The organism is Campylobacter sp. 2018MI34 (assembly GCF_016598975.1).
GTDB lineage: Bacteria > Campylobacterota > Campylobacteria > Campylobacterales > Campylobacteraceae > Campylobacter_D.
This window is the reverse complement of sequence record NZ_JAENKS010000009.1, coordinates 1-54,669: the sequence shown is the minus strand read 5'-3', so window position 1 is coordinate 54,669 and position 54,669 is coordinate 1. Positions and strand designations below refer to the sequence as shown.

Below are 54,669 nucleotides of genomic sequence, written 5' to 3'. Positions count from 1 at the left end.
TAGTTAAAAACTATCCTGAATTTACAAATTTACCTAAAATTTACGGGGGGGGGTCTTATGGTGGATACTTATCCTTACTTATAGCTAAGATTGCTCCTTGGTATGTGGATGGGGTGGTTGATAATTCAGGAGGAGCTTTTCCTAATTTAGCTTCTATTTTAGGTAGAGAATTTGGAATTTCTGATTATACTTTTAATGATCCAAATACCTTTATACAAACTTATGTTAAAACTTTTTGGACAAGAGATATTAACTCTCCTTTTTATTTTGGTGATGAAAACTATATGATAAGAGCTTTGCTTAATAAAGATCATCTTCTTTTGCAAAATGAAAAAAATAAAAATATTATTTATACTTCTTACCATAGTCTAAAAGATGAATTTAAAACTGCTGATAGTAAAAAATGTCTTTATGATTTTTATAAAAACCTAGGCTTTGATACAACTTTACATTTAATAGAGAGTGAAGATCAAATAGATGGAAAATTAATTAAAAGTTTAGAACACGGATTAAGAATGACTGATAAAGCTTTATTTAGACAAGAATTACCTATAGTATTAGAAAAATTAAAAAATAGAAAATCTTTTATGAGAGAAAACTCTATTTCTTATCCTTGTAAAGAAAAGGTTTTTACCTTTAAAGATAAAGAAGATAAATTTGTTTTAGAACTTAGAGGGTGAGCTTATCTAATATTTTATATATAAAATTTTTATTAGATTAAGCCTACTATCTTTGTTTTATCAAAACTAGAATTAAATTCTTTTTGTATATTTTCTAAAAAATCTTTCATTTTAAAAATTCCTTCTTTAGAAACTGCAGCTTTTAAAGCAGTATTTTTTACTACCATTAAAATTTGTGCTCCACTTAATTCATAATTTGCTAAAATTTTTTCATCAAATTCTTTATCAAATTCAGCATTTTTAGGTAAAAATTTCTTCCAAATTTTAAGTCTATCTTCAAAATCTGGCTTTTTAAATTCAATCTTATAATCAAATCTTCTTGAAAACGCACTATCTAAACTTTCTAAAAAATTTGTTGTTGCAATGATTACCCCATTAAATTTCTCTATTTGCTCTAAAAAAATATTTTGCATTTGATTATGCATTTTATCACTTCCGCTACTGCTTTCTATCCTTGTGCTTAAAAACTGATCAGCCTCATTAAGTAAAAGTATAGGATTTTGATTACAAGTTTGAGTGATATTTTTATAAGTATCAAAAATTTTTCTTACATTTTGCTCGCTTTCTCCAACCCATTTACTTAAAATCTTAGAACAATCAAAACTAAGAACCGATTTTTTCATTGATTTAGCTAAAGAAAGAGCTGACATAGTTTTACCCGTTCCAGCTGGACCATAAAAAATGATTTTTGCTTCGATATTCTTGCTTGTCTTAATACCCCATTTAGTGAGTCTTTCTAAAACCTTCTTATCTTGTTGTTTTAAAATGGTATCTAAAAGCTCTTTAGTTTGCTTAGGCATTATAATATCGTTTATATCAGTATTTGGCTCTATAAGTTCAAAAATATCTTGCTCTTTTAAGACACTTTCTAATTTAATTTTTTTATTTTGTTTTGGTTCAAAATTTACAATTCTTTGCAAAATTTTATCACTGATAAAAAAACTCTTTGCGAGCTCTCCAAAATCTTGTAGATACTCATCATATTCGATTAAATCAAGATCAATAAGTCTTGAACCCTCTTCTAAAAACTTTTTATTAGTTCTTTTGTCTAAATCATTTTCACTAATCAAAGAAAGTAAAAAATTAAATTCTCTTAAACTAGAATTTTCATTTGTTAAGGCATATTCTTCTTTTAAAAGTGCTAAAAATAAAATCTGTTCTTTATGATTTAGTTTATTTTCTTTAAAAATATCAGCTAAAACATTATAAAATTTACTTAGCTTTAAACGATCTTTAATGTGTTTTTCAAATTCCTTAATTTGATTTTTAAGCTCAAGATTATAAGAATTAAGTTTAATAAAACTTAGTTTCTCATAAAGCTCGATTTTATAAAACTCATCTTTTAAATATTCTAAAAAATTCTCATAAGGATCTTTTTTGTCAAGTTTTAATTTAGGCTTATCCTCTAAAAAATCTAAAAAATACTCACTTAAACTAATATCACTTTGTAAAAGATTTAATTTTGAATTAGAAAGCTTACTCACTCTAGAGCTTTTTAAAAAATTTAAACTTTGAGCGATAAATCCTCTTTCTAAAAGTTTTTTTAGATCTTCTAAAGCATCTAAATAAGCATATTTTTCTTGTTTAAAAATTCCACTTAATAGAGAAAAAGCGTTAATACTTGATATAGAAATAACATAATTTTTACAAAGTTCTTTTAAAATTAAAGCTTCATTTTTAGAGCATTTGAGCTTTTGATAAAGCTTTGTTTTTTCTATATCTTTTGTATTTAAAAACTCTTTAAGATCTAACATAAATTTCCTTAAGAATTTAATCAAGCTTTTGAATTGTAATTTTTGTTTTATTTAATTTATCTAAAAAAAATGTTTGATTATTGCAAACCTCATAAATGATATCATAATCTAATCCTTTGATTGATTGCTTAAAACCACAATCTTGTTTTTGCAAGTTTTTAGCATTAAACAAAGGTCTATTTTTTAAAATATCCTCTAAAAAATCATCATAAAAAGAATTTTTAAAAAATTTTTTATTAAAAAGCTTTTTATCATAACAAATTTCATTTAAACAAATTTTATCTTCTATTTTAATTCTAAAAAAAGCCTGACCCAATTTATAAACTTCTAAATAAGTCATTTTGCCATTTTGCTCTAAAAAACCTGCATCTTGAATACGCACAAGAGGAGAATTAAAATTAATCATTACGCTTTTAGTATTTGCCTCGTAAGTTTTTATAGAACAAGCATTTAAAAAAAATAAAATGATAAGAAAATATATTTTATTCATTATTTTAAATTCTTAAAAGTTAAATTAAGCTCTAAATTAAGATTTTTTACTAAACGCATCACACTTTGCAAATCATCAATTTGTTTTGAAACTACGCGAATTTCATCGCCTCGTATGCTAGAATTTACTTTAAGTTTGCTATCTTTTATAGCTTTATTGATTTTTTTAGCACTTTCACTATCTATACTATCATTTACTTTTAAATTTAAACGATACATTGCCCCATTTTCTTTTGAAAGCTCTTTAATCGCGTTAGAATTAATATTTCTTTTAATAAGTTTAGAGATTAAGATATCTTTTAAAACATCAAGTTTTGCCTCACTTGAGGAACTTAATTTAAAAATATTTTCTTTTTCACTAAATTCAATTTCTGTTTTTATACCTTTTAAATCATAACGCGTATCAAGCTCTTTTTTTGCTTGTTCAAAAGCATTTTTAAGTTCTTGCTTATCAATTGCAGCTGTAATATCAAAACTATGCTCACTTGCCATTTTCGATCCATTCTTTAAGATTTTCATATACTTTTTTCATTAGATTATTTATAGCCTCCTCGCTTGCCCAAGCAATATGTGGAGTAAGAATTAAATTTTGTATATTTTTAATTTTTAAAAGTGGATGATCTTGTATCATTGGCTCTTTTTCCAATACATCAAGCCCTACACGAATTCCTTTTTCATCTATAATCTTTGCTAAATCTTGTTCATTGATAATCCCACCTCTACCAACATTAATCAAAATAGCATCATCTTTTAAAAGTTTCATTTTTTCATAATCAATTAAATTATAAGTCTTATCGTTTAAAGGAGCATGAATACTAATAATATCACAAGTGCTTAATAATGTATCCAAATCTAAAGAAATATAATCATTATTGTGATTAAGTCCTGAAGTAGAATAATAACAAACATCAGCTCCAAAAGAATTTGCAATCTTAGCTACTTCTTTTCCTATAGTTCCAAGTCCTATAATGCCATATTTTTTACCTTCTAAAGAATGTAAAATTTTACTAAAATCTGTAAATATAGGACTTTTTATCCACTTTTGTTCTTTACACCACTTATCATAATAAATAATTTGATTTAAAAAAGAAAAAAGCAAAGCAAAAGTATGTTGCACTACACTTTTAGTTGAATAAGCTTCAACATTTTTAACTTTAATACCTTTAGAATTAGCATAAGCAACATCAATATTATTTACTCCTGTTGCTGTTTCTAAAATAAGTTTTAAATTTGTATTATCAATTACTTCTTTATCAATGATAATTTTATTAATCATTGCAACATCTGCTTCTTTTAATCTTTCAATTACCTCATCTTTTTTAGTGGTTTCATAAGATTTAAACTCACCAAAATCATTAAAAATAGACAAATCATAATTGCCTAAAGTTTTAGCATCTAAACATACAATTTTCATTTTATTCCTCGATAATATGTCCTACAAATTTAGAGCTATTATCTAATATCATAGAACCTTTTCTAAAGCCTAAACCACAACCCTCATAAGCAAAAAATACTCCCGCTTGATAATATTTTTCATTATGTTCATTTAATTTTACATATTCTTGATAAATAAAATTATTTTGATAAGGACCTTGATTTTCACAAATTACTTTACCATCTTTTACTATACTAATATTTGCACCTTCTCTACCAAAAATAGGTTTTTTAACATAAGATTTGTTATTTAAAGGCTTATCACTTGTCTCTAAAAGTAAAGGATGATTTGGATAAAGCTCCCATAAAATTTTCATAATGCCTTTACTTTGAAAAAGTAAAGTATAAGCAGGATTTAAAATAATAGCTTTTTGATTTTTCATAATTTGTGTTAAAAGTGCAGCAAGTTCTCCTTCTTCTATAGCTATATCTTCCCAAGGAATAAGCTTAAACCAATACTCATAATTTTGCCCGTCTTTAAAAATTCCTTCATTTTCGTTAAATTCAACCTCATCAACATAGGCAAAATGTGTATGAAATCCTGCTTCTTTTGCAATATGTTCAAGTAATTTTGTTGTAATAACTTCTTCTTGATTACTAGCAATACTAGAAAAAAGAATTTTCCAACCCTGATAATATTCTTCAAAAGAGTTAGGATCATCATTTAAAGTAATAAGTCTTTTAAAATTATCCATTAAAGCTTCATAGATATTATTAAACTGAGATCTTTCATCCATATTATTTTGCTTAAGTAAAGCCCATTGCAAAATAGCACTTTCAAAAAGCATAGTAGGAGTATCAGCATTAAATTCTAATAATTTTATAGGCTTTCCATCAATACCACCAGCAAAATCAAATCTGCCATATAAATGCCAATGAACTTCATTTTCCCAACTAATTTTAATGATATCCCTAAGATTAAAAGGAATGGCTAATTCATCAAAACGATCATTATCTATAACATTTTGAGCTGCTGCTATAAACATATCATAAAGCTCATTTGCAGCTTCATAATATGCATTAGCTTCATTTGGTGTTATACATACTAACTCATCACTTATATAATCGCTTCCATCAGAATCAGTATGCCAAGAAAAACCCATACTTTCTAAATAATCTTTTTTTAGTTTTTCTACTTTTAATAATTTCATTTTTACCCTTAAGATCCAAAACTTGTTTGAGAATTTGCTTTAGAATTACTTCCAAAAAAACCAGATTTACCAGAATTTCCAGCTTTAGCTGAATTTGCTTGATTAAAGCTATTTACACTCCTTTGATACGCACTTTGATTAGTAAAAGCTCCTCTTTGCTGATTAGCAAAATTAGAATTGTTAAAAAGTTTTGATCCTATCCAGCTTCCAAGTATAGCTCCAGCTGCGCTAGCAAGTAAAGTTTCACCCAAAGATAATCCCCCGCTACTTATTTGAGCATTATCTTTAGTTAAATTTGATGTTCCATTATCAATTTTAGCGGCTTCTTCTTTGATCAAAGCATCCATTTCTTCTTTGCTTAAAATTCTTTCAGTTCCATTTAATTCTTTTAAAATAACTCTTGTTTCATTGCTAGGATATTGATCTTTAATTTTATATTGATTTGGTGCTATTTCTTCTATGATTACAAAAGCACCTTCTTGTGCTTGTGTCTGAGCTAAAGAATCATTTTGATTTGAATTACAACCACTTAAAGCTCCTAGAGAAATTACACTCAATCCCCCTATTACGCTAATTTCGATTATCTTTTTAATATGCTTCATATAAAATCCTTAAATTGTTTAAAAATTTTTAAAATTTTAACAAAATTTTTATGATAAATTTCAAATTTAATAGATAGTTATAAAAATTATTAATAAGTTTAGAGTATTTTATAGTGTTAAATTTATTATATAGTTAATCAAAAGCCAAAAAGGCCTTTGATTTTAAAGTCTTGATTCGTAGCGTCTTAACATATAAAGTTTTTTAAGCATTTTTTTGCGTGCTGAAATTTTTTGTTTTTTACGAATTTCAGTCATAGGTTCAAAAAATCTTCTTGCTCTTACTTCAGTTACAATAAGATTTCTATCCACTTGCTTTTTAAACTTGCGATATGCTTCATCAAAAGACTCGTTAGGATGCACCTTAATTCCTGGCACTACCCTCACCACCTTTCATAAAAATATTTTTGGCTTGTAATTTTATGCAAAAATTACTAAATAAAACTTTAAGCTTAAATTATTTTTTAGAAGTTATAATCCTTCAATTAAAATTAAAATCAAAAATCCATCCAAAATTTACATAATTTTTAGGAATTTATATGCAATATATCACACATTATACAAAAAGACGTTATATAACATATTTTATTATTACTTTAATTATTTTCATTTTGCCATTTATTAAAATCAATAATAATCATTTTTTTCTTCTTGATTTTATAAATGAGAAACTTAATTTATTTTTCATATCTTTTGATACTCAAGAACTTTATCTTATGCCTTTTATATTAATGTTTCTTTTTATAGGAATATTTTTTATAACAACTTTAGCAGGTAGAATTTGGTGTGCTTGGAGTTGTCCTCAAACATTATTTCGTGTTATTTATAGAGATTTAATTCAAACAAAACTCCTTAAAATCCGCAAAAATATAAACAACAAACAAAAAGAATATCCTAAAAACTTTATTAAAAAAATTTTTGGAATTTTAATTTTTTATATGATTTCTTTAATAGCAGTAAGTAATTTTTTATGGTATTTTGTGCCTCCTGAAATATTTTTTAATTATTTAAAAAATCCTCAAGAACACTTACTTTTAGTTGGAATTTTATTTTTTGTTTCTTTATTTTTAACTTTTGATATAACTTGGTGGGCTGAGAAATTTTGTATTTATGTTTGTCCTTATGCAAGAATTCAATCTGTTATGTTTGATCATAATACAATGCAAGTAATTTATGATGAGAAAAGAGGAGGAATAATCTATAAGGATAAAATTAAACTTTATAAAAAACCTCCACAAGGAGATTGTATAGGATGTGAAGCTTGTGTTGATATTTGCCCTACACATATTGATATACGTAAAGGAATGCAACTTGAATGCATTAATTGCCTTGAATGTGCTGATGCTTGCTCTAAAATTCAAAACAAATTTAATCGTCCAAGTCTTATAGAATGGACAAGTATAGAAGCTATGAAAACTAAAAGTAAGGTTAAATTTTTAAGATTTAAAACTATTGGTTATTTAATAGTTCTTTTAATTATTTTAGTTTTATTAATTATCACAGGTAGCAAAAAAGAAAAGATGCTTTTAAATATTAATCGCAATAGCGAACTTTATAGCATTGATAATAAAAATGGAAAATTAGAAATAACTAATGCTTATACATTTTTATTTCAAAATACTGATAATCAAGCACATAAATATTATTTTACATTAGAAGAAGAAAATGGTAGTTTAAATACTGACATAGAAATTATAAGACCTAAAAAAGCTTTTAAACTTGAAGCAGGAGAAAAAATAAAAAAAATTGTAGCATTAAAAGCTAAAAAAAATTTAAATTCCCATACTCAAAAAGATATCATTATCCCTATTACAATTAAAGCTTATGCTGTTGATAATGATAAAATCTTTGTTCATAGGAAAACCATTTTTATTTATCCTAAAAATCAATAATCAATGTCAAAGGCTATAAAGCAAATGTAAATTCTGCTTATGGAAAAGTTTTAACAGCAAAAGCAAATTTTGATAGTGCTTCTAAAGACTATGAAAGAAATAAAATCTTATTTGAAAAAAAGGCCATTTCTCAAAAAGAGTATGATACTTCTTTAGCAAATTTTGATAGTGCTAAGGCTAATCTTACAAGTGCAAGAGCAGATTTAGCTAGTGCTAAAATTGATTTAAATTATACTCAAATTGTTGCTCCATTTGATGGTGTAATAGGTGATGCATTGATTAATATAGGAGATTTTGTTAGTGCAAGCACTACAGAGCTTGTTCGTGTTACAAATCTTAATCCAATTTATGCTGATTTTTATATCTCTGATACAGATAAATTAAATCTTAATCGCAATATACAGACTAAAGTAGTTATTAATTTAAAGTTAATAATTAAAAGTTATAATAAAAGTTTTGATTTAAAAGATTGTTAAATTTAAATAAGGAGGAATAATGATTTTAAAAAAGAATATTTTTCTAATTTTAAGTATTGCAATTTTTATTAGTGCTTGCAACGAAAAAGAAACTCCAAAAATGGCTATGCCAGCACAACCTGTAAGCGCTATGAGTGTTAAAGGTGAAGATTTACCTTTAAAATTTACCTATCCTACAAAATTGGTAAGTGATTATGATGTAATTATCAAACCTCAAGTAAGTGGGGTCATAGTTGAAAAATACTTTAAGGCCGGAGATCTTGTAAAAAAGGGTCAAAAACTTTTTTTAATCGAGCCTGATAAATTTGAAGCAAATGTAAATTCTGCTTATGGAAAAGTTTTAACAGCAAAAGCAAATTTTGATAGTGCTTCTAAAGACTATGAAAGAAATAAAATCTTATTTGAAAAAAAGGCCATTTCTCAAAAAGAGTATGATACTTCTTTAGCAAATTTTGATAGTGCTAAGGCTAATCTTACAAGTGCAAGAGCAGATTTAGCTAGTGCTAAAATTGATTTAAATTATACTCAAATTGTTGCTCCATTTGATGGTGTAATAGGTGATGCATTGATTAATATAGGAGATTTTGTTAGTGCAAGCACTACAGAGCTTGTTCGTGTTACAAATCTTAATCCAATTTATGCTGATTTTTATATCTCTGATACAGATAAATTAAATCTTAATCGCAATATACAGACTGGAAAATGGGAACTTGATAATATTCACGCTATCTTAAATGTCAATGGAGAAATCAAACAAGGAAAATTATATTTTATTGATTCTGTAATTGATTCTAAAAGTGGAAGTGTAAAAGCTAAAGCCATTTTTGACAACAATAACTCCACTTTACTTCCAGGAACTTTTGCAAATATCACATCTGAAGGTTTTATTCAAAAAAATGGCTATAAAATTCCTCAAAGTGCGATAATGCAAAACCAAAATGAAGTTTATGTTTATACTATAGTTAACAACAAAGTAACCAAAACTCCAGTTCATATAAGCTATCAAGATAATGAATATGCCATTATTAGTTCAGGGCTTAAAGATAATGATAAAGTTATTTTAGATAATTTCAAAAAAATTCGTATAGGCTCTGATGTTCAAGAAGTTGGGAGCAAATAATGTTTTCTAAATTTTTTATAGAAAGACCTATATTTGCCTCTGTAGTCGCTATAATAATTTCAATCGCTGGAGCTATTGGTTTAGTAAATCTACCAGTAGAACAATACCCTTCTTTAACTCCGCCAACCGTTCAAGTAAGCGCTACTTATACAGGAGCAGATGCTAGAACTATTGCATCAACGGTTGCAACACCTATTGAAGATGCAATTAATGGTGTGGAAAATATGATTTATATGGATTCTACAAGTTCTCCAGGACAAATGAAATTAACTGTTTATTTTGATATAGGAACCAATCCAGATCAAGCAACAATTGATGTAAATAACAGAATTTCAGAAGCAACAGCCAAACTTCCGGAAGCTGTAAAAAAACTTGGAGTCACTGTTAGAAAATCCTCTTCTACAATACTTGAGGTACTTTCTGTATATTCAGAAGATGGCTCGATGAGTGATATAGATATTTATAATTATGTTTCTTTAAATATCTTAGATGAATTAAAAAGAGTCCCAGGTGTTGGAAATGTCTCTGCAATAGGCGAAAAAGACTATTCAATGAGAATTTGGTTAAAACCTGATTTATTAAATAAATTTGGTGTCACTGCAAATGATGTTATAAGTGCAATAAACGATCAAAATGCACAATACGCTACAGGAAAAATCGGAGAAGAACCTGTGGTCAATAAATCACCTCAAGTTCTTACTATCACTATGCAAGGAAGACTTCAAACTCCACAAGAATTTGAAAATATTATTTTAAGAGTAAATGAAGATAATTCTTTTCTAAGAATTAAAGATGTAGCACAAGTAGAAATAGGAGCAAAACAATATAATTCTACGGGTCGTTCAGATACAAGCTCAGCTGTTCCAATTATGATTAATTTGCAATCAGGAGCAAATGCTGTAAATACTGCAAAACTTGTTGAAGAAAGAATGCAAGAACTTTCTAAAAATTTTCCAGAAGGTTTAAAATATAGAACTCCTTATGATACAACTATATTTGTTAAAGCTTCTATCAAAGAAGTTATTAAAACTTTCGTTGAAGCTTTAGTATTAGTTCTTGTTGTAATGTATCTTTTCTTAAAAAATTTTAGATCAACTATCATTCCTATGATAGCAGTTCCTGTTTCTTTACTAGGAACTTTTGCCATACTTTATCTTTTAGGCTTTAGTATCAATCTTTTAACACTTTTTGCTCTTGTTTTGGCCATTGGAATTGTTGTAGATGATGCTATTATAGTTGTTGAAAATATTGATAGAATTCTTCATGAAAATCCTGATATTTCAGTTAAAGATGCAGCAATTCAAGCAATGAATGAAGTAAGCTCGCCTGTTATCTCTATCGTTCTTGTATTGTGTGCTGTTTTTATACCTGTTTCTTTTATTTCAGGATTTGTAGGAGAAATTCAAAGACAATTTGCTCTTACTTTAGCAATTTCTGTTGCTATTTCAGGATTTGTCGCTCTAACACTTACCCCTTCTTTATCTGCTTTATTTTTAACAAGAAATGAAGGCAAACCTTTTTATTTTGTTCAAAAATTTAATGACTTTTTTGACTGGAGTACTTCTGTATTTAGCAGTGGTGTCGCTTATATACTAAAAAGAACCATTCGTTTTGTGCTTATATTTTTCATTATGATAGGATCTATTTTCTATCTTTATAAAATTGTTCCAAGTTCTTTAGTTCCTTCTGAAGATCAAGGGGTTATTATGAGCATTATCAATCTTCCTTCTGGATCATCTATACATAGAACTATTGAAGAAGTTGATAAAATCAATCAAAATGCTACTCAAATAGAAAGCATTGAATCAAGTGTTTCTCTTGTAGGATTTGATTTATTTACAAGTTCTTTAAAAGAAAATGCTGCAGCAGTATTTTTCAAACTTAAAGATTGGAGCCAAAGAGAAGAAAGTTCTAATCAATTGATCGCACAATTATTTAAACAATATGCAGCAGATAGAAATGCATTAAGTTATTTTTTAAATCCACCACCAATACCAGGTCTTAGTTTAACAGGTGGCTTTGAAATGTATGCTCAAAATAAGAGCGGTAAAGATTATGATGCTATACAACAAGATATTAATAAAATGCTTGAACTTGCAAGAACAAGAAAAGAACTTGCTAATGTAAGAACTACCCTTGATACAAGTTTTCCACAATATAAACTTATCATCGATAGGGATAAAATGAAATATTATAATCTTAGCATGCAAGATGTTTTTAACACAATCAGTGCAACTATAGGAACATATTATGTTAATGATTTTCCTATGTTGGGTAAAAATTTCCAAGTAAATATTAGAGCTTTAGGAGACTTTAGAAATACTCAAGATGCATTGAAAAATATCTATGTAAGATCAAGCGATAATCAAATGATCCCTTTAAATTCATTCTTGAGTCTTGTAAGAACTGCAGGTCCTGATGATGTAAAAAGATTTAATCTTTTCCCAGCAGCTTTAATTCAAGGAGATCCTGCTCCAGGATATACCTCAGGACAAGCTATTAATGCTATTGCTGAAGTAGCAAAACAAAGTCTAGGAGATGAGTATTCTATCGCTTGGTCAGGATCGGCTTATCAAGAAGTAAGTTCTAAAGGAACTGGAGCATATGCTTTTGTTTTAGGTATGGTGTTTGTATTTTTAATCTTAGCAGCGCAATATGAAAGATGGTTAATGCCACTTGCTGTTATCACAGCTGTTCCTTTTGCAGTTTTTGGCTCCTTTTTACTTGTAGCACTTAGAGGATTTGACAACGATATATACTTTCAAACAGGACTTTTACTTTTAATAGGACTTTCTGCTAAAAACGCTATTTTAATTATAGAATTTGCAATGGAAGAGCGCTTAAAAAAAGGAAAAAGCATTTTTGAAGCAGCCATTAATGCAGCTAAATTGAGATTTAGACCTATTGTTATGACTTCTTTAGCATTTACTTTTGGAGTTTTACCAATGATTTTTGCTAGTGGTGCAGGAAGTGCTTCAAGACACGCCTTAGGGACTGGACTTGTGGGAGGAATGATTGCAGCATCAACGCTAGCAATATTTTTTGTTCCATTATTTTTCTATCTTTTAGAAAGTTTTAATGAATGGCTAGATAAAAAAAGAGGTAAAATAAAATGAAAAAATTATTATATCTTTTTATCTTATTTTTTCTTAGTGCTTGCTCTTTAAGCCCTAATTTAAAAATACCAGAAGCAAACTATAGTATTGATAATAGTCAATTAAATATTACAAAAGAAAATAATATTTCAAGTCAATGGTGGAAAGAGTTTGATGATGAGAATTTAAATAAACTCATAGATTTAGCTCTTAAAAATAATAACGATTTAAAGCTTGCTTTTATCCATATGGAGCAAGCTTCTGCTCAATTAGGCATAGATTTTAGTAGCTTGTTGCCAAAATTAGATGGAAGTGCTGATGCAAGTCGTGGAAAAACTTCTATAAATGCTCCTAGCAATCAAACAGGAAAAGTAAATTATAATAATGATTTTAAAATGGGACTTAATTTAAGCTATGAGCTTGATCTTTGGGGTAAATATCGTGATACATATCGTGCTTCAAAATCAGCTTTTAAAGCAAGCGAATATGATTATGAAGCAGCAAGACTTTCTATAATTTCAAGTACAGCCCAAGCTTATTTTAATTTTACAAATGCATACGAGAATGAAAATACGCTTAAAGATGCATACGCTTCTGCAAAAGAAATTTATAGAATTAATGATGAAAAATTTCAAGCAGGTGCAGTTGGAGAATATGAACTCTCTCAAGCAAAAGCCAACTTAGAAAGCATAGCTTTACAATATAATGAAGCAAAATTAAATAAAGAAAATTATTTAAAAGCTTTAAAAATTTTAACTTCAAATGATTTAAATGATATACTCTATAAAGATCAAGCTTATCAAGCTTTTAATCTTAAAGAATTTAATATACCAACTGGGATTTCAAGCACTATTTTACTTCAACGTCCTGATATTGGTTCTTCTTTAGAAAAACTTATTCAACAAAATTATCTTGTTGGAGTAGCTAGAACAGCATTTTTACCAAGTCTTTCTTTAACAGGATTATTAGGGTTTGAAAGTAGAGATTTAGATACACTTGTAAATGGAGGATCCAAAACTTGGAATATAGGCGGGAATTTTACAATGCCTATTTTTCATTGGGGAGAAATTTACCAGAATGTAAATTTAGTCAAACTTAATAAAGATGAAGCCTTTATAAATTATCAAAATACTCTAATTACTGCTTTTGGAGAAATTCGCTATGCCTTAGTAGCTAGAAAAAATATACGCTTACAATATGATAATGCACAATCAAGCGAACAATCTTATAAAAGAATTTATGAAATTGCCAAAGAACGTTATGATATAGGTGAAATGTCTTTACAAGATTATTTAGAAGCACGTCAAAATTGGCTTAATGCTACAATTGCCTTTAATAACACTAAATATTCTTATGCTAATTCTATAGTAGAGGTTATTAAAGCTTTTGGAGGCGGATTTGAGCAAAATGAAAATATAAGTAAAAATATAGAACAAGATTCAAAAAATTTAGATATGTCTTTTAGAGAATAGTTTCTATTCTCTAAAAATAAATAAAATCTATATTAGTTTATAATTAATTTAACATTCTTAAAAAATAAAAACTTATTTTAGGAATATTTTATTAAAGTAAAGATAAAATTTAAAATCAGCTCTTTATTTAAATAAAGTATTTAAATTTTAAATGATTTTATTTTACTCATTATATCTTTTTAGCTAAAATCTTTTTTTAGTTAAAAAATAAAAAATTTACCGCTTAGTTAAATAAAAACTGTTAAAGTTTTATTAAAATTTTATCTTAGGAACAACATGAACTTTTTTCAAAATCTTGCTTTAAAATATTCTCACAATATGATGGAAAAATCTTTAAGACAAGGTTTTAATGTCGAGCTTTTAAAAACACCTAAAGAAAAACTTCCGCAAAATCATAAGCAATATATGCTATATATGCATATACCATTTTGTCATACTTTTTGCCCTTATTGTAGTTTTCATAAATATTATTATAATGAAAATTTGGCAAAAGCTTATTTTGAAAATTTGCGTAAAGAAATTCAAATTATAAAAGAACAAGGTTTTGATTTTACTTCTTTGTATGTTGGTGGAGGAACTACGCTTATTAACGAAGAAGAACTTCTAAAAACTTTAGAACTTTGCAAAAAACTTTTCTCTATTAAAGAAATCTCTTGTGAGAGCGATCCAAATCATATAAAGCCTGAAAAATTAATTCTATTTAAAGGTCTTATAGATCGTTTAAGTTGTGGAATACAAAGTTTTGACGATAATATTTTAAAAAAAATATCAAGATATAACAAATTTGGCTCTTCAAAAGAACTTCAAGAAAAAATATCTAAAGCTTTGGGAATTTTACCTATTTTTAGTATAGATTTAATTTTTAATTTTCCAGGGCAAACTAAAGAACAATTATTAAATGATCTAGAAATTGCAAAAAATTTAACACCTCAACAAATTACAACTTATCCTTTAATGAAATCAAATCTTACTAAAGATAATATTGCTAAAAGTTTAGGTATAAGTTTTAAAGACAATGAATTTGAATTTTATAAAATAATACGAGAATCTTTAAAAAATTATGTTCAAAACAATAGCTGGTCTTTTTCTTTGCAAAAAAATTCTTTAAATGATGAATACGTAAGTTCTCATCATGAATATTTAGGCATTGGTAGTGGAGCTTTTAGTTTTTTAGAAGGTGAACTTTTGATTAATGCTTTTAATTTGAATGATTATGCAAAACTTATAAAAGAACAACGCAATGCCAATATAGCAAAAGCTTATTTCAATAAAAAAGAAATTATAAAATATGTTTTTTTAACAGAAATTTTTGCTGGAAAAATTGAAATAAATAAATTTAATAAAACTTTAAATTGCAACCTTGAAAAAGATCTTTTTATAGAACTTTTGGGTTTAAAATTAAGTAAAGCAATTTATAAGGAAAATGATTCTTTTTATAGCACTGATTTTGGCAAATATCTTTTTGTTGTCTTGATGAAAGATTTTTATACAGGAATGGATCTTGTACGTGCAGTCTTTAGAGATGATGAACGCCTAAAAAACAAAAATTTTATTGATGTAATGAAAGAAAATATTGATCCGTTAAATTCCACCAGTATGGAATTTAAAACAGAGCAATAAAACAACTTAAAAAGGACGCAATACTATCATCCACGCAATAATGATAAACATGATAGTAGGAAACTCATTATAAACTCTAAAATATTTTCCACTCTTCTTAGAAGTATTATTCGCTAAAGCTTTTAAACAAAAATAATTATGGATATGAAAAATAATTAAAAGGGTAACACAAGTAAGTTTAACGTGCATATATCCAGATCCTACCATTAAAACTTCTTTATGAGCGTGCAACATTAAACTTCCTGTGATTAAAGTCACAATCATTGCAGGAGTTTGAATGGCAAAATAAAGTTTTTTCTCTTGAATTTTTACAACTTCAACAAAACCTTGATTTTCCTTGTTTTCTGCGTGATAAACAAAAAGTCTTGGTAAATAAAAAAGTCCAGCCATCCAAGAAACAAACGCTAAATAATGCATCCATTTTATCCAAGAATAATATTCATTAATCCATTCTATCATTTCTTTTCCTTTTTTATAAAAATTTCTTGTATTAAAATTAAAAATACCCCTAAATTAATCATTACATCAGCAATATTAAAAATAGCAAATTCAAACCATTTATGCCAAAAAAACATATCGACAACACCACCATAAACAAAGCGATCAAACAAATTTGAACTTCCTGCACCTAGTATTATTCCAAAAGCTATAAAATGTTTTCTAAAAAAAACTTTCTGATAAAAAAGATAAATTAATAAAACAACAATAACAAAAAGATGAATATATTTAAGATAATGCTCTAAAAAACTAAACATAGAAAAAGCTACGCCTGTATTTAAAGCAAAAGTAAGATCTAAATATTCACTTTGATAACGCAAACCATTTAAGGTTAAAGATTTAAACCATTGATCAAAAATAAAAACTATGATAAAACTAAACCAAAATAAAATTTGATATTTGATTTTATTAATCATTCAATGCTTTCTTAAAAAATGCAACAACATTTTTCATTTCTTTTTCTAAATTTTTAACATCTTTAGCTTCCAAGAGCAAACGTATAAGATTTTCAGTGCCTGAATATCTAAATAAAGCATTGATATTTTTATTTTTTAATTCTTCAATAAGTTCTTTTAGACCTTTTATTTTTTCTAAATTCTTTTTTTCTGAAATTTTTAAATTTACTAGAAGTTGTGGATAAGGTTTTATTTGCCCTAAAATTGCACTAGCAGACTTTTTTTTAGTAAGCATCAAAGCACTAAATTGCAAAGCTGCAATAAGTCCATCTCCTGTTTTTGCATAATCACTAAAAATAATATGCCCACTTTGCTCTCCGCCAAAATTTCCTTTTAATTCTTTTAATTTTTCAAGAACAAATTTATCTCCAACGTTGCAAGTTTGAAAATCTATACCATTTTTATTTAAAAACTCTTTCAATGCACCATTACTCATAGAGGTTGCAACTACACTTGATTTTAATTTATTTTGCTCTTTAAGAAATAAAGCTAAAACACCTAATAAACTATCACCATTAGCAACCTCACCTCTTTCATCAACTACAACTAAACGATCAGCATCTCCATCAAAAGCAAATCCTACATCAGCCCTTAGTCTTTTAACTTCATCAGCTAAATTTATAGGATGCAATGCTCCACAATTTTCATTTATATTTAAACCATTTGGCTTATCATTAATTACAATTACTTCAGCACCAAGTTCTTTAAACACAGTTGGAGCTACTTTATAAGAAGCCCCATTAGCAACATCTAAAATAACACGTAATGATTTTAAAGTTAAATTTTTAGGAAAAGAATTTTTAATAGAAACAATATAACGACCAATTACATCATCAATTCTTTTCGCTTGACCAATTTCACCCATGGTAACTCTTGCATTTTCAATTAAATCATTATTAAAATATATCTCTTCTATTTTTTTTTCTGCTTCTTCATTAAGTTTATTGCCAAATGAATCAAAAAATTTAATACCATTATCATAATAAGGATTATGAGAGGCTGAAATCATTATACCAGCATCACAACGCATATCCTCAGTTAAAAAAGCTATAGCAGGGGTCGGCATAGGTCCAATTTGTATTACATTATAGCCTATAGAGGTAAGTCCCGAAACTATAGCATTCTCAATCATATAACCACTTCTTCTAGTATCTTTTCCTACTAAAATATTATTTGTAAGACTTTTATCTTTAAAGTATATTCCAGCAGCCATTGCTAAACGCATTGCCAAAAAAGAATCTAGAAAGTCTCCCGCCTTTCCTCTAACACCATCTGTTCCAAAAAGTTCCATTTTAAACCTTATAATAAAATTTGAAACAATTATAACAAATTGAAAATTAAGAATATTAAATAAAAACCCTTAAAAAAGGGTTTTAAAAAATTAAAGTTGTGGTTTTGGAGTTTTACCAGTAGAAGCTGGAAATTGAGGATAAATAATTTTTGGTTTTTCACCTGTTAAAGAATGTAAAAAAGTTTCTATACTTTTTGCTTCTTGATCTGTAATTTTAATTCCAAGTTGAACGCTACCCATTTCTTTTATGGCATCTTGTAATGACCAAATAGCACCATTATGAAAATAAGGAGCAGTCTCTGCTACATTTCTTAAAGTTGGAGTTTTTACCATACCATTAGCATCGCCTTTAAAATCTCCAATATCTGCAAATTTATATTTAGCAGCAACTTGGAAAGGTTGCATACTTCCACCTAAATTTACACCTGTATGACACGCAACACAACCTTTATCAAGGAAAAGTTTAAGACCTTTTTTCTCTTTATCATTTAAAGCTTTTTCATCTCCATCTAAAAATTTATCAAAACGAGAAGGAGTAATTAAAGTTCTTTCAAAATTTGCAATAGCATCAGCAATATTGTCAAAATTTACACCACTTTTTCCATAAATCTTTTTAAATTCTTCTACATATTCAGGCAAAGAAGAAATTTTTTCTACAGCAAGTTTTGAAGGAGTTGCCATTTCAGCTTCTGATTCGATAGGACCCTTAGCTTGATCAGCTAAAGTTTTAGCTCTACCATCCCAAAACTGAGTTGTATTTAAAACAGAATTATAAACAGTCGGAGAATTTAAATGATGAGGATTAGTAGTCCATCTATGTCCAATAGCTGTAGAAACACCATCTGTTCCACCTAAACCTAAATTATGGCAAGTATTACAGGAAATAATACTACTTTTAGAAAGCCTAGGATCAAAATAAAGTTTTTTACCAAGATCTGATTTTTCTATACTAAACGCACTTGCTTTAACACCATTTTGTTTCAAAATATCATCAATTTCTTTTTGATTTTTTGGCAAAGAAGCTAGACCTGATTGTTTAGCTTCTTCAACTAAACTTAAAGCACCCAAATTTGCAGAATAAAAAATACCGCAAATGAAAATGATAAATGGTAATTTAATTTTCATTAAAAACTCCTTGATATTTTAAATAGAAATACAATATTAATCTCTTAATACTTAATTAATAATAAAAATTACTAAAAAAAATAAATAATTAATTAATAGTATTTTTATCTTATTTGATTTATTTATTTTTTTTATTTATAATTAAAACAAAATTATTGTTTTTATTTAAGGTTTATATGGAAAATCTAATTATTTATTTAATTTCTTATCTTTTAGGGTCAATTCCATTTGGCTTTATCCTTGCTAAGTTATTTGCTAATGTTAATATTAAAGAACAAGGATCAAAAAGTATAGGTGCCACAAATGTTTTAAGAGTTATAAAAAAAGATAATCCTAAATTAGCAAAAAAACTAGCAATTATGACTATTATTTTGGATTTTTCAAAATCTGCACTATTACTTTTAGTATTAAAAGTTTTAAATTATGATATAGGCTTACTCTGGAGTGTTGCTATATTAACAATATTTGGACACTGTTTTTCTATTTATTTATTATTTGAAGGAGGTAAAGGAGTTGCTACTGGTGCTGGTGCAATGATAATACTCTTACCTTTAGAAACATTAACTGCCTTAATAGTATGGCTGATTATTGGAAAAATCTTTAAAATATCATCTTTAGCTTCTTTATTGGCTTTGTTAAGTTTTATAGGAAGTTCTTTTATTTATCATTATGATATGCCAGAAATTCATACTCACGCACCTGTTTTTATTATTGCTTTCATTATATTTTATAAGCATTTGCCAAATATCAAAAGATTATTTTTTAAACAAGAATGCAAAATTATATAATTAGTATTAAAACAGAATTTAAGTGTATTATTGGTATTTTAGATTTTGAACGCAAAAAAAAACAAAAAGTGATAATAAAATTAAAAGCAAAATCTTATGAGTTTTTAGATTATTCTATACTTACAAAAAAAATAAAAAAATATTACAAAAAAAATAAATTTTATACTATAGAAGAATCTTTAAAATTTGTAAGTATAAAATTAAAAGAAAAAATTCCATCTTTATATAGCTTAAAAATTTCTGTTTTTAAACCAAAAATTATCAAAAAAACAAAAGCTGGAGTTCTTCTTAAAAAAAAATATTAATATTTTTTTAAGTTATTTGAATATTTACTTAAACTATGTTATAATTTTTTAAATTTTTCTTATGAGAAGGATAATATAATGAGAATTTTAGTAATAGAAGATGAGATAAATTTAAATAAAAGTATTATAGATAATCTTAATAGTTTTGGTTATCAAACTGACTCTTCTGAAAATTTTAAAGATGGAGAATATTTCATTGGCATTAGACATTATGATCTAGTTCTAGCAAGCTGGAATCTACCAGATGGAGATGGATCTGATCTTATCAATATTATCAAACAAAAATCTCCAAGAACTTCAATTATTATTATGTCTTCAAAAACAGACAAAGAAACTGAAATCAAAGTTTTAAAAGCAGGTGCAGATGATTTTGTTAAGAAAAATATAGATTTTGATATATTAATGGCAAGAATTGAAGCAAGATTAAGGCTTGGTGGAACTAATGTTATAAAAATAGAAGATTTAACTATAGATCCTGATGAAGAAAAAATAACATATAGAGGACAAGATATAGAGCTCAAAGGAAAACCTTTCGAAGTTTTAACTCATCTAGCAAGACATTCAGATCAAATTGTTTCTAAAGAACAATTGCTTGATGCCATCTGGGAAGAACCTGAACTTGTTACACCAAATGTAATAGAAGTCGCAATCAATCAAATTCGTCAAAAAATGGATAAACCTTTAAATATTTCTACTATTGAAACAGTACGTCGCAGAGGATATCGTTTTTGCTTTCCTAAAAAATCTTAATTTTTTGCATAAAAGCAAAAAATTTCTTAATTTTATTACTTAAAATTTTATATTATATTTAAGTTTTATTATTGTATAAAACAAAAAATATATCTGAAAGGTTACAATCCAATGTCTCTTTTAATAACTAAAGATTGTGTTTGTTGTGATGCTTGTAGAGAAGAATGTCCTGATAACGCTATATATGAAAATAGTCCTATCTATGTTATAGATCCTGATCTTTGTTCAGAATGTGTAAATGATTTTTCAGAACCAGCTTGTATTGTTGCTTGTCCTTATGAATGCATCATTCCAGATCCAGACAATGTTGAAAGTATAGAGGAATTACGTCTTAAAAACAAACGTAGAGAATATTAATGGCTAAAAAAACTGCTGTTGTTGATCTAGGTTCTAATTCAATTAGAATGGTGATTTTTGAAAAAACTTCACGATATGGGTTTTACACTACTCACGAATTTAAAAGAAAAGTTCGTTTAGGAGAAAATTCTTATAACAATAAAAAATTTTTACAAAAAGAAGCTATGCAAAGAGCTGAAGAGACTTTAAGTTTCTTCAAGCAATGTGCTTTAAAAAATAAATGTAAAAAAATTTTTATAGTTGGTACTTCAGCTCTAAGAGATGCTCCTAATTCAAAAGAATTTATAAAAAGAATAAAAAATAAACTTCAGTTAAATATTCGCTGTATTGATGGAAAGAATGAATCTTATTTAGGAGGGTTAGCTGCTTTAAATTTGTTAAGCAACTTTAAAGATGGTACAACTTTAGATATAGGAGGGGGATCAAGCGAGCTTTGTTTGATTAAGAATAGAAAAATTATTGATTGTATTTCGCTTGATATAGGAACAGTTAGACTAAAAGAACTTTTTAATTCAGATTCAAAAAAATTAGATGAATTTTTAGAATCTACTTTAAGACTGATACCAGAAACATTTTGCAACGATAATCTTATAGCCATTGGAGGAAGTCTAAGGGCAATTTCAAGTTCTATTATGCAAAAAAACTCATATCCTTTAAAAAATTTACACGATTTTAGATACAATTTTGAAGATGAAAAAGACTATATTTGTAAAATTTTAAACACCAATGCTAATTCTCTTATCGATTTTGGAATAAAAAAAGATCGTTTTGATACTATTAAAGAAGGTACTCTAATTTTCTTAAAAATCGCTCAAAAAATCAAAGCAAAACAAATTATAACAAGTGGTGTTGGAATTAGAGAGGGAATATATTTGCAAGATTTATTAAGACCACTAAAATATTTTCCAAATAATTTTAATCCTAGTTTAAAATCTTTGCAAGATAGATTTTTAACAAATAATATAAAAAATAAAACGCCACAATATGCTTTGCAAATTTTTGATACACTTAAAGAGATTCATAATCTTAATACATACTATAAAAATATCTTAATAGTAGCTTCAAAACTTTGTCATATTGGAGAATATTTAAATTTTTATTTTGCAAATGAACATTCAGCAAATTTTATCTTAGGTGGTTTAAATTATGGGTTTTCACACAAAGAAAAAGCTCTTATTGCTACCATTATTAAACTAAATGGTAAAAAAGCTATCCCTTATAATTTAGAGCATTTCAAACAACTTTTACCAAATTCTCAAATTATAACTTGGTTAGGATTTATGCTAACACTTGCAAAAACATTAAGTTTTAGCGAAGAAAAAATTAATTTTTCTTTTTGCAAAGACACACTTTATATTTATAATAAAGATCAAAAACTCAATCTATCAAAAGATGAAATCAAAAAAATTACCAAACCTAGCAATATTAATATATCGATAAATCAAGCACCTTAACTGCTTTTTGTCTTTTCATTAATTAAATTTTGAATCTTTCTTTTATTTTCTTCAAAGAAAGAGTTAAAATTTTTATCTTCAAAATCTTTTTCCATTCTATCAACCGGAATTTCACTACTTTCTAAAAGTAAATTAGATTGACCAATAATCATTACATAACGTTTTGAGTTATATTCTAAAATCATAAATTGATTATTTCTATCTAAAGGTTTTTGAAAAATAATATTAAAATTTTTTATATCTATATTTTTTTTATAAAGCATATTCTTTTTCAACCATAAAAGAGCAATAAGCAAAATAATTAAAGCCAATACAATTAAAATATAATTAGTATAATTATACTCTTGTGAAATTTTTTCTTTAGTTGTTAAAAAATTTTCACTACTAGGCATTGAACTTGCTTTTGATAATTCTTCAATATTGCTTTGATTTAAAGGAGTAATTCTAACCCTAATCCCAAATTTATCATTAACAGAACTAACATTTAAATTTATTTCTTCTTTATTATGAAACATAATAAATGTTTTATTATTCTTTGAACTAATTGCAATCTTATCTATAAACTTAGATTGAAGATTTTTTATTTCACTTTTAGAATACTTAAGATTATCAAAAATAAGTTCTAATATTTTTTTATCTTTTCTTTGAGAAATATTACCTTGATAAGCACTATCAAAAGAAAGCATTAAATCTACTCTATCGTTTCTGTTATAAATGTTATAATCAGTTAAATTTGCGGAAAAAAGTGGAAATAAAAAACAAAAAAAGACAAATAAAATTCTCATTAAATTTCTTTTTTAAAATATTGTAACACCGTTTTAGAATCTAAAATCTCATTAATTCTTATGGCAAGATTTTTTTCATATACCATAACTTCGCCTTTTCCAAAAATTCTTTTATTAATATAAAGCTCAACACTTTCTCCTGCTGGCTTTTCAAGATCTATAACAGAACCTACTTCTAATTTTAAAAGCTCATTTACACTCATATTAGTCGTTCCAAGCTCACTAACAAAATCAACTGTAATATCTAAAATATCTTCGTAAGAATGAAGTAAGCCGTGATAATTGCTAAATTCAATATCATCATTCATAATTATTAAAACCTATTTTAAAATAATGATCATCAAGTTTATATACTAAAAATTCATTAAGTTTTATACTTGAAGGATCAGTTTTTCCAAGATATTTTGGAATTCCAAGTTTATATTCATCTTTTCCTTGCGCATCATTAAGTAATTTTTTCATACATCCTATAATCTGATTAGTACATTCTTTAGTAAGATCTTGCCAATCATTTTCACTCAAATCTTCACCTGGAATTAATATACTAGCAATTTCTTGTAAAATTGATTGAGAGAAAAATAAATAAAAAACATTTTCTATTTCATTGTTTTTTATAGTGATAGAAGTTGCATAAAATTCACCCTTTTTTATCTTTTTCATTTTTTCAATATGCATTTTTAAAATGTGATTATAAAAATGAGTGGTTGAATATTCAAGCATACTTAACATAACCCATACCTTAAAAATAAAATTATTCTTATTATAATATAAAAAATATTTAAAATTCTTAATTATTTTTAAAGATTTTATTTTTATTTTATAAAAAAAATATTTTAATTTGTAAAGTATATAAAATGTAATTTAGGATATTAAATGAACTTAATAGATTTACCTTATTTTGCTATAGGAATTATATCTGGCGTAGCTTCAGGACTTTTTGGCATAGGTGGTGGAATGATAATAGTCCCTACTATGTTAATTTTAGGTGCAAGCTCGCATTCTGCCATTGGAATTTCAGTTTTACAAATGATTTTTGCTGCAATTTTTGGATCTTATTTAAATTATAAAAAAAAGAATTTAAATTTAAAAGATGGAATTTATATAGGTTTAGGAGGTCTTTTAGGTGCAAGCTTTAGTGGAACACTTTTAAAATACTTAAGTGATATTAGTTTAACATCTATATTTTTAGGTGTAAGTTGTATTTTTTTTCTAAAATATACCTTTGGAATCAAGGAAAATGTAGTTAAAAATAATAAAAGCATTTTACAAAAAAATATAATTTTATTTATAGCTGGAACCTTTACTGGTGTTTTCGCTATTTCTTTAGGAATTGGAGGTGGATTATTGATTGCTCCAATTTTAGCTTATTTTCTAGGCTATGATAGTAAAAAAGTTGTTTCTTTATCTTTGTTTTTTGTAATATTTGCTTCAATTTCTGGAATTATTTCTTTTTCAAATTCAAATGTAATTGATAGTGAAGTAATTCATAAAGGTATAATAGTAGGAATTGCGTCAATGATAGGAGTTTTCATGGGTATTAAAATCATAGAAAAAATGAAACTTTCTTCTCATCGTAAAATTTTACTCTTCATCTATGCTTTATCTATATTTGCAACTACGCATTCTTTGCTTAGAAAACTTGGAATTATAGTTTTTTAAGTAAAGCTAAATTCAAATAAAAACTTTAGATTTTTAATTTTATTTATGCTAGAATTCCAAATTTAATTAATTTTTAGGAAAAAAAATGAATGATATGATAAAAATCATAGGCGCAAAAGAAAATAATCTTAAAAATATCAATCTTGAAATTCCAAAAAATAAACTTATAGTATTCACAGGTCTTTCAGGCTCAGGTAAATCTACTCTTGCCTTTGGCACTCTTTATGCTGAAGGCCAACGTCGTTATATAGAAAGCTTAAGTGCTTATGCGAGACAATTTTTAGATAAAGTAGGCAAACCTGATGTAGATAAAATTGAAGGATTAACTCCAGCCATTGCAATTGATCAAAAAACAACTTCAAAAAATCCACGCTCTACAGTTGGAACAATCACTGAAATTTATGATTATTTAAGACTTTTATATGCAAGAATTGGGGTGCAACATTGTCATCAATGTGGTAAAAAAATCACTTCAATGAATACAGAAGATATAGTGTCAGAAATTTTAAAATTTCCTAAAGGAGCAAAAATTATTCTTTATGCTCCTTTAATCAGAGAAAAAAAAGGCACTTATGCAGATTTACTTGAAAATCTACGCAATAAAGGTTATATAAGAGCACAAATTGATGGAGTTTTAGTGCGTTTAGATGAAGATATTGAACTTTCTAAAACAAAAAAACATACCATTAAACTCGTAATTGATAGATTAGAAATTCAAGAAGATTTACTCTCACGTCTTGCAAGCGATATTGAAAAAGGACTTGAAGAAAGCTTTGGAGAAATAGAATTAGAAGTATTAAATAATGAAGAATTAGGCTTAAATAAACATTATCATTATAGTATTCACTCTGCTTGTTTTGATTGTAAAATTTCTTTTATGCCACTTGAGCCTTTAAGTTTTTCTTTTAATTCTCCAAAAGGAGCTTGCGAATCTTGTGATGGTTTAGGAATTCGTTACACTCTAGATATGAAAAAAATCATTGATGAAAATTTAAGTATCGAAAATGGTGCTATTAAAACTATGTATGGTTTTAATAAAAGCTATTATTATAAATTTTTAATTGCTTTTTGTGAGCAAAATGAAATTTCTATTAAAACTCCTTTTGCTGAACTCAATGAAGAACAAAAACGTCTTGTATTATATGGCAATGCAAAAACTATAAATTTTACTTGGAAAAGAAATCATTTAAAACGAACTTTTGAAGGTGTAATCAAAATAGCTTATGATATATTAAAAGATGAAAAAGACTTAAATGAATATATGAGTGAAAAAATTTGCAAAGATTGCAATGCTCATCGCTTAAAGCCAGAAAGCTTAGCTGTAAAAGTAGCCAACAAAGGCTTAGGGGAAATTTTAGATATGAGTATAGAAAATTCAAGTGCTTTTTTTTCACAAGAAAGTAATTTTGATTATTTAAATGTACAACAAAAACTCATAGCAAAACCTATACTTAAAGAAATAAATGAAAGATTATTTTTTCTTTTTGATGTAGGACTTGGATATCTTTCTTTAGGGCGTGATGCTAGAACAATCAGTGGTGGAGAAGCTCAAAGAATACGTATTGCATCTCAAATTGGAAGTGGTTTAAGTGGAGTAATGTATGTTTTAGATGAGCCAAGCATTGGACTTCATGAAAGAGATACAGCAAAGCTCATTAAAACTTTAAGAAATTTACAACAAAAAGGTAATACGCTTATTGTGGTAGAACATGATAAAATGACAATTGAAGAAGCTGATTTTATTGTTGATATTGGTCCAAAAGCTGGAAAATTTGGTGGAGAAGTTGTTTTTAGTGGAACTTATAAAGAACTTCTAAAAAGCAAAAGCGAAACTGCTCTTTATATGAACAAAAAAAAACAAATTTCTTGGCAAAAAAATAGAAAACAAAAAAATTATCTTGAATTAAAAAATGTAAATATTAATAATATATCAAATTTAAATGCCAAATTTCCTTTACAAAATCTTGTAGCTATTACAGGTGTTTCAGGAAGTGGAAAAAGCTCTTTAATACTACAAACTTTACTTCCATTTGCACAAGAATCTCTAAATCACGCTAAAAAGGTAAAAAAATTAGGTGGAGTTGAAATAGAAGGATTAGAACAACTTGATAAAGTTATTTATCTTGATCAAAGTCCTATTGGACGCACCCCAAGGTCTAATCCTGCCACTTATACAGGAGTTATGGATGAAATTCGCAATCTTTTTGCAGCTACTAAAGAAGCTAAAGCAAGAGGCTATAAAGCAGGACGCTTTTCTTTTAACGTAAAAGGGGGAAGATGTGAAAAATGTAGCGGAGATGGAGAAATTAAAATAGAAATGCACTTTTTACCTGATGTTATGGTTATTTGTGATACCTGTGGAGGTAAGCGCTATAATGATGCTACTTTAGAAATCAAATATAAAGATAAAAATATTTCAGATATCTTAAAAATGAGTGTTTTAGAAGCGTATGATTTTTTTAGTTCTGTGCCAAAAATTCGTCAAAAACTTGAAACTTTAGTAAAAGTAGGACTAGATTATCTTACCTTAGGGCAAAATGCTACAACTCTAAGCGGAGGAGAAGCTCAAAGAATCAAACTTGCCAAAGAATTAAGTAGAAGTGATACCGGTAAAACTCTTTATATCCTAGATGAACCTACTACAGGACTTCATTTTGAAGATGTTAATAAACTTATTTCTGTTTTGCAACATTTAGTGGATTTAAAAAATTCAGTTTTTGTAATCGAACACAATTTAGATGTAATCAAAAATGCTGATTATATCATAGATATGGGACCAGAAGGCGGGATTAAAGGAGGTAAAATTATAGCAAGTGGTAATGTAGAAAAAGTAGCAAAAGAATATAAAAAAACAGGTTCTTATACAGGATATTATTTAAATTTAGAACTTAAAAGCGATAAAAATTAATTTAAAATAATTAATTAGGTCTTTGAATGTTTGAAACTCTTAGTTATCCTATGCTTTTTTTAGCAAGCTTTCTCTCAAGCACGCTTCTTCCACTTGCAAGCGAAGCTTTTGTGCTTGCTTTTATTAAATTTAATTTTAATCCTTATTCAGTACTTTTTATAGCTACTTTAGGAAATACTTTAGGGAGTTTGAGTACTTATACCCTTGCTTTTTTAGGAAAACAAAAAATTTTAGAAAAATATTTTTCAAATCCTTTAAAAAAATTAGAAAAATTAAGTATTAATTTTAATCGCTTTGGGGCAATATTCTCTTTTTTAAGTTTTTTACCCATAGTAGGAGATATCTTTGTTTTAGGGTTAGGATTTGCTAAATACCCTCTTATAAAAGCTATTATTTTTATCACTCTTGGAAAATTAAGTCGTTATATTTTTATAATTTTTATAGCAAATTCCTTTTAATAATCTTGTCTTAATAAGCTCTAAAAGTTTAGAATTATCTATATTTTTTAAAACTTTTACCGGCTTTTTTTCTTTTAAATTTAAACCTAAACTTAATTTTGGCTCTTTCTCAACACGATAAGCTAAACCTCTAATTAAAGAACTATCACAAACTACATCTACAAAATACTCATTAAATTCTGCAATATTTTCATCAAGCATATAAGCTACACTTAAAGCATCATGGATCCAAGTTCCTTTAGTTCCTCTTGTGCGACTAGCATAGTAAATCCAAGCCCTTAAAGTTTGAATTAAATAATTACAGAGTTCATTTTTATTTTCTAATTCATCTAAATCTTTATGAGTTAATAAAGTTTGCATAGTAGCATTATAAGGAGCTAAAACAACTTTTGCCTTTGAATTTAATACTATATTAGCTGCTTCTGGATCAAAACCAAAATTTGTATCTTTAATATATGAGGGCATATCAAAACTACCACCCATAATATGAATTTCTTTTACATTTTTATCAAAATTTTTAAAAAGTCTCATAGCAATAGCTATATTTGTAAGAGGACCTATAGCACAAATTGAAATTTTTTTAGGATTTTGCATTATAAGTTCGCCCATTTTCAAAGGAGCATTAGGTATTATATTTTTTATTATTTTAGGTTTTTTTATCGTATCCCAAAGAAATTTTAAATTTTGCTTTTTAACACTATTATCAAGCCTATTGCGCCAAGGTTTCATAGGTTCTTTTAAGGCAGAATCAGCTCCTAAATACACAGGAATATTTAAATTCCAAAGCTTTAAAAAATGCTTTGCTACGCTATAAGCTACAATATTAGATACATTACCACTTACTGTACTTATCATTTCAAGTTTAATTTCTTTAGAGGCTAAAATTAAAGCAAGGGCTAAACCATCATCAGTATTAGCTCCTGCTATACCATTACCTATATCAGTATCCAAAATCAAACGGATCATATAGCATCTTTAATTAAATTTAAATCTCTTCCTCTTGTTTCTGGTGCAAAAAAGGTAGTAACAAACCCTATACCAGCAGTTACAACAAAATAAATTGCTATAGGAATCCAAGTTCCATAATAAGCAAGCAAAAAAGAAGCTATCATAGGTGCACTTCCGCCTGAAAGAATAGAGCCTAATTCTTTTGCAAAAGCCATTTTAGTATAACGGTTTTTAACTCCAAACATTTCAACACCCCACGCTGCTTGAACCCCAAAAATTCCTAAAGATGCTAAAGACATCCCTACGATAATGGTTAAAATTACTATAAGTTCATCTTTGCTATCTAATAACATAAAAGCAGGAAAAGCATATAGCATTAAAAGAAAACAAAAAGTTCTATAAGTTATTTTTCTTCCAAATTTATCACTTAAATAACCTGCTAAAGGAATTATCAAAAATCCAAATAAAGAGGCACTTAAAACTGCTGTTGTAGCTACTGATTTGTCTAAAAGCAAAATCTTAGTAACATAACCTACTATAAAACCTTGTGCTAAATAAGATGGTCCGTTTTCTCCTATTCTTAAACCAACCATAATCCAAAATGCTTTACTTTTTTGCCAAAAAGTTCTTGTATCCTCTTCTAATTCTTTCACATTTTGCGCCCTAATTTTTAACATCTCCTCTTTTTGTTTTGCAAAAACAGGACTTTCTTTGATAAAAATGCGTAAATAAAGAGCAAATAAAACAATCAAAAAACTTCCAATAAAAGGAATTCTCCAACCCCATTCCTTGAAAGATTCATCATCAATTTGCACTACTAAAAGCCATACAAAAGAAGCAAGCAAGGTTCCACTATTAGATCCTAATGCTATAACAGAAGAAACAAGTCCTCTTCTTTTGCTAGGAGCATATTCTCCAAGCATAATAGTTCCACCTGAAAGCTCTGCCCCTGCTCCTAAACCTTGCATAAATCTTAAAATAACTAAACAAATTGGCGCCCAAATTCCTATAATAGCATAACTTGGAATAAAACCTATAAGTGTTGTAGAAATTCCCATCAAAGCAATAGTTATCATCATAATATTTTTTCTTCCGTACTTATCACCTAAATATCCAAAAAATAAAGCTCCTATAGGTCTTGCAATAAAACCTATACCATAAGTAACAAAAGAAAGCAAAAGAGCTATTACTGGAGTTTGTTCTGGAAAGAACACTTCTGAAAAAATAGTTGCTGCAGCCAAACCATAAAGCGCAAAATCAGCATATTCTAAAGCTGTTCCAAGCCAACAAGAAAATATAGCTTTTTTAAAAGCTTTTTTTCCGTCAGGAGTATTAAAATTTTGATCTGCAATACTACAAGCTTGTTTATTTGACATATTTTTCCTTAAAATATAAATTAAAAGATGAAAAAATATACTAATTTTGCTTAAATACCTATTATCAACTTTTAATTTCAACATTTTTCCTAATTTTTAAGTTAAAATTTGAAATAATTAAAAAAATAAATTTCTTAATTAAAGATTTACTCTATGAAAACTTTAACTATAATTGATACATTTGGATTTTTCTTTAGACTTTTTTATGCACTTAAAGGGCTTAAAAACTCTAAAGGTGCCCCTAGTGGCATGATTTCAGGCTTTGCTAATTTTATTTATAATTTAAAAGATGAATATAAAAGTGATTATATTTTATTTGCACTTGATTGTAAAGGTAAAACTTTTAGAAGCGAAATTGATCCAAATTACAAAATCAACCGTACCTCACCACCTGAAGAATTATTAGCACAAATTCCAATTTGTATCGAAATGATTGAAAAAATGGGTTTTATGAGCTATTCTAAAGAAGGTTATGAAGCAGATGATATTATAGCTTCTGTTGTTAAAAAATGTGAAGATAAAGATATTTTTGTACGCATTATTACTCAAGATAAGGATCTTTATCAACTTATAAAAAATGGAAAAGTTAGTATTTATAGTCCTATTTCTAAAAATGATTATAATGAAGAAGCTTGCATGGAAAAATATGGTGTAAAACCTTCACAAATTAGAGATTTTTTAGCTCTTTGTGGAGATAGCTCTGATAATATTCCAGGAGTTAAGGGTATAGGTGCTAAAGGAGCCAAAACTCTACTTGAACAATTTGATAATATAGAAAACATTTATGAAAATCTTATGTTAGTACGTAATGAAAGAAGTCGCACTCTTCTTTTAGAAGGAAAAGAAAATGCTTTTTTAAGTAAAAAGCTTGCTAGTTTAAAAAATGATATTGAAATTCCAAATTTATTAGAAAAATCTGTTTTTAATCAAGAAGAACCTTTACTAAAAATTACAAATATTTTAGAAGAATACGAACTTAATTCTTTGATTAAAAAAATGCAACTAAATCCAAAAAATCAAAATAAAATTTTAAATTTCAAAACGACTTTAATTTTAGATGAAAATCAACTTTTTAATATTTTAGAAAATTTAGATAAAGAAAGTATTATTGCTTTCGATACAGAAACAACCGGTCTTGATACAAAAAAAGCTAAAATAGTTGGATTTAGCTTTTGTTATAATGAAAATGAAGCCTTTTATGTTCCTTTAAATCATAATTATTTGGGAGTAAAAGAACAAATTCCACTTCAAAGCGCAAAAAAAGCTATAGAAATTATTTACAAACATACTATCATAGGACATAATCTTAAATATGATTTTAAAATCATACAAAATAATTTTGATTTAAATCCTCCTCAAAAATATGCTGATACTATGATATTAGCTTGGCTTTTTAATCCTAGCTTAAGAGTAAATATGGATGATTTAGCTTTAAGGCTTTTTGATTATAAGACCTTACATTTTGAAGATATAGTAAAAAAAGGGGAAAATTTTGCGAGTATAGAACTTGATAAAGCTTGTAAATATGCAGCAGAAGATGCTTATATCACTTTAAAACTTTATCTTTATTTTTTAAAAAATTTAGAACCAAAATTATTAGAACTTGCCTATAAAAACGAATTTGATTTTATAAAAGTTATTATAATGATGGAAGAAAATGGTATAAAGCTTAATATATTAGAGCTTGAAAATTTAATGCAACAATTTAGCAAAGAAATAAAAAAAATAAGCGAAGAAATTTATACTTTATGTCAAGATCGTTTTAATCTTAATTCCCCTAAACAAATAGCAGAAGTTTTATTTAACAAACTCAATCTTAATACTAAGAAAAAAAGCAAAACAGGATATTCTACCGATGAAAAAGTTTTAAAAGAACTTATTGATAAACATCCTGCAATAGAAAAGATTTTATCTTATAGAGAACTTGCCAAACTTTATTCAACCTACTGCGAGCCTCTTTTAAAATTAGCACAAAAAGATGAAAATTCAAGAATTTATTCAAGTTTTTTACAAACAGGAACTGCAACAGGACGCCTTTCTTCTAAAGATCCAAATTTGCAAAATATTCCAGCACATGGACAATATGCTAAAGATTATAAATCTTGTTTTATTGCACAAGATGGTTTTAGTTTTATCTCTTTAGATTATTCTCAAATAGAACTTAGAATGCTTGCACATTTTAGTAAAGATCAAAAACTTTTAGAAGCATTTTCAAATGATGAAGATATCCATTCAAAAACAGCTATTATGATATTTGGTGAAAGCAATTATAAAACAAGAAGTATAGCAAAAAGTATTAATTTTGGACTTATTTATGGCATGGGTTATAAAACTTTAAGTGCTAATTTAAAAATTGAAACAAAACTTGCTAAATCTTATATAGAAAAGTATTTTGAAAATTTTACAAGCATTAAAGAATATTTTGAACAAGTTAAAAATGAAGTTAAAAAAAATGGTTTTATTACCACACTCTTAGGTCGTAAAAGATTTTTTAATTTCGAAAATGCTAAAGCTGTGCAAATAGCAATGTATGAAAGAGAAAGTATAAATTCTATTTTACAAGGATCAGCAGCTGATATTATTAAACTTGCTATGATAAAAATTGCCTCAGACTTAGATGAAAATAAAAAACTCATTTTACAAATTCATGATGAACTTATTTTTGAAGTGAAAGATGAATTGTGTGAAAATTTTGTAAAAAAAGCTACTGATATTATGGAAAATATTGTAAAATTAAATGTAAAATTAAAAACTTCATCAAGTATTGCCAAAAATTGGGGAGAACTTAAATAAGGAGAATTGCTAATGGATCTTTCAACCATACTTGGAATGGTACTTGCTATAACAAGTATTTCTGTTGGTGACATACTAGAAGGGGGAAACCCTTTACATGTTATTCACCTTTCTTCATTTCTTATCGTGATGCCAACTGCTGCATTTTGTGCAATGACTTCTACTCACAAAAAAATAGTTAAGGCTGCTTATAAAGAATTAAAAGTAGTTTTTAAAGGTTCAGGGGTTAATCTTTCAGAAAGAATCGCTCAACTTATAGAATTTGCTATTATAGCAAGAAGAGATGGTCTTTTGGCTTTAGAGTCAAAAACCAATGAAATTGAAAATGAATTTTTAAAAAATGCTATGATGATGCTAGTAGATGGAAAAAGTTTTGAAGAAATAAAAGAAAGTATGGAAATTCAAACCGAACAACTTGAAGAACATTATAAAGAATGTGCAGAATACTGGATAGTATTTGGAGAAACTTGTCCAACTATGGGATTAGTTGGAGCAGTATTTGGACTTATATTGGCACTTAAACTTCTTGATGATCCTCAAGCAATGGCTGCTGGTATTTCAGGAGCTTTTACCGCAACAGTTACAGGAATTTTTGGAGCATATGCTCTTTTTGCTCCTTGGGGTAGAAAAATGAAAGCTAACGGTATGGATTTGGTTAAAGAACAAATTGTAATCACTGAAGCTATTAAAGGTATAGCAGAAGGGGCTAATCCTAGAGATTTAGAAGCTAAACTCTTTAATTTTCTAAGTCACGATGATCCTAAAATTTCACAATTTGACAAAGGTTAAAAATGGCAAAAAAACATAAATGCCCAGAATGTCCAGCAGGTGAAAAATGGGCTGTTCCTTATGCTGATTTTTTAAGTTTACTTTTAGCACTTTTTATAGCTTTATGGGCAATTTCAAAATCAAATCCAGCAAAAGTTGAGGCTTTAAAAACAGAATTTATCAAAATTTTTGATTATACTACAACTCAAACCATACAAGAAGAAAGCAAAAATCAAGAAAAATATAAAGGAGCAGCAAAAATAGAAAGTGATGAAATAGAAGCTTTAAAACAAAGAATAACAACTCAACAAGATACCATTAAAAAACTTCAAGCTGCTTTAGATCAATCAAATAATGAAGTCGCCTTAAATCTTCCTTCTAAAATCTTATTTCAAAGAGGGAGTGCTGAAATTGTATCTGCTGATATAAAAGATTATTTAAAACGTATGGCACAACTCGCTCTTAATTTACCTCCGCAAACGAAAATTGAAATTAGAGGCTATACAGATAATAGTGATACCATATTAAGAAGTTTTGATTTAGGTTACGAAAGGGCCCAAAGTGTCTTAAAATATTTTATTGATGGTGGAGTTAATATAAAAAATTTAAGTGTAAAAAGCTATGGCTTTAATGAACCTTTACAAAATAATCCTACTACTTTAAATAATAATAGAGTTGAAATTTATTTTAAAGTTGATAGCGATAATGAAGCTGCGCAAAAATCTATACTTGAACTTATTCATAGACCAAATTAATTTTTAGAATTAATTTGGTTTGAAAGTCTACTTTTATTGTTAGAATTATAAACAAATCCTAATACTTCAGCTACAGCCTTAAATAATTCTCTAGGAATTAGATCGTTTATATCACAAACTTTATAAAGTTCTCTTGCTAAAGGAGGATTTTCATAAACAACAACATTATTTTTATAAGCAATTTCTTTAATCCTTAAAGCTAAAAAATCAATACCTTTTGCCACAACTCTTGGAGCTTGTTCTTTGGTTGAATCATAACGAATTGCAACAGCATAATGAGTAGGATTTGTTATAACAACATCAGCACCTGCTACATCTTGTACCATACGACGACGTGCTGTCTCCATTTGAATACGACGAATTCTTGCTTTAACTTGCGGATCCCCCTCCATTTGTTTATATTCATCTTTGATTTCTTGCTTACTCATTCTAAGACTTTTAAAATACTGAAAACGCACTAAAAATACATCTAAAACAGCAATAATCATAAAAGCAATAATTACAATAGCAGCTAAAATAACAGCCTTATCTCTTAACCAAATAAGCTGATTAGTGATATTATAAAGTTCAACCTTTGGAAGTTCTTTTACAAATTGAAGCAACACTATAAAAGCTATAGTGAAAACAACACTAACTTTTAAAATAATTTTAACACTTTCTAATAATTTTTTTAAAGAAAAAAGATTTTTAATACCTTTTAAAGGATTAATTTTTCCTAAATTTGGCATAATAGGTTTTGTTGTAAAAACAAAACCAAATTGCATAACATTTCCTAGAACACCTGCAACCATAATGCTTAATACTATAGGAGCAAGCATTATTAAAACTTCAAAAATACTTTTAATCATAATTGCTTGAATTATTCTAAGATCAAGTTCAACTCCAATAAAACTTTGATAATATCTATATAAATTAACTATTCTTTCACCTAAAAAACCCATTAAAAATAGAGTAATAGCTACAGCAACAATTAAACTTATAACCGCAGAAGCGTCTTGACTTTTAGGAACATTCCCTTCTTTTCTGGCATCTTCAATCTTTTTGGACGTGGGTTCTTCTGTTTTTTCTTGATCTTCACCCGCCATAAATTCTCCTATTTATTAAACCTAATAAATTTTAAATAACCTATACTTGATAAAATTTATATTTAATGATTATATTAAAAAATATTTTTAAACTAACAAAATTCATAAAAGTTTATTTTATATTAAATTCTGATTTTTAAATAAGTAAGATATAAGATTAATTTTAAAATATATAAATAAAAAATTCCCCTTCTTAAAGGGGAAAGATTAATTAAAGTTTATTTTCGTTTTTATTAAGATAATCAGCAACACCTTTAGGATTTGCTTTCATACCTTCATCACCTTTATTCCAGCCTGCTGGACAAACTTCGCCGTGCTCATTTGTGAAAAGCATAGTATCAACCATTCTAATCATTTCATCGATATTTCTTCCAAGTGGTAAATCATTAATTACCGCATGACGAACTGTTCCATCAGCATCTAAAAGGAAAGATCCGCGAAGTGCTACAGCTTCTGCATATAATACATCAAAATTTCTAGCTATTTGTTTAGTTAAATCAGCGACTAAAGGAAATTTAACTTGGCCAATACCACCTTGATTTACTGGAGTATTTTTCCAAGCAAAATGCGAAAATTCATTATCACCAGAAATTCCAATTACTTCAATTCCTCTATCTTTAAATTCTTGATATCTCTTATCAAATGCAATGATTTCAGAAGGACATACAAAAGTAAAATCTTTTGGATAAAAAAATACAACAGCACCTTTTGGTCCTATATTTTTATAAAGATTAAAATCTTCTACTATTTCATTATTTCCTAAAACTGCTGGAGCAGTAAAATCTAAAGCTTTTTTTGTAACTATCATTTTTTTCTCCTAAATAATAAATTTTATTGATAGCAAAATTATATCGTTTAAATCTTTAAATATTTTTGAAATAAACATTATAATGTTGATTTTTAATAAATATTATCAATAAGTAGTAAATTTTGATTATCAAAAAAATAAGTTTTTAAGAATAATATGATAAAATTCTAATTATTTATATTGTTTAATTAAGGAGAAAAAATGGCAGTAAAAATTACAGATATTTGTATTGCATGTGGTTCTTGTATTGATGAATGTCCGGTTTCAGCAATAGTTGATGATGCTAGCAATCCTAACAATGAAGATAGTTATTATGTATATGCAAATAAATGCGTTGAATGTGTAGGTTACAATGATCAACCAGCCTGTGCAAGTGCTTGTCCTACAGATGGATGTATAGTTTGGAGTGATATTCAAGAAGGACAACCAAGTCGCAGTGAAATAAGTGCAAGTATGAGAGATGGAAGCACCCCTGTATTTGCATAAAAAATAAAAAATTGATAAAGTATAAATTAAATAAAATTTTAGAATAATTTAAGTATAATCATAGCTTTTTAAAATAAATTGTGGAGAATACTTTGATTCAAAAAACTTTATCAATTATTAAACCAGATGCAGTTAAAAAAAATGTAATAGGTAAAATTCTTGATCGTTTTGAAAGCAATGGCTTAAAAATTGTTGCAATAAAAAAAATTCAATTAAGTCAAAATCAAGCTGAAGAGTTTTACCAAATTCATAAAGATAGACCCTTCTTTAAAGATCTAATTAAATTTATGATTAGTGGGCCTGTAGTTGTTTCTGTTTTAGAAGGAGAAAACGCCGTATTTAAAAACAGAGAGCTAATGGGAGCAACCAATCCAAAAGAAGCTAAAGCTGGAACTATAAGAGCTGATTTTGCTGAAAATATTGATGCAAATGCTGTACACGGAAGTGATAGCTTAGAAAATGCAAAAATTGAGATTGATTTTTTCTTTAAAGCTGATGAAATTTATTAATGAAGATTTATTTTTCTAAAATTCATACAACACCTTATCCTTTCAAATTAGACCTTGAAAATGTAGTTTTTGAAGGAGATATGGTAAAAATAAATGCTAAAATAGTAAAAATAAATGCTATAATAAGAGGTTTTATTTATAAACCTTGTGATAGTTGTGGCGAAGAAACAGAATTTTCTTTTAATGAAAAACTAGAGCTATTTGCAAGTGATGGTATTTTTAAGGATTTAGCAAATGAACTTAGCAATACTATCGAATTCTTTGACTCTCAAATTGATTTAATGGAAATTGCAATTGGAGAGATTGAAACATATTTTAGTGATTATTTTTATTGTAATAAATGTAAAAATTAAAAAGGAGAAAAAATGGCAGTACCTAAAAGAAGAGTAAGTAAAACACGTGCAGCAAAACGCAGAACACACTATAAAGTAGTTCTTCCGATGCCTATCAAAGACAAAGATGGAAGTTATAAAATGCCTCATCGTGTTAATCCAGTTACCAAGGAATACTAATATTTATGATAAACATTGCAATTGATGCAATGGGTGGAGATTTTAGAGAAAAACCTATTATTGAAGGTGTAATAGAAGCTTTAAATGTAAAGCCTTTTAATGCAATCTTGGTAGGTCAATCTAAAATTTTAAAGCCTTTGATTCCGCAACATTTAGAAAAATACATTCAATATGAAGAGGCAAACGAAATTTTCTCTATGGAAGAAAATGCAACAGATGTTTTAAAACGAAAAGAAACAACCATTTATAAAGCTATAGATCTTGTTAAACAAGGCAAAGCAAAAGCGATTGTTTCAGCAGGACATAGTGGTGCAACTATGTCTTTAGCGACTTTAAAACTAGGAAGGCTTAAAAATGTTTTAAGACCTGCTATAGCAACTTTAATGCCGAATATTAAAACAAATACTTTAATTTTAGATGTCGGTGCAAATACTGATTGTAAAGTTGAAAATCTATTTCAATTTGCAATAATGGGTGAAATTTATGCTAAAGAAATCATGAAAGTTAAAAAACCAAAAATTGCCCTTATTTCTAATGGAGAAGAAGAAGGTAAAGGCAATGAACTTACAAAAGAAGCTCATCAATTTATGAAACAAATTCCAAACTTTGTTGGAAATGCTGAAGGTAGAGATATTTTTAATGGAAGTATTGATGTTTTAGTTTGTGATGGTTTTAATGGTAATATCATTCTTAAATCCTGTGAAGGTGTTGCAACTGCTATATTTCAAATATTAAAATCAGAAATTAAAAAATCTTTGATTTCAAAATTGGGAGCTTTACTACTTAAAAATTCTTTTTATAGACTTAAAAAGCGTATTGACTGGCAAGAATATGGTGGAGCGCCATTATTAGGTGTTGATGGTTGTGTTATTATAAGCCATGGAAAAAGTGATTCTAGAGCAATTAAAAATGCAATTTTTCAAGCCATTAACTTTAGTGAATTAAATATTAATCAAGTTATAGAAAATGAACTCTCAAAATATAGTTAATAAAGCATCTTTACGTAGTATAGCAGCTTATATACCTGAAAAGATTTTAAGCAATTTTGATCTTGAAAAAATAGTCGATACCTCAGATGAATGGATAACAAGACGCACAGGAATTAAAGAAAGACGTATTGCTAGTGATAATGAGCAAACAAGTGATCTTGGAACCAAAGCAGCATTAAAAGCTATAAAAAGAGCAAATTTAAATCCCAATGATATTGATGCTATTTTAGTAGCAACTCTAAGTCCTGATTACTTTGCTATGCCCTCAACTGCTTGCAAAATAGCTTCAAATTTAGGGCTTAAAAATATAACAGCTTTTGATATTTCAGCTGCTTGTACAGGCTTTATTTATTTATTAGAACTTGCAAAAGCTATGGTTGAAAGTGGTGCCAAAAAAAATGTTTTAATTATAGGCGCAGAAAAAACAAGTTCTATCATTGATTATAAAGATAGAAGTATTTGTATTTTATTTGGAGATGGAGCTGGAGCTGGAATTATAAGTCTTGATTGCAATAACTCTATCATTGATGTTCATACTTCAAGTAATGGTGATTATGGTGATCTTTTAATGACTAAACGTTCACAAAAGTCAAGCATAAGTAGCCCGCTTTGTATGAGTATGAAAGGAAATGAAGTTTTTAAAATAGCTGTTAATACTTTAAGTAATGATGTTATAGAAATTTTGAAAAAAAATAAACTCAAAGCAAGTGATATTGATCTTTTTATACCTCATCAAGCAAATTTACGTATTATTAAAGCTGTACAAGAAAAACTAAATTTAGAAGATGATAAATGTGTTATATGTGTACAAAAATATGGAAATACCTCAGCTGCTTCTATACCTATGGCTATGAATGATGCTTATGAAGAAGGACGTCTTAAAAAAGGAAATTTAATACTACTTGATGCTTTTGGAGGTGGTTTTACTTGGGGTTCTGCCTTACTTAAATTTGGTGGCGAAAATTATTAAAATTTTTCATTTAAAAATAATATTCTTCAATAAAACAATAATAAATTCAATTTTTTAAATTGTATTTTTTTTAAAAATACAATTTAAAAAACTTTACATAAAAAACTAAAAAATTGTATAAAAATTTAACTTTTTAAATCTATTTTTAAATAGCTTTTATATTAAAATCAAATTTAATAGCTATTGGAGTTTTTTTATGGTAATATATTTGAAATAGCTATTTCAAATTATCAATATAACTGCGCATATTTTTTCATAAATTCTTTCATAAAATCACACAAAATTTTAACCTGATCTAAAGTTATAGCATTATAAATACTTGCACGAATTCCACCTAAAAGTTTATGACCTTTAAGTCCTAAAAGATTGTTTTGTTCTGCTTCTTTTAAAAATATAGGAAGTAAATTCTCATCTTTTATGTTAAAACTTACATTCATTAAAGATCTATCTTTATTTTGAGCATAAGCTTTATAAAAACCTTCGCTTTCATCTATGATCTTATATAAAAGATTTGCTTTTTCTAAATTTTTTTTATAAATTACATCAAGACCCCCTTGTTTTAAAAGCCATTGCATTTCAAGGTTAAAAATATAAATGGCAAAATTACAAGGAGTGTTAAATAAAGAATTATATTCTGAATGAATGCTATATTTTAACATACTTGGCAAATTTTTATTTTTACTTCGCTCTAGCATATCTTTACGAATAAAAATACAAGACAAACCTGAAATTCCAGCATTTTTTTGAGTTCCTCCATAAAAAAGAGCAATATTGGAAAAATCTATTTTTCTAGAAAAAAAATCGCTTGAAGCATCGATAATTAAAGGACATTTTGTTTTTGGATATTCTTTATATTGTGTTCCATAAATAGTATTATTTGAGCAAATATAAGCATAATCAGCATCATCACTAAAACTTACCTTTGGTATATAAGAAAAATTTTCTTCTTTACTTGAAGCAACGACTTTAAGATTAACACCTAAAATTCTAGCCTCATTAATAGCTTTTTGAGTCCAAATTCCAGTATTTACATACTCACAAATTCCACCTAAATATAAATTCATAGGAATCATAGCAAATTGCAAACTTGCTCCTCCGTGTAAAAACAAAACTTCATAATTATCATTTAAACCATAAAGTTCTTTAGCCATTTTCATAGCATTAAAATGAATTTCTTCAAAAACACTACTTCTATGACTAAACTCCATAATAGAAAAACCAAGCCCTTTATAATCAAGTAAATTTTCATTGGCTTCTTTTATAACTTCTAAAGGTAAAGTTGAAGGTCCTGCACTAAAATTAATTTTTCTCATATTTTTCCTTTATAAAATTTGTGCTTCTTTTCTATCATCTTGAGAATTTAAAATTATTTTATCATTTTGTTTTAAATCTTTTAAATTCATTATTTTGCCATCTTTTTCAATGCTAACTAAATTTTTACTTTTTTGAAAAAAAGATTTATGTTGTTTATAAGAATTTTCTATTTTTTCTAAATTCAAATAAGCAATATTTAATTTATTTTTTATAGAAAAAAACAATTGTTGTTTTAAATGATTGCTTTGATTGATTTTTTGAAAGATTAAAGTACTTAAAGAATTAGCCTTTAATATTTTTTCTAAATTTAAAAGCTCTAATTCTAAATTTTTAAATTTTGTTTGTAAAAGAGATTTTAATTGTTGCATTTTAAAATCTAAATCTTGCTCTAAATCCATTCTCGATGGAATAAGCAAATCTATAGCTGCACTAGGAGTTGGTGCTCTAAGATCCGCAACAAAATCACTAATTACATAATCAATTTCATGTCCAACGGCTGAAATAATAGGTGTTTTTGCTTTAAAAATTTCTCTAGCCAAATTTTCATCATTAAAGCAAAAAAGATCTTCTCTACTTCCTCCACCTCTTGCAATAATTAAAACATCAAGTTTTTTTACATCCGCTTTTTTTAAAGCATTTATTAATGAAGCAGGGGCTAAATTTCCTTGTGTTAAAGCATTAAAAATATAAATTTTTGCTAAAAAATAAGATTTTTGCTCTATTATTTTTAACATATCCTCTAAAGCTGCTGAAGTAAAAGAGCTTATAATACCTATTTTTAAAGGAAATTTAGGTAATTGTTTTTTATACTTTATATCAAATAAACCTTCATTATTTAAACGCTCCTTTAAAGCTAAAAATTTTTCTTCTAAATCACCAAAACCTATTTTTCTAATACTATTAGCTATGAATTGATAACGTCCGCTTTGAGAATATAAACTAAGACTTCCAATTAATTCTAAAGAATCTCCAACTTTAGGTATAAAACTTAATTTTAAATTTTCCCATTTAAAGATTACACAAGAAATACTTGAATTTTCATCTTTAAGTTCAAAATACCAATGCCCTGAAGAATGCATGGTAATTTTTGATAACTCTCCACTTAAAATAATATTTTCAAAATGAGTTTCAAGTAAAGCTTTAGCTTTTATATTAAGTTCGCTTACGGTCATTTTTTTGCCACAAACATAGAGCTAATACCAAAACTAAAATTTTTAATTTTTACTATTTTAAAACCGACTTCTTGTAATTCTTTAGCTAATTCTTGCTCACTTAAAAAATGATCAATTGAATTAGGCAAATATTCATAAGCACTCTTATTTTTACTTAAAAAACCACCTAAAATAGGTAAAATATTTTTAAGATAAAAATCCCTAAAAAAAGATAGAAGACCTTTTTTTTCCTGTTTGCTAAATTCTAAAATTAAAAATAAACCATCTTTTTTAAGAACCCTAAAAAACTCTTTTAAAGCTTTTTTCCTTTCAACAACATTTCTAATCCCATAACTTATACTCATAATATCAGCACTCTCATCCTCTAAAGGTAAATCTTGTGCAAAAGCTTTTATAAATAAAATTTCTTTATATTTTTCTCTTGCAATTTTTAACATACCTTCACAAGGATCAATACCTATAATTTTAGAAATTTGTTTATTAAGTTTTAAAGCTTCTTGTTGCCAAATATTAATCATATCAGCAGTTCCACAAGCAACATCAACAATATTTAAATCTATTTTATTATAATTTTTTAAAACATAATTACAAGCCTTTTTGCGCCAAGTTATATCAATACCAAAACTTAAAATTCTATTTGCTTTATCATAACTAGGAGCAATTTCGTTAAACATTTGAACAATTTTCTCTTGCTTTTGCATTTTATTCCTCATTAATTTATATGGAAATCTTTTATTTAATAAATAACTATTATAATTAAAAAATTTTAGCACTTTTTTAATTAGTATTTATTTTTTTATAAAAAATCTTAGTTAAGCAAAAATTATCTAAATTTAACAAAAATTAATTGTATTAAAAATTATAGATAAAACAGATAGATTTAACAATTTTAAGAGTGTAAAATTTTAAGAATAATTATTTAATTTTAAATCAAGATTTCTTTATAAGATATTGGAAATTACTTAAGCAATTCCAATAAATTTAAAGACATTTTTTACAACCATCAACATAAGCACAAATTGCTAAATGATTTATAATATTGCCAATCTTTTTTTCTAAATGTTCTTGATACTCTTTAAGATTTGAATCTTTAAAATTTAAATCTTCTATATTACTACATTTAGAACATATAATATGTATATGTTCTTCCTCATAAATATCATAGCAAGTTTTTTGATTGGCTACATTTATTTCAACCACTAAACCTTGTTCTTGTAAAGTATTTAGATTTTTATAAACAGTCGCCAAAGAAATAGATGGATATTCTTTTTTAATCTCTTCATAAAGTTCTTCTATATTTGGATGTTCATGACGTTTTAAAATTTTTAAGACGCAAAGTCTTTGTGGTGTTGCTTTAAGTTCATGTTTTTTCAGCATTTCTAACAATTCCATAATCTCCACCTCGAAAAATTTATAAATGATAATTATATAATAAAATCATTAAAACAAGTTTATATTTATTAAATAATATTTTTTATTAAATAATAAACTAAATATAATTTAAAACATTCTTTGTTAAAGAGTTAATATCAAGTTGTAATTCTTTTTCTATATCAAAAAGTTTTCCATGTTCTATAAATTTATCTTTATATTCAAAACTGATAAGTTTAATATTTAAATCATTTTCTTGTATAAAAGTATTCAATAAACTTCCTACACCACCTATTTTATTATTTTCTGAAAATACAAACCATATTTTAGTTTTTTGTGCAAGTTTTTTAAGCAATTCCTCATCTAAAGGTTTAGCAAAAATTAAGTCAATTAAATTGACATTTTTTTGATTATTTTGAAGATTTTTTAAAACACACCAAGCTTTTCCAACACCTTGACCATAACCTAAAAAAGCAATTTCACTTTCATTTTCAATGAGCCATTGAGCTTTAGCTAATTTTATTTCACATGCTTTAAATTCATTATCTAAAATAAAACTTCCTCTAGGATAGCGAAAAGCTATAGGACCTTTATGATGATAAGCATATTCCATAATTTTTATCATCATAGCCTCATCTCTTGGGGCAATAAGCGTTAAATTAGGTAAAGGTGACAAAAAGCTAATATCAAAAACTCCTTGATGAGTTTCTCCATCTTCACCTACAATTCCAGCTCTATCCATAGCAAAAATAACATTTAAATTCAAAATAGCACAATCATGAATTATTTGATCATATGCACGCTGTAAAAAAGTACTATAGATAACTATAAAAGGTTTAAAACCTTCTTTTGCCATAGCTGCCATAGAAGTAACAGCGTGTTGTTCTGCAATAGCAACATCCCAAAATCTTTGAGGATATTTTTCTATAAGTTTATCAAGTCCTGTTCCACTAGGCATAGCAGCAGTAACTCCGACTATATTTTCATATTTATCTGCTAACTCCAGTAAATTTTGGCTAAAAATTTCGGTAGCACTTTTTTTATCTTGTTTTTTAATACTTTCTCCATTTTCTATATTAAAAGCACTTACTCCATGCCACTTAGCATGTCTTCCTTCGGCTAAAGAATAACCTTTGCCTTTTATAGTTTGTGCATGAATAACACAAGGTTTTTTTATAAGTTTTGCTTGTTTTAAAGCACTAATAAGCTCATTTAAATTATGTCCATTAATCGGACCTATATATTCAAGTCCTAATTCTTCAAATAAAAGTCCTGGAGTAATTAATTTAAAGCTTTCTTCAAAGCGTTTTGCCATATAAGTTGCACTATCTGGCAAAAAATCAAGCATTTTTTCTACTCTTTTTTTAAATTTTTGATAAAACTGCGTTGCCATTGCCTGAGAAAGATATTTAGAAATAGCTCCTATTGGCTTTGAAATACTCATTTCATTATCATTTAATATAATAACACAAGGGTATTTTCTATCACCTAATTCATTTAAAGCCTCATATGCCATCCCAGCACTTAAAGCTCCATCTCCAATCAAAACTACCGGCAAACGATCTTCATTTTTTAATTTTATAGCCTTACAAGCTCCAATAGCCAAAGAAATCGAGGTGCTAGAATGTCCAGCAATAAAATAATCTCCTTCATTTGGTTTAGTATATCCACTAAGTCCTTTAAATTGACGTAAGGTGTGAAAAATACCTTCTTTTCCACTTAAAAGTTTATGAGCATAGGATTGGTGAGAAACATCAAAAATAAAGGGATCTTTATTATGATCAAAAACTACATGCATTGCGATACTAAGTTCTACAACACCTAAATTTGAGCTTAAATGTCCTCCATTTTTTGAAACTACCTCTATAATTTTTTCTCTTAAATTAGAAGCAAGTTCTTCAAGTTCTTTGATATTTAAATTTTGAAGTTCTTTATGAGTATAGTACAATCTCTTACTCATTATTAATCATTCTTTTAATTTTTTCTAATCTTTGATTGAGACTTGATTCTATATTTCCTAAATCACTTAGTATTACAACACTTCCTTTAGAAATTGCATCATCTAAAGTAATTTTAATATTAAGATCATTTTTAAATTCAGATTTTAAATAATCATAATCATTGCAATTTACTCTAATATCTATTTCTCCAGCACCTTTTAATTCTGAAATCAAATCTTTTGCTAAAGAATAAGCAATTTTAGAAGAATTATCCTCTACTTCTTTTAAAATTACTTCTTTGGCAATATCAATTGCAGTATCTGCTAATTCTTTTTTATTTTTTTCTATAAATGAATCTAAATTTTTACTTGCCTCATCAAGTTTTAAAATACTTTTTAAATACCTTTCTTTTAATTCGTTTAATTCCTTTTCAAATTCCATTTTAGCATTATTATAACCTTCTTGTGTAAATTTTTCTTTTGCATTTTCAAGTTCAGAATTTAGGCGATTGTTAAATTCATTTTCTTGATTTTCAATTTGCATTTGGAGTTTAATAATATTACTTGACATTTCATCTGTTTTTTTAAGCAAATCCTCTACAAAACTTGGTTGAAAATCAATTTGTTTTTCTTCGGTAGTTTCATTATCTTTTAAAATAGTCTGAGTTTGCTCTTCTTTAAAGGTTATTTCATTCTCATTTTTAATTTCATTATTTGTATTGATATGAGATTTTTCTTGTTCGTTGTTAAATTCGGATATAACTTTAAATCTGTAACCTTCAACAACATGTTGTTCATTATCTTTTTTAGAAATTACATTACTACGATTTGTCATATTATTCCTATTCTATCATTTCATCTGCATCACCTGTTTGTATTAAACCTTGTTCTGCTAATTTTTGTACCACTTCAACTACTTTTCTTTGTGCTTCTTCAACATCTTTTACTCTTACAGCTCCTAAAAATCCCATTTCTTCCAAGAATGCTTCGCTAGCTCTTGAGGACATATTAGAAAGAAATTTTTGCTTTAATTCTTCACTTGCACCTTTTAAACCTATCATTAAATCTTTTTTATCAGCAACTTTTAAAATTTCACGAATTGCATTAGTGCTAAGTTTGCTAATATCATCAAAAGTAAACATAAGCTCTTTAATAGTTTCAGCTAAACGCTCATCACTTTGCTCAATATAAGTAATGGTAGATTTACTTGCTTTTTGTCCTAAGCGATTGAGTACTTCAGCTACAGCTCTTGGACCACCTACCTCAACTTTATAAGAAGTAAGACTTTCAAGCTTGCTTTCAAGTACTGCAGAAACTCTTTTAATAATACTTGGAGAAATATCACCAAGATTTGCCATTCTAATTACAACTTCAGCTCTTAACTCATCACTAAAATACTCTAAAGTTTCAGCTGCATGGATCGAGTCCATATGAGCCAAAATAAGAGCAATAGTCTGTGGATGTTCTTTTGTGATAAAATCAGCAAGTTGTTGTGGTTTAATTTGCGCCAAATAAGCAAAATTCTGGTTATTCTCCATACTTTTAGTAAGTTTTTCGAGAATTTTATTGGCAATATCTGGACCAAAGGTGCGAAAAAGTATTTCTTTTGCATATTCTAAACCACCGCTTTTTATATATTGATTTGATTGAAGTAAGGTATAAAATTCTTCTAAAACTGCTGTAGCTACAGATCTATCAACATTTTTTGCCATAGCTATATATCTTGAAATTTCAGTAATAACATCAATTTCCATATGCGAAAAGACAGCCGTTGTAGCATCTTCTCCGAGCTGAATTAAGAAAATAGCTACTTTTTCAGGCATAGATAAATCATCATAAATCATTTTTTGTTCTTCACTAAGCTTTATCATCACATATCCTTTTCGCTAAATTCAGAATCATTTTGAACTAAATTTTGAAGCAAAGCGGCAATTTCTTCACTTTTATCATTTACAATTCCTCTTAATTTTTCAAGTAAAACTTCGTATTGGATAGAATCTTCATTAAAATTATCACCAAAACCAAGTTGTTCTTCAACTTTTTTCCTTGCCGCATTGAATTTCTCAATAGCATCTTCTGCTTCATCTAATACCAAACCAGGAGCTTGTTGTTGCTCTTCTGGGGTTGCATCTTCGAGCATTTTTTGCATAAATGGCCCAATAACTTTTTTGTAAAAGATAAAAAGTAAAATAGCTGCAATAAAATATTTAACAGGTGGGATAAATGGCTCGATAAAACGTGAATAAAAAGTTCTAACTTTACTTTCCACTTTAACGGATTCACGATGAAAAGGTAAATTTCTAACTACAACAATATCGCCTCTTGCAGCATTATAATTAATAGCACTTTGTACCAAACTTTCTATATTTCTAAGTTCTACATCGCTTAAAGGCACATACTCATTTTGAACATTACCATTTTGATCAACAACCTCTTTATATTTTCCATCAATTGCAACAGCTGCTGAAGTTCTAATAATAGTGGCAAATTGTTTTTTAGTATTAGTTATTGTTTTAGATAATTCATTATTAGTTGTTACTTGATTCTTTTTATAAAGCTCTGTTTGACCTTTATTATCAAGCCCTTGAACTGGACCTATATTAGATACAGCACCTGGAACTCCTTGAATTTCTGGTTCTTTTCTACCTTCTCTTTGTTCTTCCAAGGTTTGCTCACTTCTAACTATAGGGTTTGGATCATAAATTTCACTTTGAGATTCTTTTTTAGAAAAATCAAAATCTATATTTACATTAACTTCTATTTTATCAGTTCCGCCAGCAAAAGGAGCCAAAGTTGATATAATTTTTTCTTCCAATTCTCTTTCTTGATCTCTTTTATATCTAACTTGTGCAGCAATTACATCACTCTCATAAGCTTCTAGTTCATCCAAAGGAGCTCCACTTTGATCACTAATTCTTACATTTTCTTTGGTAAGCTTTGGAACTGCAGCTGAAATAATATTTTTTATCCCATCAATTTGTTTTCTTGTAAGTTTTAAACCTTCTTTAATATTAAGTACAACAGAAGCAGTGGGTGGAGTTTGTCTTTCAGTAAAAACACTCTCTTTCGGAAAAGCTATATGCACAACCGCTGATCTTATAGGTTCTAAAGTTTCAATAGTTCTAGCAAGTTCTCCTTCAATTGCTCTTTGATATTTAACTTTTTGTTCTTCATTGGTGGCACCAAATTGTTGTTGGTCAAAAGCTTCAAAACCTACACGACTATCCTTAATAAGGCCTTCAGATGCAATAATCATCCTTTGTCTATAAACCTGATCTTGGGGAACTAAAATTGTATTTTCATTTTGCAAACGATAAGGAACACCATTTTGCTCCAATTTTGAAACAATAGCAGCAGATGAACTTGGTTTTACATTTTCAACCAAAATAGCATAGCCATCTGAAGTAGCACTTCCTGAGTTACGATATAAACTTAAAAAAACTAAAAATCCAACCACTACAACAATAGAAGCTGCTATAACTATACGTTGTTTACGGCTTAAATTTTGATAAAGTTGTCCAATTTGATGGAACATATTTTTAAAATCCATATGCAACCTCAATAAATTTACAAATAACTATTCATTTATCTAAACTGAAAATTATATTACAAAAATTTAAAAAATAATTTTATTGTATCAAAAATCAATTAAGAGTTTAATAAAATCTTAATCTAAATTTTGTATTTGTTTTGATATTATAAAAATTTCTTTATAAATACTTTTAATCATTTTTGCATCTAAAAATTTATATTTAGTATTTTTAAGACGCTCTAAAATATCTTCCTCTCTTTTAAAATCACAAATCTCCTTAGCCTTACTCTGTTTTATCTTGCCTATTTTTTTAACATAAGACATTCTTTTATCAAGTAAATATAAAATTTTATCATCTAAAGTATCAATTTTTGCTCTTAAGTCATTTAAATCTTGCATTTTAAATCCTCTAAAAATTCTAAAACGCTAGGATAAATTTTATCAAGTAAGTTTATATTAATTCCTTTAGTATCACTAATTTTACCGCTTAAAACCAAAATACATTTCATATTTAAACTCTTAGCTTTTACTAAATCTCCTATAAAATCATCACTTATAATACAAACATCCTTAAAACTAATTTTTTGATTTTGTTTTTGAATAAGCCTTAAAGCTTCTTTATAAAAAGATAAACTAGGCTTTCCAACTACTTCATACTTAAAATTTATAGCATTTTTAAGCATAGCCATAATACTACCTATACCTGGATAAAGCCTATTATCTTTTTTATAAATACTTGTTTCATGCATAGCAATTACTTTAATATCTTTTTTAATAAGTTCTATCATACTAGCAAAATCTTTAAATTTAAAATCATCATAACTAGAAATCAATAAAGCTTCAGGATGATTAAAATCAATTTTATAACCTAAAATTTCAAGATTTTGTAAAAATTCAATAGCCCCAAAAGCTGCAATCTTACAAGGTTTTAAAAGATCTTTTAAAACACAGAAAGGATCAATATAAGCATTATCTTTAATAGCTAAACCTTTTTGCCTTAAAATTTGCAAAAAATCAAGCTTTTTTGTGTTATTAGTAATGATAATATAAGGTATATTTTGTAAATTTAAAAAACTAATTAACTCTTTAGCACCAGAAATTAAAGTTTTGTCTTTATCTGATAGTAAAGTGCCTTGAACATCTAAAAAAAACATTTTTTTAATCTTTTAAAAATTTTTCCTCTAAAGCTATTTGATCTTCAAAAGTCTCTCTTTGGCGTATCATTCTTACTTTGCCCTCTTCTAAAGCTAGCTCACAAACACGATTTCTAGTATTATAATTACTACTCATACTAAATCCATAAGCGCCCGTATCTTTAATCACTAAAATATCACCACTTTGTGTTTGCTCTAACAATCTATCTTTTGCAAAAAAATCTCCACTTTCGCAAATTCCACCTACAATATCACAAAGACTTTTTTCTCCTTGATTGTAAGGCATAATAATTTCGTGATATGCTTCATATAAACTAGGGCGTATTAAATCATTCATTGCCCCATCTACTATCACAAAACGTTTTGTCTTATTATATTTTTCATAAAGAATAGAGCAAACAAACTCTCCACTTTTTGCCACTAAAAAACGACCCGGTTCCATTCCTATAGTTACATCAAGTCCATTAAGTTTTGCCAAAATTCCTTGTGCATATGAATAAAGATCTGGTTTTAAATCATCTTTTTCATAAGCAACACCAAGTCCTCCGCCTATATCAAAAAATTTAATATCAATTTTTAAAGCTTTTAATTCTCTTACAAGTTTTGCAACAATTTCTGCAGCTTCATAAACAGGAGAAAGATCTAAAAGTTGAGATCCTATATGAAAATGTATTCCTATAGGATCTAAGTAAGAAGATTTCTTAGCATAAAGATACATTTTTTTAGCCTGCTCTAACTCTACTCCAAACTTATTTTCATTCAATCCAGTAGAAATATAAGGATGGGTTTTTGCATCTACATCAGGATTAACACGAATACTAATTCTTGCTTTTATATCAAGTTTTTTGGCTACTTTTTCTAAAAGTAGCATTTCAGCTTCACTTTCTAAATTAATATATAATATATCATAATTTAAAGCTTCTTTAAGTTCTTCTTCGGTTTTTGCTACACCGCTAAAAATAATCTTATAAGGTTTAGCGCCTGCTCTTAAAGCTCTTTTTACTTCTCCTATACTCACACAATCAAAACCACTATCAAGTTTGATTAGCATTTGCAAAAGACTTAAATTAGAATTAGCTTTTAGGGCATAAAAAATTTGAGATTTTCTTGCCTTAAAAACTTCTTTAAGTTCTAAAAAATTCTTCTTTATTTCATCAAAATTATAAATATAAAAAGGAGTATGAAACTCATCTCTTAACTTTTTATAATCCATTTCAACCCTTTAACGATTTTTATAATACATAAACATTGCAAACAATGCTAAAAGTATAATAGGCAAGATAATGCCAAATTCAGTTAAAATAACCCCATTTTCACTCAATCTTGTAAGTAAAAATAATATACCCCAAACACCAAAACTAATGATAAAAAATATAAAACTTACAAAAGCTAAATTAAAAAACCTAGCTGTTATAGGAAAAAAATAATACATAATAAGCATTAAAAAAGGTGCAAAAAGAGGCGTAAAAACTAATTTATAAAGAGAGATTTTTATAGAATGCAAACTAATACCTTGCTCTTTAAATAAAAACAATCCCTCTAATGCATCTTTAATAGAATAATCACTATTATTTGCCACACTTTCAATAATTTTTGGCTTAAAACCTTCTAAAGTTCTTAGATCTTTAAATTCTTCATTTTGTAATCCTTTACCACTTACATTGTATTCATTTGGCAACAATGTCAAACTTCCTTCTTTTAAAGTCCAAGAATCATTACTAAAAAAAGCTTTTTTTGCAACAATAAATGAGGTTAAATTAAGATCTTTGGTATTAAAAATTTTAATATCCTCAACCTCATTTTGAGTACTTTTAACCTTATCAATATAAATTAGATCATCATTAAATTTTAAAAAAACTCCACTACCTTGTTTGATTAAAGCACCATTTTTAATAATATTTCTTTTATAATCATTAGCATAAGCAAATGAAGTGAAATTAAGCCCTATAAAAATAAAACAAAAAAATAAAGCCCATAAAAAAGGAAAAAGAATGACTAAATTTTTACTCAATCCCAATGCATAAAAACTTACAAATTCATTGCTTCTAATCATATTAACTAAACTTAAAATTAAAGCAAAAATTAAAGAGATCGGCAAAAGATAAAATATAGCACTACAAGCTAAAAAAAATACATAAAGCAAATCTAAATTTGCAGAATTAGGTAAATCTTTAAAATTTAATAAAAGATCAATACAAACAAAAAAACAAAGTAAAGATAAAAAAATAATAAAAAAATTTTTTAGATAAATTCCTGAAATAAAACGAAAAAAAATCCACATTATAAAACTTTTAAACTATATTTTGAAGCAATATAAGCTATATCATTTGAATCAATAAGTTCAAATAAAGCATTTTTTGTATGATCTAAAACTTTATCTAAAATTATTTTTTCGTCTTTATTAAATTTAGATAAAACAAATTCTTTAATATTATTTGATCTTCCAATACCAATACGCACACGTTCATAGTCATTAGAACAAAGTTTATCTATGCTTTTAAGACCATTATGACCACCACTACTTCCTGCTTTTTTAAATCTTAAAGATCCAAGTTTAAGATCAATATCATCATGAATAACTATAATTCTTTGACATTTATAAAAATCTTTAACAGCTTTTACGCTTAAACCGGAATTATTCATATAAGTATTTGGTTTTAAAAATAAAGAAGAGCCTATTTTATATAACTCTCCTTTAAATTTAGTATTTGAAATTTGTAAGAAATCGTTATTTTTAAGAATTAAATCAATAAGCATAAATCCGACATTATGTCTTGTATCCTTATAAGCATCTCCTATATTGCCAAGTCCTACAACTAAGATCACCTTGCTTTTTCTACACCTACTACTGCTACTCTTTCAGCATCAATAATGCTTACACCTTCTGGAACAACTACATCTTTTACAAGTAAAGCATCACCTACATCTAATTTACTAACATCTAACTCAAAAAAATTAAGTAAATTTTCAGCTTTACATTTAACTTTTAATCTTCTTTTTGATTGAATTAATACACCTTTATTTTTAAGTCCTATCGCAGTTCCTGTGATTTTAACGGGAATCATGTATTTAGACATTACACCTTTTTGTGCTACTTTTAAATCCACATGCTTAAGCTCTGCTGTTACAGGATCTTTTTGATAATCAACTATAACAACATTTAAAACTTTTTCCCCAACTTTAACATCAAAGGCAAGTGTAGTTTTTTTACGTACTTCTTTAATAAAATCATTAAGCTTAAAAGCCGCATGAATATTTTCAAATCCTTTTGCATAGATATTTGCAATTAGATAACCATCTCTTTTTAAAGCTTTGGCAGCTTTTCTACCGATACTCTCTCTAATAATACCTTCTAGCATTTTTTAACCTTTCATAAAATAAAATTTGTATTTTATCAAAAAAATCTTAGCTTAATTTAAAAGTCTATTGTATTAAATTTATACCCTAATCACCCATCCAACTCCTTACACATCTTTTCAAATTCTTGATAGTATTTCCAAGAAGCTATAATATCGGGACGATGTTCTTTAATATGAGTAAGTTCATAATCTAGTATGTTTTTAAGATATATTC

56 protein-coding genes and 1 pseudogene are annotated in these 54,669 nt (G+C 27.1%); 24 read left to right on the top strand and 33 right to left on the bottom strand.

The window, feature by feature from the left end:
* Window positions 1–680: DUF2920 family protein (locus tag JG676_RS03960; RefSeq protein ID WP_200217368.1), on the top strand; the 680-nt coding region annotated here is incomplete at its 5' end.
* A 32-nt stretch (window positions 681–712) separates the two neighbouring features.
* On the opposite strand, the gene JG676_RS03955 is transcribed toward JG676_RS03960, so the two are convergent.
* From JG676_RS03955 to rpsU, 7 genes are all read right to left on the bottom strand, one after another.
* Entirely contained in the window at window positions 713–2,434 is a 1,722-nt protein-coding gene (locus JG676_RS03955; RefSeq protein WP_200217367.1) for an ATP-binding protein, read from the bottom strand.
* Window positions 2,435–2,450: 16 nt separating this feature from the next.
* The gene (locus JG676_RS03950; protein WP_200170026.1) at window positions 2,451–2,924 is read right to left on the bottom strand and encodes a hypothetical protein; all 474 of its coding nucleotides are present in this window, start codon (window positions 2,922–2,924) and stop codon (window positions 2,451–2,453) included.
* Window positions 2,924–3,415: a YajQ family cyclic di-GMP-binding protein gene (locus tag JG676_RS03945; protein WP_200217366.1), complete on the bottom strand. Its 492-nt coding sequence runs from the start codon at window positions 3,413–3,415 to the stop codon at window positions 2,924–2,926. Before JG676_RS03945 ends, JG676_RS03950 begins: the two co-directional genes overlap by 1 nt.
* Entirely contained in the window at window positions 3,405–4,337 is a 933-nt protein-coding gene (locus JG676_RS03940) for a D-2-hydroxyacid dehydrogenase (protein WP_200170028.1), read from the bottom strand. Before JG676_RS03940 ends, JG676_RS03945 begins: the two co-directional genes overlap by 11 nt.
* A gap of 1 nt (window position 4,338) precedes the next feature.
* Complete coding sequence (locus tag JG676_RS03935) at window positions 4,339–5,508, bottom strand: glutathionylspermidine synthase family protein (protein WP_200170029.1); 1,170 nt, start codon at window positions 5,506–5,508, stop codon at window positions 4,339–4,341.
* A gap of 8 nt (window positions 5,509–5,516) precedes the next feature.
* Window positions 5,517–6,110 (bottom strand): UPF0323 family lipoprotein, encoded by a 594-nt coding sequence (locus JG676_RS03930; protein WP_200170030.1) that lies wholly within the window; start codon window positions 6,108–6,110, stop codon window positions 5,517–5,519.
* A gap of 162 nt (window positions 6,111–6,272) precedes the next feature.
* Window positions 6,273–6,485, bottom strand: a complete 213-nt coding sequence (gene rpsU, locus JG676_RS03925; protein ID WP_200170031.1) for a 30S ribosomal protein S21 — start codon at window positions 6,483–6,485, stop codon at window positions 6,273–6,275.
* 161 nt (window positions 6,486–6,646) lie between these two features.
* On the opposite strand from rpsU, the gene ccoG reads away from it, so the two are divergent.
* The 6 genes from ccoG to JG676_RS03895 all read left to right on the top strand — a co-directional run bounded on the left by ccoG (window position 6,647) and on the right by JG676_RS03895 (window position 15,782).
* The gene (gene ccoG, locus JG676_RS03920; RefSeq protein WP_200217365.1) at window positions 6,647–7,999 is read left to right on the top strand and encodes a cytochrome c oxidase accessory protein CcoG; all 1,353 of its coding nucleotides are present in this window, start codon (window positions 6,647–6,649) and stop codon (window positions 7,997–7,999) included.
* Window positions 7,996–8,475, top strand: a complete 480-nt coding sequence (locus JG676_RS03915) for an efflux RND transporter periplasmic adaptor subunit (RefSeq protein WP_200217372.1) — start codon at window positions 7,996–7,998, stop codon at window positions 8,473–8,475. Before ccoG ends, JG676_RS03915 begins: the two co-directional genes overlap by 4 nt.
* 19 nt (window positions 8,476–8,494) lie before the next feature.
* The gene (locus JG676_RS03910) at window positions 8,495–9,595 is read left to right on the top strand and encodes an efflux RND transporter periplasmic adaptor subunit (RefSeq protein WP_210328639.1); all 1,101 of its coding nucleotides are present in this window, start codon (window positions 8,495–8,497) and stop codon (window positions 9,593–9,595) included.
* Entirely contained in the window at window positions 9,595–12,711 is a 3,117-nt protein-coding gene (locus JG676_RS03905) for an efflux RND transporter permease subunit (protein WP_200217364.1), read from the top strand. The genes JG676_RS03910 and JG676_RS03905 overlap by 1 nt, the downstream gene beginning before the upstream one ends.
* Entirely contained in the window at window positions 12,708–14,162 is a 1,455-nt protein-coding gene (gene cmeC / locus JG676_RS03900) for a multidrug efflux transporter outer membrane subunit CmeC (RefSeq protein ID WP_200217363.1), read from the top strand. The genes JG676_RS03905 and cmeC overlap by 4 nt, the downstream gene beginning before the upstream one ends.
* A gap of 276 nt (window positions 14,163–14,438) precedes the next feature.
* Entirely contained in the window at window positions 14,439–15,782 is a 1,344-nt protein-coding gene (locus tag JG676_RS03895) for a coproporphyrinogen III oxidase family protein (protein ID WP_200217362.1), read from the top strand.
* A gap of 6 nt (window positions 15,783–15,788) precedes the next feature.
* Here the strand turns inward: JG676_RS03895 and hemJ are convergent, their stop codons facing one another.
* From hemJ to JG676_RS03875, 4 genes and pseudogenes are all read right to left on the bottom strand, one after another.
* A complete protein-coding gene (gene hemJ, locus JG676_RS03890; protein WP_200217361.1) occupies window positions 15,789–16,241 on the bottom strand; it encodes a protoporphyrinogen oxidase HemJ in 453 nt (150 codons plus the stop codon).
* Window positions 16,225–16,696: pseudogene (gene lspA, locus JG676_RS03885) on the bottom strand (signal peptidase II). Before lspA ends, hemJ begins: the two are co-directional and overlap by 17 nt.
* Window positions 16,689–18,026, bottom strand: a complete 1,338-nt coding sequence (gene glmM, locus JG676_RS03880) for a phosphoglucosamine mutase (RefSeq protein WP_200217359.1) — start codon at window positions 18,024–18,026, stop codon at window positions 16,689–16,691. The pseudogene lspA and the gene glmM overlap by 8 nt, the downstream one beginning before the upstream one ends.
* A gap of 90 nt (window positions 18,027–18,116) precedes the next feature.
* Window positions 18,117–19,151 (bottom strand): cytochrome-c peroxidase, encoded by a 1,035-nt coding sequence (locus tag JG676_RS03875; RefSeq protein ID WP_200217358.1) that lies wholly within the window; start codon window positions 19,149–19,151, stop codon window positions 18,117–18,119.
* Between the two features lie 176 nt (window positions 19,152–19,327).
* On the opposite strand from JG676_RS03875, the gene plsY reads away from it, so the two are divergent.
* The 5 genes from plsY (at window position 19,328) to JG676_RS03850 (ending at window position 22,805) form a co-directional block, all read left to right on the top strand.
* Window positions 19,328–19,939, top strand: coding sequence for a glycerol-3-phosphate 1-O-acyltransferase PlsY (gene plsY, locus JG676_RS03870; protein ID WP_200170040.1), 612 nt, complete (start codon window positions 19,328–19,330; stop codon window positions 19,937–19,939).
* The gene (locus tag JG676_RS03865; protein ID WP_200217357.1) at window positions 19,924–20,244 is read left to right on the top strand and encodes a dihydroneopterin aldolase; all 321 of its coding nucleotides are present in this window, start codon (window positions 19,924–19,926) and stop codon (window positions 20,242–20,244) included. Before plsY ends, JG676_RS03865 begins: the two co-directional genes overlap by 16 nt.
* A gap of 78 nt (window positions 20,245–20,322) precedes the next feature.
* On the top strand, window positions 20,323–20,994 hold the full coding sequence (hsrA, locus tag JG676_RS03860) for a homeostatic response regulator transcription factor HsrA (protein WP_200170042.1): 672 nt from the start codon (window positions 20,323–20,325) through the stop codon (window positions 20,992–20,994).
* Window positions 20,995–21,105: 111 nt separating this feature from the next.
* Window positions 21,106–21,351, top strand: coding sequence for a YfhL family 4Fe-4S dicluster ferredoxin (locus tag JG676_RS03855; protein WP_200170043.1), 246 nt, complete (start codon window positions 21,106–21,108; stop codon window positions 21,349–21,351).
* Window positions 21,351–22,805, top strand: coding sequence for a Ppx/GppA phosphatase family protein (locus JG676_RS03850; protein ID WP_200217356.1), 1,455 nt, complete (start codon window positions 21,351–21,353; stop codon window positions 22,803–22,805). The genes JG676_RS03855 and JG676_RS03850 overlap by 1 nt, the downstream gene beginning before the upstream one ends.
* On the opposite strand, the gene JG676_RS03845 is transcribed toward JG676_RS03850, so the two are convergent.
* Genes JG676_RS03845 through JG676_RS03835 form a run of 3 tightly spaced genes read right to left on the bottom strand, consistent with a single transcriptional unit; the run spans window position 22,802 to window position 24,319 of the window.
* Window positions 22,802–23,590 (bottom strand): hypothetical protein, encoded by a 789-nt coding sequence (locus JG676_RS03845; RefSeq protein ID WP_200217355.1) that lies wholly within the window; start codon window positions 23,588–23,590, stop codon window positions 22,802–22,804. The two genes, JG676_RS03850 and JG676_RS03845, sit on opposite strands and share 4 nt — an antisense overlap.
* A complete protein-coding gene (gene fliN, locus JG676_RS03840) occupies window positions 23,590–23,898 on the bottom strand; it encodes a flagellar motor switch protein FliN (RefSeq protein ID WP_200170046.1) in 309 nt (102 codons plus the stop codon). Before fliN ends, JG676_RS03845 begins: the two co-directional genes overlap by 1 nt.
* A complete protein-coding gene (locus tag JG676_RS03835) occupies window positions 23,891–24,319 on the bottom strand; it encodes a chemotaxis protein CheX (RefSeq protein WP_200217354.1) in 429 nt (142 codons plus the stop codon). Before JG676_RS03835 ends, fliN begins: the two co-directional genes overlap by 8 nt.
* 144 nt (window positions 24,320–24,463) lie before the next feature.
* On the opposite strand from JG676_RS03835, the gene JG676_RS03830 reads away from it, so the two are divergent.
* From JG676_RS03830 to JG676_RS03820, 3 genes are all read left to right on the top strand, one after another.
* The gene (locus JG676_RS03830) at window positions 24,464–25,249 is read left to right on the top strand and encodes a sulfite exporter TauE/SafE family protein (RefSeq protein WP_200217353.1); all 786 of its coding nucleotides are present in this window, start codon (window positions 24,464–24,466) and stop codon (window positions 25,247–25,249) included.
* Between the two features lie 85 nt (window positions 25,250–25,334).
* A complete protein-coding gene (gene uvrA, locus JG676_RS03825; RefSeq protein WP_200217352.1) occupies window positions 25,335–28,157 on the top strand; it encodes an excinuclease ABC subunit UvrA in 2,823 nt (940 codons plus the stop codon).
* Window positions 28,158–28,183: 26 nt separating this feature from the next.
* Window positions 28,184–28,615: a YqaA family protein gene (locus tag JG676_RS03820; RefSeq protein WP_200217351.1), complete on the top strand. Its 432-nt coding sequence runs from the start codon at window positions 28,184–28,186 to the stop codon at window positions 28,613–28,615.
* Here JG676_RS03820 and JG676_RS03815 read toward each other — a convergent pair.
* Window positions 28,571–29,578, bottom strand: a complete 1,008-nt coding sequence (locus JG676_RS03815) for a nucleoside hydrolase (protein WP_200217370.1) — start codon at window positions 29,576–29,578, stop codon at window positions 28,571–28,573. The two genes, JG676_RS03820 and JG676_RS03815, sit on opposite strands and share 45 nt — an antisense overlap.
* A complete protein-coding gene (locus JG676_RS03810) occupies window positions 29,578–30,939 on the bottom strand; it encodes an MFS transporter (protein ID WP_200217350.1) in 1,362 nt (453 codons plus the stop codon). Before JG676_RS03810 ends, JG676_RS03815 begins: the two co-directional genes overlap by 1 nt.
* Before the next feature lie 153 nt (window positions 30,940–31,092).
* Here JG676_RS03810 and polA point away from each other — a divergent pair, with 153 nt between their 5' ends.
* Genes polA through motB form a run of 3 tightly spaced genes read left to right on the top strand, consistent with a single transcriptional unit; the run spans window position 31,093 to window position 35,255 of the window.
* Window positions 31,093–33,732 (top strand): DNA polymerase I, encoded by a 2,640-nt coding sequence (gene polA / locus JG676_RS03805; protein WP_200217349.1) that lies wholly within the window; start codon window positions 31,093–31,095, stop codon window positions 33,730–33,732.
* 12 nt (window positions 33,733–33,744) lie between these two features.
* Window positions 33,745–34,521, top strand: coding sequence for a flagellar motor stator protein MotA (motA, locus tag JG676_RS03800; protein ID WP_200170053.1), 777 nt, complete (start codon window positions 33,745–33,747; stop codon window positions 34,519–34,521).
* 2 nt (window positions 34,522–34,523) lie between these two features.
* On the top strand, window positions 34,524–35,255 hold the full coding sequence (gene motB, locus JG676_RS03795) for a flagellar motor protein MotB (RefSeq protein WP_200170054.1): 732 nt from the start codon (window positions 34,524–34,526) through the stop codon (window positions 35,253–35,255).
* Here motB and flhB read toward each other — a convergent pair.
* Together flhB and JG676_RS03785 are read right to left on the bottom strand one after the other, a co-directional pair.
* Complete coding sequence (gene flhB / locus JG676_RS03790) at window positions 35,252–36,340, bottom strand: flagellar biosynthesis protein FlhB (protein WP_200217348.1); 1,089 nt, start codon at window positions 36,338–36,340, stop codon at window positions 35,252–35,254. The genes motB and flhB overlap by 4 nt on opposite strands.
* Before the next feature lie 211 nt (window positions 36,341–36,551).
* On the bottom strand, window positions 36,552–37,148 hold the full coding sequence (locus JG676_RS03785) for a peroxiredoxin (protein ID WP_200170056.1): 597 nt from the start codon (window positions 37,146–37,148) through the stop codon (window positions 36,552–36,554).
* A 201-nt stretch (window positions 37,149–37,349) separates the two neighbouring features.
* On the opposite strand from JG676_RS03785, the gene JG676_RS03780 reads away from it, so the two are divergent.
* The 6 genes from JG676_RS03780 to JG676_RS03755 all read left to right on the top strand — a co-directional run bounded on the left by JG676_RS03780 (window position 37,350) and on the right by JG676_RS03755 (window position 40,614).
* On the top strand, window positions 37,350–37,634 hold the full coding sequence (locus JG676_RS03780) for a DUF362 domain-containing protein (protein WP_200170057.1): 285 nt from the start codon (window positions 37,350–37,352) through the stop codon (window positions 37,632–37,634).
* A 95-nt stretch (window positions 37,635–37,729) separates the two neighbouring features.
* On the top strand, window positions 37,730–38,143 hold the full coding sequence (ndk, locus tag JG676_RS03775) for a nucleoside-diphosphate kinase (RefSeq protein ID WP_200217369.1): 414 nt from the start codon (window positions 37,730–37,732) through the stop codon (window positions 38,141–38,143).
* The gene (locus tag JG676_RS03770) at window positions 38,143–38,496 is read left to right on the top strand and encodes a hypothetical protein (protein WP_200170058.1); all 354 of its coding nucleotides are present in this window, start codon (window positions 38,143–38,145) and stop codon (window positions 38,494–38,496) included. Before ndk ends, JG676_RS03770 begins: the two co-directional genes overlap by 1 nt.
* Before the next feature lie 12 nt (window positions 38,497–38,508).
* Window positions 38,509–38,655, top strand: coding sequence for a 50S ribosomal protein L32 (gene rpmF / locus JG676_RS03765; RefSeq protein ID WP_200170059.1), 147 nt, complete (start codon window positions 38,509–38,511; stop codon window positions 38,653–38,655).
* A 5-nt stretch (window positions 38,656–38,660) separates the two neighbouring features.
* Window positions 38,661–39,644 (top strand): phosphate acyltransferase PlsX, encoded by a 984-nt coding sequence (gene plsX / locus JG676_RS03760; protein WP_200217347.1) that lies wholly within the window; start codon window positions 38,661–38,663, stop codon window positions 39,642–39,644.
* Window positions 39,622–40,614: a beta-ketoacyl-ACP synthase III gene (locus JG676_RS03755; protein ID WP_200217346.1), complete on the top strand. Its 993-nt coding sequence runs from the start codon at window positions 39,622–39,624 to the stop codon at window positions 40,612–40,614. Before plsX ends, JG676_RS03755 begins: the two co-directional genes overlap by 23 nt.
* 230 nt (window positions 40,615–40,844) lie before the next feature.
* On the opposite strand, the gene serC is transcribed toward JG676_RS03755, so the two are convergent.
* The 15 genes from serC to JG676_RS03680 all read right to left on the bottom strand — a co-directional run.
* On the bottom strand, window positions 40,845–41,927 hold the full coding sequence (gene serC / locus JG676_RS03750) for a phosphoserine transaminase (RefSeq protein WP_200170062.1): 1,083 nt from the start codon (window positions 41,925–41,927) through the stop codon (window positions 40,845–40,847).
* Between the two features lie 9 nt (window positions 41,928–41,936).
* On the bottom strand, window positions 41,937–43,100 hold the full coding sequence (gene xseA, locus JG676_RS03745; RefSeq protein ID WP_200217345.1) for an exodeoxyribonuclease VII large subunit: 1,164 nt from the start codon (window positions 43,098–43,100) through the stop codon (window positions 41,937–41,939).
* Window positions 43,097–43,801 carry a bifunctional demethylmenaquinone methyltransferase/2-methoxy-6-polyprenyl-1,4-benzoquinol methylase UbiE gene (ubiE, locus tag JG676_RS03740; protein ID WP_200217344.1) on the bottom strand — a complete coding sequence of 235 codons (705 nt, stop codon included), beginning with the start codon at window positions 43,799–43,801 and terminating at the stop codon, window positions 43,097–43,099. The genes xseA and ubiE overlap by 4 nt, the downstream gene beginning before the upstream one ends.
* A gap of 280 nt (window positions 43,802–44,081) precedes the next feature.
* The gene (gene perR, locus JG676_RS03735; protein WP_200170065.1) at window positions 44,082–44,492 is read right to left on the bottom strand and encodes a peroxide-responsive transcriptional repressor PerR; all 411 of its coding nucleotides are present in this window, start codon (window positions 44,490–44,492) and stop codon (window positions 44,082–44,084) included.
* 97 nt (window positions 44,493–44,589) lie between these two features.
* Window positions 44,590–46,431: a 1-deoxy-D-xylulose-5-phosphate synthase gene (dxs, locus tag JG676_RS03730; protein ID WP_200217343.1), complete on the bottom strand. Its 1,842-nt coding sequence runs from the start codon at window positions 46,429–46,431 to the stop codon at window positions 44,590–44,592.
* Complete coding sequence (gene fliH, locus JG676_RS03725) at window positions 46,424–47,245, bottom strand: flagellar assembly protein FliH (protein WP_200217342.1); 822 nt, start codon at window positions 47,243–47,245, stop codon at window positions 46,424–46,426. The genes dxs and fliH overlap by 8 nt, the downstream gene beginning before the upstream one ends.
* 7 nt (window positions 47,246–47,252) lie before the next feature.
* Entirely contained in the window at window positions 47,253–48,281 is a 1,029-nt protein-coding gene (gene fliG / locus JG676_RS03720; protein ID WP_200170068.1) for a flagellar motor switch protein FliG, read from the bottom strand.
* Window positions 48,281–49,960, bottom strand: coding sequence for a flagellar basal-body MS-ring/collar protein FliF (gene fliF / locus JG676_RS03715; RefSeq protein ID WP_200170069.1), 1,680 nt, complete (start codon window positions 49,958–49,960; stop codon window positions 48,281–48,283). The genes fliG and fliF overlap by 1 nt, the downstream gene beginning before the upstream one ends.
* A gap of 117 nt (window positions 49,961–50,077) precedes the next feature.
* Entirely contained in the window at window positions 50,078–50,341 is a 264-nt protein-coding gene (locus tag JG676_RS03710; RefSeq protein WP_200170070.1) for a chorismate mutase, read from the bottom strand.
* Window positions 50,329–51,096 (bottom strand): HAD-IIA family hydrolase, encoded by a 768-nt coding sequence (locus JG676_RS03705; RefSeq protein ID WP_200170071.1) that lies wholly within the window; start codon window positions 51,094–51,096, stop codon window positions 50,329–50,331. Before JG676_RS03705 ends, JG676_RS03710 begins: the two co-directional genes overlap by 13 nt.
* Before the next feature lie 4 nt (window positions 51,097–51,100).
* Entirely contained in the window at window positions 51,101–52,309 is a 1,209-nt protein-coding gene (gene lysA / locus JG676_RS03700; protein WP_200170072.1) for a diaminopimelate decarboxylase, read from the bottom strand.
* A gap of 9 nt (window positions 52,310–52,318) precedes the next feature.
* The gene (locus tag JG676_RS03695) at window positions 52,319–53,377 is read right to left on the bottom strand and encodes an LptF/LptG family permease (protein WP_200170073.1); all 1,059 of its coding nucleotides are present in this window, start codon (window positions 53,375–53,377) and stop codon (window positions 52,319–52,321) included.
* Window positions 53,377–53,922, bottom strand: a complete 546-nt coding sequence (pth, locus tag JG676_RS03690; protein WP_200217341.1) for an aminoacyl-tRNA hydrolase — start codon at window positions 53,920–53,922, stop codon at window positions 53,377–53,379. The genes JG676_RS03695 and pth overlap by 1 nt, the downstream gene beginning before the upstream one ends.
* Window positions 53,919–54,455: a 50S ribosomal protein L25/general stress protein Ctc gene (locus JG676_RS03685; protein WP_200217340.1), complete on the bottom strand. Its 537-nt coding sequence runs from the start codon at window positions 54,453–54,455 to the stop codon at window positions 53,919–53,921. The genes pth and JG676_RS03685 overlap by 4 nt, the downstream gene beginning before the upstream one ends.
* Before the next feature lie 89 nt (window positions 54,456–54,544).
* A partial coding sequence (locus JG676_RS03680; RefSeq protein ID WP_200217339.1) for a DUF2972 domain-containing protein occupies window positions 54,545–54,669 on the bottom strand: 125 nt, incomplete at its 5' end.

Coding starts and splice junctions, on each gene's coding strand:
- JG676_RS03955 (WP_200217367.1), bottom strand. CDS start 2,434: ATGTTAGATCTTAAAGAGTTTTTAAATACAAAAGATATAGAAAAAACA.
- JG676_RS03950 (WP_200170026.1), bottom strand. CDS start 2,924: ATGAATAAAATATATTTTCTTATCATTTTATTTTTTTTAAATGCTTGT.
- JG676_RS03945 (WP_200217366.1), bottom strand. CDS start 3,415: ATGGCAAGTGAGCATAGTTTTGATATTACAGCTGCAATTGATAAGCAA.
- JG676_RS03940 (WP_200170028.1), bottom strand. CDS start 4,337: ATGAAAATTGTATGTTTAGATGCTAAAACTTTAGGCAATTATGATTTG.
- JG676_RS03935 (WP_200170029.1), bottom strand. CDS start 5,508: ATGAAATTATTAAAAGTAGAAAAACTAAAAAAAGATTATTTAGAAAGT.
- JG676_RS03930 (WP_200170030.1), bottom strand. CDS start 6,110: ATGAAGCATATTAAAAAGATAATCGAAATTAGCGTAATAGGGGGATTG.
- ccoG (WP_200217365.1), top strand. CDS start 6,647: ATGCAATATATCACACATTATACAAAAAGACGTTATATAACATATTTT.
- JG676_RS03910 (WP_210328639.1), top strand. CDS start 8,495: ATGATTTTAAAAAAGAATATTTTTCTAATTTTAAGTATTGCAATTTTT.
- JG676_RS03905 (WP_200217364.1), top strand. CDS start 9,595: ATGTTTTCTAAATTTTTTATAGAAAGACCTATATTTGCCTCTGTAGTC.
- cmeC (WP_200217363.1), top strand. CDS start 12,708: ATGAAAAAATTATTATATCTTTTTATCTTATTTTTTCTTAGTGCTTGC.
- JG676_RS03895 (WP_200217362.1), top strand. CDS start 14,439: ATGAACTTTTTTCAAAATCTTGCTTTAAAATATTCTCACAATATGATG.
- hemJ (WP_200217361.1), bottom strand. CDS start 16,241: ATGATAGAATGGATTAATGAATATTATTCTTGGATAAAATGGATGCAT.
- glmM (WP_200217359.1), bottom strand. CDS start 18,026: ATGGAACTTTTTGGAACAGATGGTGTTAGAGGAAAGGCGGGAGACTTT.
- JG676_RS03875 (WP_200217358.1), bottom strand. CDS start 19,151: ATGAAAATTAAATTACCATTTATCATTTTCATTTGCGGTATTTTTTAT.
- plsY (WP_200170040.1), top strand. CDS start 19,328: ATGGAAAATCTAATTATTTATTTAATTTCTTATCTTTTAGGGTCAATT.
- JG676_RS03865 (WP_200217357.1), top strand. CDS start 19,924: ATGCAAAATTATATAATTAGTATTAAAACAGAATTTAAGTGTATTATT.
- hsrA (WP_200170042.1), top strand. CDS start 20,323: ATGAGAATTTTAGTAATAGAAGATGAGATAAATTTAAATAAAAGTATT.
- JG676_RS03855 (WP_200170043.1), top strand. CDS start 21,106: ATGTCTCTTTTAATAACTAAAGATTGTGTTTGTTGTGATGCTTGTAGA.
- JG676_RS03850 (WP_200217356.1), top strand. CDS start 21,351: ATGGCTAAAAAAACTGCTGTTGTTGATCTAGGTTCTAATTCAATTAGA.
- JG676_RS03845 (WP_200217355.1), bottom strand. CDS start 23,590: ATGAGAATTTTATTTGTCTTTTTTTGTTTTTTATTTCCACTTTTTTCC.
- fliN (WP_200170046.1), bottom strand. CDS start 23,898: ATGAATGATGATATTGAATTTAGCAATTATCACGGCTTACTTCATTCT.
- JG676_RS03835 (WP_200217354.1), bottom strand. CDS start 24,319: ATGTTAAGTATGCTTGAATATTCAACCACTCATTTTTATAATCACATT.
- JG676_RS03830 (WP_200217353.1), top strand. CDS start 24,464: ATGAACTTAATAGATTTACCTTATTTTGCTATAGGAATTATATCTGGC.
- uvrA (WP_200217352.1), top strand. CDS start 25,335: ATGAATGATATGATAAAAATCATAGGCGCAAAAGAAAATAATCTTAAA.
- JG676_RS03820 (WP_200217351.1), top strand. CDS start 28,184: ATGTTTGAAACTCTTAGTTATCCTATGCTTTTTTTAGCAAGCTTTCTC.
- JG676_RS03810 (WP_200217350.1), bottom strand. CDS start 30,939: ATGTCAAATAAACAAGCTTGTAGTATTGCAGATCAAAATTTTAATACT.
- polA (WP_200217349.1), top strand. CDS start 31,093: ATGAAAACTTTAACTATAATTGATACATTTGGATTTTTCTTTAGACTT.
- motA (WP_200170053.1), top strand. CDS start 33,745: ATGGATCTTTCAACCATACTTGGAATGGTACTTGCTATAACAAGTATT.
- motB (WP_200170054.1), top strand. CDS start 34,524: ATGGCAAAAAAACATAAATGCCCAGAATGTCCAGCAGGTGAAAAATGG.
- flhB (WP_200217348.1), bottom strand. CDS start 36,340: ATGGCGGGTGAAGATCAAGAAAAAACAGAAGAACCCACGTCCAAAAAG.
- JG676_RS03785 (WP_200170056.1), bottom strand. CDS start 37,148: ATGATAGTTACAAAAAAAGCTTTAGATTTTACTGCTCCAGCAGTTTTA.
- JG676_RS03780 (WP_200170057.1), top strand. CDS start 37,350: ATGGCAGTAAAAATTACAGATATTTGTATTGCATGTGGTTCTTGTATT.
- JG676_RS03770 (WP_200170058.1), top strand. CDS start 38,143: ATGAAGATTTATTTTTCTAAAATTCATACAACACCTTATCCTTTCAAA.
- rpmF (WP_200170059.1), top strand. CDS start 38,509: ATGGCAGTACCTAAAAGAAGAGTAAGTAAAACACGTGCAGCAAAACGC.
- plsX (WP_200217347.1), top strand. CDS start 38,661: ATGATAAACATTGCAATTGATGCAATGGGTGGAGATTTTAGAGAAAAA.
- JG676_RS03755 (WP_200217346.1), top strand. CDS start 39,622: ATGAACTCTCAAAATATAGTTAATAAAGCATCTTTACGTAGTATAGCA.
- serC (WP_200170062.1), bottom strand. CDS start 41,927: ATGAGAAAAATTAATTTTAGTGCAGGACCTTCAACTTTACCTTTAGAA.
- xseA (WP_200217345.1), bottom strand. CDS start 43,100: ATGACCGTAAGCGAACTTAATATAAAAGCTAAAGCTTTACTTGAAACT.
- ubiE (WP_200217344.1), bottom strand. CDS start 43,801: ATGCAAAAGCAAGAGAAAATTGTTCAAATGTTTAACGAAATTGCTCCT.
- perR (WP_200170065.1), bottom strand. CDS start 44,492: ATGGAATTGTTAGAAATGCTGAAAAAACATGAACTTAAAGCAACACCA.
- dxs (WP_200217343.1), bottom strand. CDS start 46,431: ATGAGTAAGAGATTGTACTATACTCATAAAGAACTTCAAAATTTAAAT.
- fliH (WP_200217342.1), bottom strand. CDS start 47,245: ATGACAAATCGTAGTAATGTAATTTCTAAAAAAGATAATGAACAACAT.
- fliG (WP_200170068.1), bottom strand. CDS start 48,281: ATGATAAAGCTTAGTGAAGAACAAAAAATGATTTATGATGATTTATCT.
- fliF (WP_200170069.1), bottom strand. CDS start 49,960: ATGGATTTTAAAAATATGTTCCATCAAATTGGACAACTTTATCAAAAT.
- JG676_RS03710 (WP_200170070.1), bottom strand. CDS start 50,341: ATGCAAGATTTAAATGACTTAAGAGCAAAAATTGATACTTTAGATGAT.
- JG676_RS03705 (WP_200170071.1), bottom strand. CDS start 51,096: ATGTTTTTTTTAGATGTTCAAGGCACTTTACTATCAGATAAAGACAAA.
- lysA (WP_200170072.1), bottom strand. CDS start 52,309: ATGGATTATAAAAAGTTAAGAGATGAGTTTCATACTCCTTTTTATATT.
- JG676_RS03695 (WP_200170073.1), bottom strand. CDS start 53,377: ATGTGGATTTTTTTTCGTTTTATTTCAGGAATTTATCTAAAAAATTTT.
- JG676_RS03685 (WP_200217340.1), bottom strand. CDS start 54,455: ATGCTAGAAGGTATTATTAGAGAGAGTATCGGTAGAAAAGCTGCCAAA.